General features: G+C 44.2%; 55 protein-coding genes, 1 tRNA gene and 1 other RNA gene (1 of these 57 cut by a window edge). 10 read left to right on the top strand and 47 right to left on the bottom strand.

Going from position 1 to position 57,671, the window contains the following annotated elements; genetic code table 11:
• From G5B12_RS03910 to G5B12_RS03875, 8 genes are all read right to left on the bottom strand, one after another.
• Window positions 1–142, bottom strand: the 5' end (the start) of a protein-coding gene (locus tag G5B12_RS03910) for a transketolase family protein (RefSeq protein ID WP_174087770.1). Its footprint begins 797 nt before the window's first position; 142 of the gene's 939 nt are visible here — the first part of the coding sequence; its start codon is at window positions 140–142; its stop codon lies beyond the left edge, outside the window.
• Window positions 130–978, bottom strand: a complete 849-nt coding sequence (locus G5B12_RS03905; protein ID WP_294420488.1) for a transketolase — start codon at window positions 976–978, stop codon at window positions 130–132. The genes G5B12_RS03910 and G5B12_RS03905 overlap by 13 nt, the downstream gene beginning before the upstream one ends.
• A 58-nt stretch (window positions 979–1,036) precedes the next feature.
• On the bottom strand, window positions 1,037–1,690 hold the full coding sequence (fsa, locus tag G5B12_RS03900) for a fructose-6-phosphate aldolase (protein WP_015525668.1): 654 nt from the start codon (window positions 1,688–1,690) through the stop codon (window positions 1,037–1,039).
• Between the two features lie 274 nt (window positions 1,691–1,964).
• Window positions 1,965–3,083, bottom strand: coding sequence for a LacI family DNA-binding transcriptional regulator (locus G5B12_RS03895; protein WP_118062386.1), 1,119 nt, complete (start codon window positions 3,081–3,083; stop codon window positions 1,965–1,967).
• Between the two features lie 15 nt (window positions 3,084–3,098).
• Window positions 3,099–3,695 carry a recombination mediator RecR gene (gene recR, locus G5B12_RS03890; RefSeq protein ID WP_015525667.1) on the bottom strand — a complete coding sequence of 199 codons (597 nt, stop codon included), beginning with the start codon at window positions 3,693–3,695 and terminating at the stop codon, window positions 3,099–3,101.
• A complete protein-coding gene (locus G5B12_RS03885) occupies window positions 3,695–4,051 on the bottom strand; it encodes a YbaB/EbfC family nucleoid-associated protein (protein WP_015525666.1) in 357 nt (118 codons plus the stop codon). Before G5B12_RS03885 ends, recR begins: the two co-directional genes overlap by 1 nt.
• A 31-nt stretch (window positions 4,052–4,082) precedes the next feature.
• Window positions 4,083–5,705 (bottom strand): DNA polymerase III subunit gamma/tau, encoded by a 1,623-nt coding sequence (gene dnaX / locus G5B12_RS03880; RefSeq protein ID WP_174087769.1) that lies wholly within the window; start codon window positions 5,703–5,705, stop codon window positions 4,083–4,085.
• A gap of 70 nt (window positions 5,706–5,775) precedes the next feature.
• Complete coding sequence (locus tag G5B12_RS03875; protein WP_118062409.1) at window positions 5,776–6,858, bottom strand: 6-phosphofructokinase; 1,083 nt, start codon at window positions 6,856–6,858, stop codon at window positions 5,776–5,778.
• A 248-nt stretch (window positions 6,859–7,106) separates the two neighbouring features.
• Between G5B12_RS03875 and ffs the strand changes: the two genes are divergently transcribed.
• Window positions 7,107–7,368, top strand: an RNA gene (gene ffs / locus G5B12_RS03870) — signal recognition particle sRNA large type.
• 190 nt (window positions 7,369–7,558) lie between these two features.
• Here the strand turns inward: ffs and G5B12_RS03865 are convergent.
• From G5B12_RS03865 to ureA, 10 genes are all read right to left on the bottom strand, one after another.
• Window positions 7,559–7,996 carry a GatB/YqeY domain-containing protein gene (locus G5B12_RS03865; RefSeq protein WP_021977973.1) on the bottom strand — a complete coding sequence of 146 codons (438 nt, stop codon included), beginning with the start codon at window positions 7,994–7,996 and terminating at the stop codon, window positions 7,559–7,561.
• A gap of 160 nt (window positions 7,997–8,156) precedes the next feature.
• The gene (gene tadA / locus G5B12_RS03860) at window positions 8,157–8,687 is read right to left on the bottom strand and encodes a tRNA adenosine(34) deaminase TadA (RefSeq protein ID WP_021977974.1); all 531 of its coding nucleotides are present in this window, start codon (window positions 8,685–8,687) and stop codon (window positions 8,157–8,159) included.
• 179 nt (window positions 8,688–8,866) lie between these two features.
• Window positions 8,867–9,673: an urease accessory protein UreD gene (locus G5B12_RS03855; RefSeq protein WP_021977975.1), complete on the bottom strand. Its 807-nt coding sequence runs from the start codon at window positions 9,671–9,673 to the stop codon at window positions 8,867–8,869.
• Complete coding sequence (gene ureG, locus G5B12_RS03850; protein ID WP_021977976.1) at window positions 9,670–10,299, bottom strand: urease accessory protein UreG; 630 nt, start codon at window positions 10,297–10,299, stop codon at window positions 9,670–9,672. The genes G5B12_RS03855 and ureG overlap by 4 nt, the downstream gene beginning before the upstream one ends.
• A 19-nt stretch (window positions 10,300–10,318) precedes the next feature.
• Window positions 10,319–11,032, bottom strand: a complete 714-nt coding sequence (locus tag G5B12_RS03845; protein WP_118062382.1) for an urease accessory protein UreF — start codon at window positions 11,030–11,032, stop codon at window positions 10,319–10,321.
• A 9-nt stretch (window positions 11,033–11,041) separates the two neighbouring features.
• Window positions 11,042–11,521, bottom strand: a complete 480-nt coding sequence (locus G5B12_RS03840; RefSeq protein WP_174087768.1) for an urease accessory protein UreE — start codon at window positions 11,519–11,521, stop codon at window positions 11,042–11,044.
• 18 nt (window positions 11,522–11,539) lie between these two features.
• The gene (locus G5B12_RS03835) at window positions 11,540–12,046 is read right to left on the bottom strand and encodes an AmiS/UreI family transporter (protein ID WP_021977979.1); all 507 of its coding nucleotides are present in this window, start codon (window positions 12,044–12,046) and stop codon (window positions 11,540–11,542) included.
• 109 nt (window positions 12,047–12,155) lie between these two features.
• Complete coding sequence (gene ureB, locus G5B12_RS03830; RefSeq protein WP_021977980.1) at window positions 12,156–13,877, bottom strand: urease subunit beta; 1,722 nt, start codon at window positions 13,875–13,877, stop codon at window positions 12,156–12,158.
• A gap of 12 nt (window positions 13,878–13,889) precedes the next feature.
• Complete coding sequence (gene ureB / locus G5B12_RS03825) at window positions 13,890–14,249, bottom strand: urease subunit beta (RefSeq protein WP_021977981.1); 360 nt, start codon at window positions 14,247–14,249, stop codon at window positions 13,890–13,892.
• Window positions 14,250–14,261: 12 nt separating this feature from the next.
• On the bottom strand, window positions 14,262–14,564 hold the full coding sequence (ureA, locus tag G5B12_RS03820) for an urease subunit gamma (protein WP_021977982.1): 303 nt from the start codon (window positions 14,562–14,564) through the stop codon (window positions 14,262–14,264).
• Between the two features lie 279 nt (window positions 14,565–14,843).
• Here ureA and G5B12_RS03815 point away from each other — a divergent pair, with 279 nt between their 5' ends.
• Window positions 14,844–15,539, top strand: a complete 696-nt coding sequence (locus tag G5B12_RS03815; protein ID WP_021977983.1) for an anaerobic ribonucleoside-triphosphate reductase activating protein — start codon at window positions 14,844–14,846, stop codon at window positions 15,537–15,539.
• 18 nt (window positions 15,540–15,557) lie between these two features.
• Here G5B12_RS03815 and G5B12_RS03810 read toward each other — a convergent pair whose 3' ends face one another.
• The 5 genes from G5B12_RS03810 to G5B12_RS03790 all read right to left on the bottom strand — a co-directional run bounded on the left by G5B12_RS03810 (window position 15,558) and on the right by G5B12_RS03790 (window position 22,071).
• Window positions 15,558–16,670, bottom strand: a complete 1,113-nt coding sequence (locus G5B12_RS03810; protein WP_174087767.1) for a DUF6128 domain-containing protein — start codon at window positions 16,668–16,670, stop codon at window positions 15,558–15,560.
• A 178-nt stretch (window positions 16,671–16,848) separates the two neighbouring features.
• Window positions 16,849–16,922 (bottom strand) — tRNA-Pro (locus tag G5B12_RS03805).
• Window positions 16,923–17,138: 216 nt separating this feature from the next.
• Window positions 17,139–20,594, bottom strand: a complete 3,456-nt coding sequence (locus G5B12_RS03800; protein ID WP_174087766.1) for an Ig-like domain-containing protein — start codon at window positions 20,592–20,594, stop codon at window positions 17,139–17,141.
• Between the two features lie 495 nt (window positions 20,595–21,089).
• The gene (locus tag G5B12_RS03795) at window positions 21,090–21,530 is read right to left on the bottom strand and encodes a DUF1284 domain-containing protein (protein WP_021977986.1); all 441 of its coding nucleotides are present in this window, start codon (window positions 21,528–21,530) and stop codon (window positions 21,090–21,092) included.
• Window positions 21,520–22,071, bottom strand: a complete 552-nt coding sequence (locus G5B12_RS03790; RefSeq protein WP_021977987.1) for a biotin transporter BioY — start codon at window positions 22,069–22,071, stop codon at window positions 21,520–21,522. Before G5B12_RS03790 ends, G5B12_RS03795 begins: the two co-directional genes overlap by 11 nt.
• 227 nt (window positions 22,072–22,298) lie before the next feature.
• Here G5B12_RS03790 and pduB point away from each other — a divergent pair, with 227 nt between their 5' ends.
• Entirely contained in the window at window positions 22,299–23,021 is a 723-nt protein-coding gene (pduB, locus tag G5B12_RS03785; protein ID WP_174087765.1) for a microcompartment protein PduB, read from the top strand.
• A 192-nt stretch (window positions 23,022–23,213) separates the two neighbouring features.
• Here the strand turns inward: pduB and G5B12_RS03780 are convergent, their stop codons facing one another.
• The 4 genes from G5B12_RS03780 to G5B12_RS03765 form a co-directional block, all read right to left on the bottom strand.
• Window positions 23,214–24,638: a PcsB-like coiled-coil domain-containing protein gene (locus tag G5B12_RS03780; RefSeq protein ID WP_118071287.1), complete on the bottom strand. Its 1,425-nt coding sequence runs from the start codon at window positions 24,636–24,638 to the stop codon at window positions 23,214–23,216.
• 260 nt (window positions 24,639–24,898) lie between these two features.
• Window positions 24,899–25,195, bottom strand: a complete 297-nt coding sequence (gene spoVG / locus G5B12_RS03775; RefSeq protein WP_119248096.1) for a septation regulator SpoVG — start codon at window positions 25,193–25,195, stop codon at window positions 24,899–24,901.
• Window positions 25,196–25,246: 51 nt separating this feature from the next.
• Window positions 25,247–26,368 carry a glucose-1-phosphate adenylyltransferase subunit GlgD gene (glgD, locus tag G5B12_RS03770; RefSeq protein WP_118062376.1) on the bottom strand — a complete coding sequence of 374 codons (1,122 nt, stop codon included), beginning with the start codon at window positions 26,366–26,368 and terminating at the stop codon, window positions 25,247–25,249.
• Window positions 26,365–27,642, bottom strand: a complete 1,278-nt coding sequence (locus G5B12_RS03765) for a glucose-1-phosphate adenylyltransferase (RefSeq protein WP_118062375.1) — start codon at window positions 27,640–27,642, stop codon at window positions 26,365–26,367. Before G5B12_RS03765 ends, glgD begins: the two co-directional genes overlap by 4 nt.
• Before the next feature lie 312 nt (window positions 27,643–27,954).
• Here G5B12_RS03765 and murC point away from each other — a divergent pair, with 312 nt between their 5' ends.
• The 4 genes from murC (at window position 27,955) to G5B12_RS03745 (ending at window position 33,056) form a co-directional block, all read left to right on the top strand.
• Window positions 27,955–29,334: a UDP-N-acetylmuramate--L-alanine ligase gene (murC, locus tag G5B12_RS03760; protein WP_118071289.1), complete on the top strand. Its 1,380-nt coding sequence runs from the start codon at window positions 27,955–27,957 to the stop codon at window positions 29,332–29,334.
• 330 nt (window positions 29,335–29,664) lie between these two features.
• Window positions 29,665–30,861, top strand: a complete 1,197-nt coding sequence (locus G5B12_RS03755) for a DnaD domain protein (RefSeq protein WP_174087764.1) — start codon at window positions 29,665–29,667, stop codon at window positions 30,859–30,861.
• 22 nt (window positions 30,862–30,883) lie between these two features.
• Window positions 30,884–31,870 (top strand): ATP-binding protein, encoded by a 987-nt coding sequence (locus G5B12_RS03750; RefSeq protein ID WP_021977385.1) that lies wholly within the window; start codon window positions 30,884–30,886, stop codon window positions 31,868–31,870.
• Window position 31,871: 1 nt separating this feature from the next.
• Window positions 31,872–33,056, top strand: coding sequence for a ribose-phosphate pyrophosphokinase (locus G5B12_RS03745; RefSeq protein ID WP_174087763.1), 1,185 nt, complete (start codon window positions 31,872–31,874; stop codon window positions 33,054–33,056).
• A 188-nt stretch (window positions 33,057–33,244) separates the two neighbouring features.
• On the opposite strand, the gene G5B12_RS03740 is transcribed toward G5B12_RS03745, so the two are convergent.
• The 9 genes from G5B12_RS03740 to G5B12_RS03700 all read right to left on the bottom strand — a co-directional run bounded on the left by G5B12_RS03740 (window position 33,245) and on the right by G5B12_RS03700 (window position 45,539).
• Window positions 33,245–34,792 carry an ATP-binding protein gene (locus G5B12_RS03740; RefSeq protein ID WP_021977383.1) on the bottom strand — a complete coding sequence of 516 codons (1,548 nt, stop codon included), beginning with the start codon at window positions 34,790–34,792 and terminating at the stop codon, window positions 33,245–33,247.
• Between the two features lie 28 nt (window positions 34,793–34,820).
• Window positions 34,821–35,882 (bottom strand): metallophosphoesterase family protein, encoded by a 1,062-nt coding sequence (locus tag G5B12_RS03735; RefSeq protein ID WP_021977382.1) that lies wholly within the window; start codon window positions 35,880–35,882, stop codon window positions 34,821–34,823.
• 69 nt (window positions 35,883–35,951) lie between these two features.
• On the bottom strand, window positions 35,952–37,343 hold the full coding sequence (gene asnS, locus G5B12_RS03730) for an asparagine--tRNA ligase (RefSeq protein WP_021977381.1): 1,392 nt from the start codon (window positions 37,341–37,343) through the stop codon (window positions 35,952–35,954).
• 172 nt (window positions 37,344–37,515) lie between these two features.
• Window positions 37,516–38,997 (bottom strand): InlB B-repeat-containing protein, encoded by a 1,482-nt coding sequence (locus tag G5B12_RS03725; RefSeq protein ID WP_174087762.1) that lies wholly within the window; start codon window positions 38,995–38,997, stop codon window positions 37,516–37,518.
• 51 nt (window positions 38,998–39,048) lie between these two features.
• A complete protein-coding gene (gene galT, locus G5B12_RS03720) occupies window positions 39,049–40,539 on the bottom strand; it encodes a UDP-glucose--hexose-1-phosphate uridylyltransferase (RefSeq protein ID WP_118062406.1) in 1,491 nt (496 codons plus the stop codon).
• 139 nt (window positions 40,540–40,678) lie between these two features.
• Complete coding sequence (locus G5B12_RS03715; protein WP_174087761.1) at window positions 40,679–43,132, bottom strand: hypothetical protein; 2,454 nt, start codon at window positions 43,130–43,132, stop codon at window positions 40,679–40,681.
• A 1-nt stretch (window position 43,133) separates the two neighbouring features.
• Window positions 43,134–44,303, bottom strand: a complete 1,170-nt coding sequence (locus G5B12_RS03710; protein ID WP_021977376.1) for a class I SAM-dependent methyltransferase — start codon at window positions 44,301–44,303, stop codon at window positions 43,134–43,136.
• A gap of 84 nt (window positions 44,304–44,387) precedes the next feature.
• Window positions 44,388–44,762, bottom strand: a complete 375-nt coding sequence (locus G5B12_RS03705) for a hypothetical protein (protein ID WP_118062370.1) — start codon at window positions 44,760–44,762, stop codon at window positions 44,388–44,390.
• Between the two features lie 75 nt (window positions 44,763–44,837).
• On the bottom strand, window positions 44,838–45,539 hold the full coding sequence (locus G5B12_RS03700) for a 5'-methylthioadenosine/adenosylhomocysteine nucleosidase (RefSeq protein ID WP_021977374.1): 702 nt from the start codon (window positions 45,537–45,539) through the stop codon (window positions 44,838–44,840).
• A 226-nt stretch (window positions 45,540–45,765) separates the two neighbouring features.
• Here G5B12_RS03700 and G5B12_RS03695 point away from each other — a divergent pair, with 226 nt between their 5' ends.
• Complete coding sequence (locus G5B12_RS03695; protein WP_021977373.1) at window positions 45,766–46,014, top strand: TIGR03905 family TSCPD domain-containing protein; 249 nt, start codon at window positions 45,766–45,768, stop codon at window positions 46,012–46,014.
• Window positions 46,015–46,083: 69 nt separating this feature from the next.
• Here G5B12_RS03695 and G5B12_RS03690 read toward each other — a convergent pair whose 3' ends face one another.
• The 3 genes from G5B12_RS03690 to G5B12_RS03680 form a co-directional block, all read right to left on the bottom strand.
• Window positions 46,084–47,700: an MBL fold metallo-hydrolase RNA specificity domain-containing protein gene (locus G5B12_RS03690; protein WP_174087760.1), complete on the bottom strand. Its 1,617-nt coding sequence runs from the start codon at window positions 47,698–47,700 to the stop codon at window positions 46,084–46,086.
• A gap of 301 nt (window positions 47,701–48,001) precedes the next feature.
• Window positions 48,002–48,484: a DUF6147 family protein gene (locus G5B12_RS03685; RefSeq protein ID WP_244096029.1), complete on the bottom strand. Its 483-nt coding sequence runs from the start codon at window positions 48,482–48,484 to the stop codon at window positions 48,002–48,004.
• Window positions 48,485–48,544: 60 nt separating this feature from the next.
• Window positions 48,545–49,357 carry a DUF4367 domain-containing protein gene (locus G5B12_RS03680; protein WP_174087759.1) on the bottom strand — a complete coding sequence of 271 codons (813 nt, stop codon included), beginning with the start codon at window positions 49,355–49,357 and terminating at the stop codon, window positions 48,545–48,547.
• A gap of 92 nt (window positions 49,358–49,449) precedes the next feature.
• Between G5B12_RS03680 and G5B12_RS03675 the strand changes: the two genes are divergently transcribed.
• Window positions 49,450–50,517, top strand: a complete 1,068-nt coding sequence (locus G5B12_RS03675; protein WP_021977369.1) for an undecaprenyldiphospho-muramoylpentapeptide beta-N-acetylglucosaminyltransferase — start codon at window positions 49,450–49,452, stop codon at window positions 50,515–50,517.
• A gap of 55 nt (window positions 50,518–50,572) precedes the next feature.
• On the opposite strand, the gene G5B12_RS03670 is transcribed toward G5B12_RS03675, so the two are convergent.
• Together G5B12_RS03670 and G5B12_RS03665 are read right to left on the bottom strand one after the other, a co-directional pair.
• Window positions 50,573–51,100, bottom strand: a complete 528-nt coding sequence (locus tag G5B12_RS03670; protein WP_174087758.1) for an RNA polymerase sigma factor — start codon at window positions 51,098–51,100, stop codon at window positions 50,573–50,575.
• A 23-nt stretch (window positions 51,101–51,123) separates the two neighbouring features.
• On the bottom strand, window positions 51,124–51,528 hold the full coding sequence (locus G5B12_RS03665) for an HIT family protein (protein WP_021977367.1): 405 nt from the start codon (window positions 51,526–51,528) through the stop codon (window positions 51,124–51,126).
• 122 nt (window positions 51,529–51,650) lie between these two features.
• Here G5B12_RS03665 and G5B12_RS03660 point away from each other — a divergent pair, with 122 nt between their 5' ends.
• The gene (locus tag G5B12_RS03660) at window positions 51,651–52,325 is read left to right on the top strand and encodes a two-component system sensor histidine kinase NtrB (RefSeq protein ID WP_174087757.1); all 675 of its coding nucleotides are present in this window, start codon (window positions 51,651–51,653) and stop codon (window positions 52,323–52,325) included.
• Here the strand turns inward: G5B12_RS03660 and G5B12_RS03655 are convergent.
• From G5B12_RS03655 to G5B12_RS03630, 6 genes are all read right to left on the bottom strand, one after another.
• On the bottom strand, window positions 52,292–52,894 hold the full coding sequence (locus G5B12_RS03655; RefSeq protein WP_021977365.1) for a rhomboid family intramembrane serine protease: 603 nt from the start codon (window positions 52,892–52,894) through the stop codon (window positions 52,292–52,294). The two genes, G5B12_RS03660 and G5B12_RS03655, sit on opposite strands and share 34 nt — an antisense overlap.
• A 142-nt stretch (window positions 52,895–53,036) precedes the next feature.
• Window positions 53,037–54,488, bottom strand: coding sequence for a DUF6382 domain-containing protein (locus G5B12_RS03650; protein WP_118062365.1), 1,452 nt, complete (start codon window positions 54,486–54,488; stop codon window positions 53,037–53,039).
• 1 nt (window position 54,489) lies between these two features.
• Window positions 54,490–54,921 carry a TadE family protein gene (locus tag G5B12_RS03645; RefSeq protein WP_242997086.1) on the bottom strand — a complete coding sequence of 144 codons (432 nt, stop codon included), beginning with the start codon at window positions 54,919–54,921 and terminating at the stop codon, window positions 54,490–54,492.
• Window positions 54,918–55,310 (bottom strand): prepilin peptidase, encoded by a 393-nt coding sequence (locus G5B12_RS03640; protein WP_330597605.1) that lies wholly within the window; start codon window positions 55,308–55,310, stop codon window positions 54,918–54,920. Before G5B12_RS03640 ends, G5B12_RS03645 begins: the two co-directional genes overlap by 4 nt.
• Before the next feature lie 35 nt (window positions 55,311–55,345).
• Complete coding sequence (locus G5B12_RS03635; RefSeq protein ID WP_118062364.1) at window positions 55,346–56,122, bottom strand: TadE/TadG family type IV pilus assembly protein; 777 nt, start codon at window positions 56,120–56,122, stop codon at window positions 55,346–55,348.
• An 18-nt stretch (window positions 56,123–56,140) separates the two neighbouring features.
• Complete coding sequence (locus G5B12_RS03630; RefSeq protein ID WP_243003839.1) at window positions 56,141–57,631, bottom strand: DUF5702 domain-containing protein; 1,491 nt, start codon at window positions 57,629–57,631, stop codon at window positions 56,141–56,143.
• Window positions 57,632–57,671 lie beyond the last annotated feature (40 nt).

Genomic DNA, 57,671 nt, shown 5'->3' with positions numbered 1-57,671 from the left:
GGAATTCTTTTTTAAACATACCTGTCTGTGTAGCTGCAGCAAGGTCAGCGTCAAGAACGATAAGATCCTCGTGTTTTTTTCCTAATTCTATGAGGGCACTGCCGTAGCTTGCTCTCGTTGCGATTTTCTTTACTTCTGACATAATGCTTCACCTACCTTCTCCAGATCTTCCATTGCCTGTGCATACTGCTCATCATTCGGAGCTTTTCCGTGCCAGCCTACTGCGTTCTCCATGTAGGAAACGCCTTTACCTTTTACTGTTTTCATGATGATAGCTGTCGGCATACCCTTTGTAGCTCTTGCCTCATCAAAAGCAGCCTTCAGCTGATCCATATCGTTGCCGTCCGCAACATTGATCACATGGAAATTGAAAGCTTCAAATTTCTTGTCGATCGGGTATGGGGAGCATACATCTGCAATATCACCATCGATCTGAAGTCCGTTATTGTCCACGATCACAACCAGGTTGTCCAGTTTGCGGAAGCCTGCGAACATAGCTGCCTCCCATACCTGTCCTTCCTCGATCTCGCCGTCTCCAAGCAGTGTGTATACACGATAGTCATCATTGCTGAGTTTGGCAGAAAGAGCCATACCTGCTGCAGCGGAGATTCCCTGTCCAAGAGAACCACTGGACATATCAACACCCGGGATATGTTTCATATCCGGATGTCCCTGAAGATAGGAGCCCAGATGACGAAGTGTTTTCAGATCCTCTTTTGGAAAGTATCCTCTCTCTGCAAGTACAGAGTAAAGTCCCGGTGCTGTATGTCCTTTGGAAAGAACGAAACGGTCACGGTCTGCCTTCTTCGGATCCTTCGGGTCGATGTTCATCTCTTCAAAATATAAGTAGGTGAACACATCTGCTGCAGAAAGGGATCCGCCCGGATGGCCGGCCTTTGCTGCATGGACTGCTGTTACGATATCCTTGCGGACTTCGTTGGCAACTTTCTGAAGTTCTAACTTATCCATGTTATTAATGTCTCCTTTTTTAGTGCCCTGTTGTTCACAGGGAGTTTGTATATAAAAGAGGTTTCAATTACTCACCGAATACTGCCTTGTAATCAGCCTGGAATTTGGCAATACCTGCATCGGTCAGCGGATGATGTGTCATCTGCTCGATTACTTTGAATGGTACAGTAGCGATATCTGCACCTGCAAGTGCACATGCAGTTACGTGCATTGGATGACGAACGCTTGCCGCGATGATCTCTGTCGGGATATCTGCAACTGCAAACATCTCAGCGATCTGCTGGATCAGCTCAACACCATCTGTGGAGATGTCGTCCAGTCTTCCAAGGAACGGAGATACATATGTAGCACCTGCTCTTGCTGCAAGAAGTGCCTGGTTAGCGGAAAAGATCAGAGTAACATTTGTCTTGATTCCCTCAGAAGAAAGAACTTTAACTGCTTTCAGTCCTTCTGTTGTCATAGGAATTTTAACAACCATATTTGGATGGATGGCTGCGATCTCACGTCCCTCACGGATCATTCCCTCAGCATCTGTTGTGGTAGCTTTAACCTCACCGCTGATCGGTCCGTCAACGATCGTTGTGATCTCTTTGATCACCTCGTTGAAGTCTCTTCCTTCTTTGGCGATCAGAGACGGGTTTGTTGTAACTCCACAGATAACTCCCATGTCATTTGCTTCTCTGATATCCTCTACTTTAGCTGTGTCGATAAAAAATTTCATTGTTTTTTCCTCCTGTTTACGTTCGTTCTTTTTCTTGATGATTCCATTATAACAAACTCATTGCGGGGGTCAAGACACCTGTTTTTTATTAATAAACATTTTATTAATAAAATAACATTTTATTAATAGTGCCTGTCAATTTTTTCACTCAAAACAGCTTCTTTCCATTTTCCTCAATTCGAATATCGCCGTAATTGTCGTAGCTAACAAGGTTTCTATTCAAATGTGTCACGGAAACTCTCTCTATATATTATTATTAATAATTTATGCGCCATTATTTATTTTTCTGTTCATCAGGCTGGTTTCTATCCAGTCTTGCATACCCCGTTGTCCGGCGCGTGATCAGTTTCGGGGTATATTCGATATTATACAGGCTGGCAGGTCTTTCATCCAGGTAAAATTTATCATTCGTGTCGATCTTGCGGATAATGATGTCACAGGCATCTCTTCCTTTCAGCGCAACAAAATGATCAATGGTCGTCAGTGAGATCCTGCGGATGCTGGAATAAAAAATATTATCACATCCGATGACTGAAACATCCTTCGGTACATGGAGGCGCATCTCATGCAGTGCATCAATGGCGCCTATGGCCATCATGTCATTCTGGCCTGCGATAGCCGTGAATTTTCTGCCCTCATGGAGGAGCTCCATAGTCAGCTCGTAGCCCATGGCATACTCGGAATCCATCCGCGGGATCTTTCTGTCATTGGACTCATCTGCCGCCTTGATGATCACGTGGTCTTTTTTTCCCTCTTTTTCAAACTCGCGGACAAAGCCCTCCACTCGCTTGGAACGCTGCCACTGACGTCTCGTAAGAGGCGGCGTGATAAACGCCACATCCGTATGTCCCAGATCGAGAAGATGTCTGGCCATCAGCCTTCCTACCACGGTATTATCCTGATTGATGGCATCTACTGTAGTAGTCTTTTCCTTGTTGCTGATGATGACAAGGGGTGTTTCTTTTGCGATCTTTTCTACCTGATGCTGAAAATCCGGATGGGGATTGCAGGTATAAATGATTCCTGCCGGCCGCATGGTCTGCATCATGCGGAGATATTTTTCTTCCAGACCCGCATCTCGCTGGGTGTTGCAGATAAATACCCCGTATCCCTGCTCATTGGCTACAGCCTCGATTCCCTGAAGCAACAGTACATAATAGGGACTGGTGAGTGTGGGGCAGAAAACAACGATCAGCTTTTCTTTTCTGTCATCTTTATGTTTCCGGCGTCCCGGAAGCTCATAGCCAAGTTCTCTGGCCGCCTGTTCCACCCGTTCTACGGTTTCTCTCGAAAAAGAAACATTGTATTTCCGGTTCAGCACCATGGATACGGTTGCCTGGGAAACCCCGGCACGTGCTGCCACATCCGACGAAGTTGCTTTCTTTTTTGCCACCAGGCTCACCTCCGCTTAAAGTTCAACTCGCCCTTCCAGTGCGCGAAGAAGCGTCACTTCATCAATATACTCCAGGTCACCGCCTACCGGAACTCCGCTGGCAATACGGCTTACTTTGATCCCGGTCGGTTTTATCAGTTTACTGATGTACATGGCTGTAGTTTCTCCCTCAAGGCTGGAATTGGTTGCCACAATGACTTCCTTTACATCTCCCTGAAGGCGCTTCATCAGTTCCTTCAGCTTGATATCATCCGGTCCGATTCCAAGCATTGGAGAGATCGCACCGTGAAGCACATGATATACACCATCAAATTTGCCTGTTTTCTCATATGCTGCCAGATCCCTGGTATTTTCAACGACCATGATGGTGCTGTGGTCCCGTTTGGGATTGGCACAGATCGGGCAGAGTTCCTGATCTGTCAGCGTGTAACAGCATTTACAGTACTGAACATTCTGCCTTGCATCGGTGATGGAAGCGGTCAGCTGCTCCACCTGATCTTTTGGCATATTCATAATATGAAACGCAAGTCGCTGGGCAGATTTGGCTCCGATCCCCGGAAGATGGGAAAGCTGCTCAATGAGTTTATTGATATGGCTGCTGTAATATTCCATCAGAAAGGAAGGCCTCCGCCAAGACCGCCAAGGCCTCCTGTCAGTTTGGACATTACTGCTGCTGACTCGGACTCAACCTGACGGAGTGCCTCATTTGTTGCTGCTGCGATCATGTCCTCAAGCATCTCGATATCATCCGGATCTACCGCTTCCTCGGAAAGTGTGACTTTTGTTATTTCGCGTTTACCGGAAACGGTAACGGAAACAGCTCCGCCACCTACTGTTGCTGTAAACTCTTTTTCCTCAAGAGCCTTCTGGTTCTCTTCCATCTGACGCTGCATTTTCTGCGCCTGTTTCATAAGATTGTTCATGTTTCCCGGCATACCCATGCCAGGGAATCCACCTCTTTTTGCCATAATATTTTCCTCCTGCTTTTATTTTACGGATTTATGACTCATCATCCGGGTCTTCTTCCACTACGATATCCATGTGGATGTTCTCCCGGAGTGCATCGTCTACTGTGATCTGCGCGAGATTGGTGTGCTGATGTTTGTTGGCTACCAGCATATGTATCTCCACGCTCTTGCCTGTCCGGGCCGCGATAATGTCCTTAAGTTCTTTCTGCGCCTCCGGATTGTCTACATAATTCATTCCCAGGAAATCCTGGAATTCCACATAAAGGATGGGATCTCCTGTTTCCCCGTTATACTTGGGGACCGCCCGCTGCAGGGACTGTTTGAAAAGCCCTGTCGTCTGCCCCACAATGGCGCGCCATCCTGCCACGATCTTCTGAAGATCTTCAGGTGCTGCTTTCTGCGGCTTAGGCTGCTGTACCGGCGATGCGCCTGACGCTGCCGCACTTGGATCCACGGTTGCACCGGCATCACCTTCCCGGACGATCACCTGCTGTACCGGCCGTTCTTCCATCTGTTTTTCCAGAACACGGAGCCGGTCAAGAACTGAGTCCAGATTGGTCTCCATGGCCGGTCTGCAAAGCTTGATCAGCGCGATCTCCACCAAAACACGTTTCTGGCTTGCAAAACGGATCTGATTGGACAGATCGGAAAAAATACGGATATACCGCATCAGGGTTTCCACATCTGTCATCTCGCTTTCTTCCTTCAGAAGCTTCAGATTCTCGGAAGAAACATCAATTGCCTCCTCCGGATTCTCGGAAGTCTTCACAAGGAGAAGATTTCGCATATACCAGGTAAAATCGGATACAAACTGTCCCAGTTCCCGGCCTCCTGTGATCAGGTCTTCCAGCACATGGATGGAACCGGTCACATCACCGGAAAGCACTTTCCGAAGGAGCTTGCTGAATACCTCTGTATCCACGGCTCCCAGAACGTCCAGGACCTTATCGTAGGTAAGTACCTGTCCCAGATAAAAAGAAATACACTGATCCAGAAGACTTAATGCATCTCGCATGGATCCGTCGCCTTTTTTTGCCACATAGCGCACCGCTTTTTCCTCAGCTTCCACTCCTTCTGCAGCCAGAAGCTCCGAAAGCCTGGCAGCTATGGTATCAATGGAGATCCTGTGGAAATCGTAACGCTGGCATCTGGACAGGATAGTGATCGGTATCTTATGGGCCTCCGTGGTCGCCAGGATAAAAATAACATAGGAAGGCGGCTCTTCCAGTGTTTTCAGAAGAGCGTTGAATGCTCCTGTTGAGAGCATATGCACCTCATCGATGATGTAAACCTTATATTTGCCCTCTGTTGGACGGTAGGCTACTTCCTCGCGGATCTCACGGATGTTGTCAACACCGTTGTTGGATGCTGCATCGATCTCGATCACATTCATGGCGGTTCCTGCCTGAATGGCTTTGCACATGGCACATTCGTTGCAGGGACTGCCGTTTACAGGATGTTCGCAGTTTACTGCCTTCGCCAGGATCTTTGCAACCGTAGTCTTTCCGGTACCTCTCGTTCCGCAGAACAGGTATGCGTGTCCGATACGGTTCGCCTTGATCTGGTTGGTCAGTGTTGTCACAATATGATCCTGTCCTTTTACATCGTCAAAATTATCGGGACGAAATTTACGGTAAAGAGCAGTATAACTCATAAAACTCTCCTTCTCTTCGCCACAGTCGCCGCGGAAAGACTTCCGCGGCGGCCAGATGACTTATGATTCATTAATCGCCAAAACTGATTCCAATCTGTTTGGCTGCTTTTACAAGCTGATCTTTCGGGGATACCATCTTCAGCTTGCCTGCACATTCAGCAAGAGGAACACGTTTGATTTTGCCATTGATAACACCGATCATAACGCCATATTCCTCATCCATGATCGCCTGTGCTGCGCCTGCACCGATCCTTGTGGAAAGAACGCGGTCATATGCACATGGCTCTCCGCCTCGCTGCATATGACCCGGAACTGTGATACGTACTTCACTTCCGGTTACCTGCTGGATCTGGTCTGCGATCTCATAGGATACAGACGGATATTTCTTTGCTCTTTCCGCAAGTTTCTCTTTGTATTTTTTCTTCGGAAGCTCTGCGTCTTCTTTCGAGATCGCTCCCTCAGCTACTGCAAGAATGGTGAAACGCTTGCCTGCCTTGTTACGTTTCTGGATGGCTTCCGCCACCTTGTTGATGTCATACGGGATCTCAGGGATCAGAATTACATCTGCTCCACCTGCAACACCAGCATTCAGCGTCAGGCTTCCAACCTTATGCCCCATGATCTCAACAATAAATACGCGTCCGTGGGATGCAGCTGTTGTATGGATGCAGTCAATAGCATTGGTTGCAATTTCCAGAGCACTCTGGAAGCCAAAGGTCATGTCTGTACCCCAGATATCATTGTCAATGGTCTTCGGAAGATGGATGATATTCAGACCTTCCTCACGGAGAAGATTGGCTGTTTTCTGTGTTCCGTTTCCGCCAAGAATCACAAGACAGTCAAGACAGAGTTTATAGTAAGTCTGCTTCATTGCCTCAACCTTGTCCAGTCCCTTCTCATCCGGAACCCGCATCAGCTTAAACGGCTGTCTGGATGTTCCGAGAATGGTTCCACCCTGAGTCAGGATTCCGGAAAAATCCTTGGCTGTGAGCATACGGTATTTTCCGTAGATCAGTCCCTTATATCCGTCATCAAATCCATAAACCTCAAGGTTCTCAACGCTGTTGCTCAGTCCCTTTACAACGCCTCTCATGGTTGCGTTCAATGCCTGACAGTCACCGCCACTTGTCAGCAGGCCGATTCTTTTAATCATAGCGTCCTCCATTCTGTGCCCTCTTATGTGCACATTTTATTTGTTGCTGTCCATTACAGGAATCCGGCATTCTGACGGATCTTTTCCTGCAAAACAGCTCCATTGTTTTCTCTTTTCACAGAGTTTTACACATTATAATATTATAAAGCATTTTCCGGCTGTATACAACATGAAATGCTCCTTTTTCATCCGGCAGAAAATTTTTCGTGCATCTTGACAAATCCGTCATAAGAGTCTATAATTAAATTCCGCGCAGCCGGGGAGATAGCGGTGCCCTGTACCTGCAATCCGCTACAGCAGGGGTGATGCCAATCTGAGGCTTGTATCTTGTGGAGCAGCCCTTTATAAGTGGCGTTGACGTCTGGGTCTTACGCAACAGGAATCTGTGAACCGTGTCAGGGTAGGAATGCAGCAGCACTAAGCAGAAGCTCTTGTGTGCCGTGAGGGTGCCTGGGCTGAGTTAACTGTAAAGGTAACGTCTGTGAGACCATTCCGAGGTGCGGCGCGCGTAAAAAAAGATTATAATATATGATCTCTATATAAACAGCATTCCCGCCGGGTTCGTCATTTATGACTGATCCGGCGGGATTTTTTTATCGGGCATACAAACAAAAAGCGCCCTCAGCTTCCACTTGCTTTATCTGCAAAAAAACGCCGGGGATCTGAACAGAATACCCCGGCATTTTCCTACATACGTATATTATTTACAATATCCGGCAACTACCTGGTTGATCAGTTTACCATCGGCTTTGCCCTTCAGATCTCCCATAACCGCTTTCATGATCTGACCTTTATTTCCGGTTGCAAGAACATCTGCAAATTTCTCCTCGATATAGGCCTTGATCTCTGCCTCATCCATCTGCTTCGGAGCATATTTTGCAATGATATCATATCTTGCCTGATACTCTTCTTTCAGATCTGTGCGATCTGCCGGGCAGGTGTCGATCTGCTCTTTGGCTGTTTTCAGCTCTTTCAGGATCACTCTGTCTACCAGATCTCCTTTGATATCATCACGGCATCCCTCATCAATGGCAACTTTTTTTACTGCTGCGATCAGTGAGGAAACGGCCTCCTTGGTCACTTTGTCTTTGGCTTTCATTGCTGCTACCATGTCTTTTCTTAAAACTTCAAGTTCCATTTTGTGGTCCTCCATTTTCTGCTGTTCCATTCTGAACAGCTTTCGTTTTGTCTGAATGAAATCCTTTTCTCCGGAATTTCATTTATGATTTTATTTTGATATTTCCGCGTAATTCTGTCAAGAGAAAATATATCAGAACTTTTGACAGACTCCTATTCTGTTACGTATCTTCTTCCTGTACTTGCTGCCCGGCAAGGCGCTCTGCTTCCTGTTTTTTCAGCATTTTCGCCTGTTTTTTCTTTTCCCGCAATTCCTTAAAAAATGTGGAAAGCATTTCGGAGCATTCCTCTTCCAGCACTCCTTGTGTAATTTTCACCTGATGATTAAAGCCATCGATCTGAAGGAGATTCATCACGGAACCTGCACAACCCGCTTTGGGATTCATACAGCCAATCACCACTTCGTCAATTCTGGACTGTACCAGTGCACCTGAACACATCTGGCATGGTTCCAGAGTTACATACATGGTGCAGCCCTCAAGTCGCCAGTCTCCCAGTTTCCTGCTGGCTTTTCGGATAGCATTGAGTTCTGCATGGGATAATGTATTTTTGTCTGTATTGCGGCGGTTGTAGCCTCTGGCTATGATCTTTCCTTCGTATACGATCACACAGCCGATCGGGACTTCTTCCAGGGCACGTGCTTTTTTCGCCTGGCGGATCGCCTCTTTCATAAAACGTTCCTGATCTGTCACGTTTTTATTCCTCCTGTAACTTTATATCCCGGAAATCCTCCGGCGTTCTTTCTGTTTGATTATAGCCATCCACGTATGATGTGTCAATTTACGGTAAATCCGATGCACGCTTACTCTTGATAATATTAAAAAAACGCCACAGAAATTTCTCAAAACATACTCATTTCTGCAGCGTTTTCTTATCTGTTATTATTATTTACTTCTTCAAAAATCGCTTTTATTTCTTCGGCTGTTTCCTGCAGTTTCTGTGCCCGATGTCCCAAAATACGGACAGCAAGATCTCCCTGTACCAGCTGCGTTACACCGCCTTCGCATTCTTTTTCACTTTCCAGAACTTCCCATATCTTTTCCTGCATGTCCATGACCGGGCCGCTTAGAAAAATATTGGCCATGTGGGTATATCCTTCATACATTCCAATCCCTTCCATGTCCATTTTATCGGGCTCATAACGGGTATTATCCCGGTATATCAGCTGCCCTCCCCGTCTGATATTTACCCTGGAGGCAAATTTCCGATACTGAAACCGTTCATCGGATGCTTTTCTTCCGCAGGAAATGATCTCCAGCAGAAACAACCCGGAGCTTTTATCAGCCAGATCAAATTCCATCGTACTTTCAAAAGCCGACTGTGCATAGGGGATCACCGGCTGCGGATAATAGTAAAAAACTGCATTCTTTTCCACTTGTGCCTTCACGTGGCGAACAGCTTTCCCTTCCTTCATTTTGTGGACTTTATCAAAAGACTGTGACAGAAACTCCAGATTGGTTCCTTCTGTCACAGAGAAATCAAATTCCTGCCTGTCTCCTTCCATGATCCCGGCTGATGCACACAAAGGCATCACGGAAATTCCCCCATCTTTCTTTGGAAAAGGATTCATAATCTTGTAAGGCGCTGTAAAAGCCACGTCTTCCAGAATCGTTTTTCCTTTTCTGATACCGGTTCGAAGGGACAGTCTGGACAGTTTCCCAAATTTATTTTCCGTCAAAGGTTGTTCCGCCTTTCCTGCAGATCTTCCAGAAGCACATTCTTTTTGATCCATTCTACAATAGTATCCACATGTTCATCCCCTCGGATATTTGTAAAAACAAAGGGTCTTTCCCCTCGCATTTTTCTGGAATCCCGTTCCATAACTTCCAGACTCGCACCTACATACGGTGCAAGATCGATCTTATTGATCACCAGCAGATCTGACCTTGTGATGCCAGGACCGCCTTTTCGCGGGATCTTATCTCCCTCAGCCACATCAATAACAAAAACAGTTGCATCTACAAGCTCCGGGCTGAATGTTGCGGAAAGATTATCTCCACCACTTTCAATAAAAAGGATCTGGATATCCGGAAAACGCTCCATCATCTCATCCACAGCTTCAAGGTTCATAGAAGCATCCTCGCGGATAGCGGTATGCGGGCATCCACCGGTCTCCACACCAATGATCCTCTCTACCGGAAGCACACTGTTTTTTGCAAGGAACTGTGCATCTTCCTTGGTATAAATATCATTTGTGATAACACCAATGCTGTAATCACCTGCCATCTTTCTTGATAGAGCTTCGATCAGCGCTGTTTTTCCGGAACCTACCGGTCCGGCGACACCAATTTTTACATATGACATAAAAATTACTCCTCTCTGTTTACGACATATAAAGTCTGGAATAAAGCTTCTCATGCTGGATTCCCCGGATATCAAATCCCGGCGCCGACAGACAAAGGTCATCCTCCGTACAGTCCGAAATATAGGACAGTATTTCCTCAAACTCCCCATAACATCCACAAAGAAGTTTCTGTCCCGCACTCTGGCTCAGCGGAATGGTTTTTACACAGTTTGTCACCATTGCAGAGGTCTGGGCATAGAGATAATGATAAAGTGTTTCCTCCTCTTCGATCCCGAGAGCTGCGCAGAAAACTCCATAAGCACAGCAGTGACTCACCGGTTTTCCTTTCCGCGTTTCCAGATATTTTTCAAAAATACCTCGTTTTTCCATAGGAATATTTTCCTGAGGCAGTTTACAGATTGTCTTTGTAAAACGGGAACCCATTTTTCTGGACGCTTCTCTCTGTTCCATTGGAATCCTGGATGCCCCCAGGATCTCCTCCAGCATATCCAGTGCCGCCACATCTTCTTTCAATGCATATTCGTAAGCCAGACGTACACCAAGAAGATCGGTGCAGGCCAGGTTCAGTTTCAGTTTTTTACCGATATATTCTGCCGCTGTTTCTTCATCATGTACAATCCCCTGCTGGATATACGTTTCCAGCCCCTGCGAATGGGAATAACCTCCTATGGGAAAAAGAGCGTCGTTTACCTGCAGCAGAAAAAAACGGCGGATTTCTTTTATTTTATCCATATTCCTTCCTCAGTGATGATGATTATGGATGGATGCTGAGATCCTGCGGTCAAAATCCAGTTTCAGAGTCTTTTTCTCAGCTCTCACCCCGTGGAGTTTTTCCAGCATGACCATCATCGGCTCGTTGTAGATGGTAATAAATGTATTTTCCTGATCTCCCCAGAAAAGCGGTGCATGGCGGTTTCCGATCTCATAGCAGACTTTTGCCACATATTTTTCGTGTCCTGGCTCCAGAGATACCTCGATCACTTCACAGGGTGGTGTATTTACCGCGATCACCGGTTTTTCATCTGCGTAGATCACATCGTCCTGAAAAAGTCCTCTTGTGAGTACAGAATCATCCAGGCGGATCCCTACTTCCCGACCACTGTCTGTGGTTTTTCTGTGGATCTTTTTGAATGCTTCATGCCACTCAATATCCACATATTCCACCGTTTTTCCAGTAAGATCAAAATCCTTTAATTTTCCCAGAATTTTTTCACAAAGCATAAATTTTCTCCTCTATTCTTACCATACTCCAAAGAGCAGCATCACTCCTGGCACCCAGGCTGTGATTACGCCTTCGATCACCTGGAGCACCGGAACAAATTTTCCCAGTTTTTTGCCCATGATGTCTTCCACAAAGGCAGTTCCCCAGAGGATTGCCCAGAGATACCAGATTCCCGCCCAGCGGATATCCGGTGTGATCCCCAGCGTTTTACTTCCCAGAAATCCCTCAATGGTTCCAAATACCACCGCATTAATGGCTACAAATGTTGAAAACCACGCGAATGGTATCGGACTCAGTTTTAAGATCCTGGAAAAAGCTACAAACAGGTAGGTAAAGCAGAACAGAAGTCCTGTTCCTGCAGCATAATAATTTCCCTGTACCAGGTTTACAAAATTGATAAACAGTGACAGTCCACCGGTAAAGATATTCATAACTGCCGTGGATTTTCCGTCTACGTTATATAAGGTACACATTCCGTTATTGATCAGAACGATTCCTACGAATAAAAGGCATACTCCTAACATCTGTTTTTCCTCCTTATGGTAAAGTCAGTCCGCCCGAAAGGCAGTCCCGAAGCATTCTTATAAACACCACGGGACTGCTTCCCGGACAAAAGATCATTGCTGTGTCGTTTTAGAACAGATTGTAGAGCTGTGTAAGCGGAAGTTTTTCCGCAGGTTTGGATGTAATGGCTTCTCCATCTACCGTTACCTCATAAGTTTCCGGATCTACCGTGATCTTTGGTGTACGGTTATTGAACACCATATCCTTTTTGGCAATATTTCTGCATCCCTTTACAGGAACCACAGTTTTTTCCAGACCATAAATATCTTTAATTCCGGCATCATATGCAGCCTGGGAAACAAAGGTAAGGCAGGCTTCATTTTTTGCTTTTCCATGAGCTGCGAACATCGGCTGATACATTACCGGCTGGGTAGTCGGGATGGATGCGTTGGCATCGCCCATCTTGGAAGCGATGATCATTCCGCCTTTGATGATGATATCCGGTTTTGCACCAAAAAATGCCGGATTCCACAGAACAAGATCTGCGAATTTTCCTTTTTCAACAGAACCTACATAATCTGCGATTCCATGTGTGATCGCCGGATTGATAGTATATTTTGCAATGTAACGTTTCACACGGAAGTTGTCATTTCCTTTTCCCTCATCTTCCGGAAGAGCCCCGCGCTCATCTTTCATTTTGCTGGCTGTCTGCCAGGTACGTGTGATGACTTCTCCTACACGTCCCATAGCCTGAGAGTCTGAACTCATCATGCTGAAAATTCCCATGTCATGAAGAACATCCTCTGCCGCGATGGTCTCAGGGCGGATTCGGGAATCTGCAAATGCCACATCTTCCGGGATCTTTTTGTCCAGGTGATGGCAGACCATCAGCATGTCCAGATGCTCATCCAGGGTATTTACCGTATATGGCATGGTTGGGTTTGTGGAGGATGGCAGAACATTTCCTGCCGCTGCAGCGCGGATGATATCCGGTGCATGTCCACCGCCGGCTCCTTCTGTATGATAAGTATGGATCGTTCTTCCGCCGATTGCTGCAAGAGTATCCTCCACACAACCACCCTCATTTAAAGTATCTGTATGGATCGCAACCTGCACGTCATATTCATCCGCAACATTGAGACAATGATCGATAACTGCAGGTGTTGCACCCCAGTCCTCATGGATCTTCAGTCCCATGGCGCCAGCTTTTACCTGTTCGATCAGCGGAGCCTCATCCGAGCAGTTTCCTTTTCCGAGGAATCCAAGGTTCATCGGATATTCTTCTGCTGCTTTCAGCATCATCCGGAGATTCCACGGTCCGGGTGTACAGGTAGTCGCATTTGTTCCGTCTGCAGGGCCTGTTCCTCCTCCGATCATGGTTGTAACACCACTGTACAGTGCACAGTCGATCTGCTGCGGACTGATAAAATGGATATGGGTATCAATACCACCTGCTGTGACGATCATTCCTTCTCCTGCCAGCGCCTCTGTGGATGCACCAACGGTCATTCCAGGTGTCACCCCGTCCATGATATCCGGGTTTCCTGCTTTTCCGATCCCTGCGATCTTTCCGTCTTTGATTCCGATATCTGCCTTGATGATCCCAGTGGTATCCACGATCAGGGCGTTGGTGATCACCAGATCCAGATCTCCATCACGGCTGCATGTTTTTACTGACTGGCCCATTCCGTCACGGATGGTTTTACCGCCGCCGAATTTTACCTCATCGCCATATGTGGTGTAATCTTTTTCAACTTCCACTACAAGGCTGGTATCCGCAAGTCTTACCTTGTCACCAGTTGTAGGGCCGTACATCATTGCATATTTTTCACCGGAAATTTTTACGCTCATTTGTGTCCCTCCTTATAAGAATCCCTTTAATGCTGCCTTTTCCATGGAAACCTTCCTGGTGTCCTCTGCTGCTCTTGCTCTTGTCAGGTCGTTCAGACCAAATACGCGTTTTCTGCCGCCCATCTCGGTCAGCTGCACTTCTTTTTCTTCTCCTGGCTCAAAACGGACAGAAGTACCGGATGGAATATCCAGATGATATCCATATGCAGCCTCACGGTCAAAAGAGAGACATTTGTTTACTTCAAAAAAATGGAAATGAGAGCCTACCTGTACAGGACGATCGCCTTTGTTTGCAACCAGGATCTTTGTGGTTTTTTTTCCTTCATTAAGTACGATTTCTCTGTCTGCGGGGATAATTTCGCCAACCTTCATGTCAATTCCTCCTTACTGAATCGGATTGTGTACAGTCACAAGCTTTGTTCCATCAGGAAATGTTGCCTCGACCTGCACTTCACCAAGCATGTCTGCTACGCCTTCCATCACATCATCTTTTGTAAGAATCGTGGTTCCAAGCTGCATCAGCTCTACAACAGTTTTGCCATCACGGGCCAGTTCCAGAAGTTCAGAACTGATATACGCCAGTGCTTCCACATAATTCAGTTTCAGTCCGCGTTCCTTCCTCTCCTTCGCCAGATTTCCGGCCATATGGAGCATGAGTTTTTCCTGTTCCTTCGGGGTAAGTCTCATTGTTTCTTCCTCCTTTTTCGCCTGTTAGTCTTTACTAATTTAGTCCAATAAAAAACGCAGGCAATGGAGTTTTTACGGACTCCATCGTCTGCGTTAATGAATGAATTATATCTGCTTTTTTCCGGAAAGTCAAGCAACAACATTTTTTTTACACATCACATATATCAAAAGAACATGCTGTTTATCGCCTGAACAGTGACAACATCCCACTTGCGGCATACTCCGTACTGGGGTATTCTTATAATAGAATATTTCTGTAAAAATGAAAGGATTTTACACATGAAGATCTGTGGATTTAATAAAACAACTTTACTGGATTATCCCGGGCGGGTGGCCTGCACCATATTCCTGGGCGGCTGCAATTTCCGATGCCCTTTCTGTCAGAACGGAGCTCTTGTAGTGGAGCCGGACACACAGTACGGATATTCCGAGGATGAAATTTTGGCTTTTTTAAAAAAACGCAAAGGAATTCTGGATGGTGTCTGTGTTTCCGGAGGAGAACCGACTCTTGCACCGGAGCTCCCTGAATTTCTTGGCCGGATCAGGGAGCTTGGCTATGACATAAAGCTTGACACCAACGGTTCCCGTCCTTCTGTGGTAAAAAAGCTCGCAGCAGATGGGCTGATCAACAAAGTTGCCATGGATATCAAGGCCTGCCCTTCCAATTATCACGTACTTACCGGTGTAAATGTTAATCTGGATGCGATCCGTGAAACTGCCGGATGGCTATGTTCCGGAGATCTGGATTATGAGTTCCGTACTACAGTTGTCCGTGAACTTCACTCGGAAAATGATTTTCTGGAGATCAGCCAGTGGCTCCGTGGTGCAAAAGCTTATTATCTTCAGGCTTACCGTGATTCGGAGGGAGTTCTGATGCCAGGATTTTCTTCCTGCTCCGAAGAAGAAATGAAAAACTACCGGGATATCCTGTCTCGGACGATCCCGGTAGTGGAAATCCGTGGTATGGATCTGTAAAGATGCTCAATTTTCCACTCAGATATTAATAAAGCAGTACCAGTATCCACCTTTTCCGCCCGGAATGTGGATCTTCGGACTTTCCCGAAAATATGGAAAGCCAAACATGTTTGCCATGAAGCGTTCCTGCTGGCTGTAACTGCCGGGGACTCCCAGTATGTACTGACCCCGGTGATTTCTGCACAGCAGAAGATGGCCAAAATTCTGATATCCGTACATGACAAAACGGTTGTTACAGAAACAGCCGTTTTTTCTGCATAAGGTACTGCAGTCGGATGGTTTGATCTTACGGCAGTCTGTAAACTGTCCGTCATTGAATGGATCATAGGGGATGCCTGGAGTTGGCCGGGGCGGCCTCGGTGGTTCCGGTGGTCTTGGGCCCGGTCCTGGCGATGGGGAACCTGGACGCGGTGATTCCGGTGGTCTCGATCCCGGTTCTGGATGCGCCTGCCCCGGGTGCGGGCGTCCCGCTTCTGATATTTTCGGTTCATCCTCTGCCAAAATAGCTCTGTTCTCCTGCAGCCCTTTCTTTGTCTCCTGGTTCATCGTGCTCACGGAAATCCCCTCAACTTCTTCCTGAACTTCCTCCACCGTCATGATCTTGTCTGCTGCATTCTGTTTTTCCTGCACTTCTGCAGAAAAACCAGCTTTTTGATCTTCTTCTGCTTCTGCAGTTTCTCCCCGTTGTCCTTCTCCTTTCTCCGTTTTCTTTTCCTTATGAGCATCTGTTTCTTCTTTCTTCCACTCCCGGAAATTATCCGGCCGGATGGGCTGGTCATCCCACTCCGTTCCCCAGAATCCTCCTGCATCCGAGATCAGCAGCATACCTCCAAGCTCCCGGAGATTTTTTCCCATACCTCCAATATTCTCCGTATCTGTTTCCAGCATACACTCAATCTGCTCCCGCCCGGTCACACAACTTCCGATCAGGATTCCATCCATCAGTCCTTCCCGCCGCACAAAACCATACACCCGGCACCGGCTCCCCGGTTCCAGTCCTGCACAGCGCAGATGAACCTCGATCCGGCACTCCTGACCTCTGGCCTCCACCCTCACATAGCCACTGCTGCCGTCCTTTTTCCCTTTCCGATACTCGTACACATACGCAACAAAACGCTGATATCCAGCCAACACACGTCCCTCCAGTATTTCGGTTTCGTTAATATATATGAAAATTCCGTGGAATCATTCCATTAACAGCAAAACCTTCAGACCAGCCATGCACAGAAGATTCTCTGGAAGATAACGTTCTGTATTTCTTTATATGCAAAAAAAGAATCCCTCAACCAAGGGATTCTCAAAGCTTTAGTCGAAGCGACAGGATTTGAACCTGCGACCTCTGCGTCCCGAACGCAGCGCTCTACCAAACTGAGCCACGCTTCGTTATTTTGTTTTCAGTTGTTTGTGTGTTGCTCAACTGCAAGAGCTATTATATTAGAGTTTCTGTCCTTTGTCAATAGAAAAAATTAAAATTTTTCAAAAAAATCGAATTTTTTATTTTTTACCACTTCAGGACTGTATTTTCGCAGACCTGAAGTGGTTTCTGGAAAGGTTTTTTATATTTCGGTTATAATATTTCAGATGGAATATCAGCGGATATTACTTTACTGTAACTGTCACTTTCTTTGTAACTCCGTTACTGCTTACATAGATAACAGCTTTTCCTTTTTTCACACCTTTGACAACACCCTTGCTGCTTACCGTTGCAATTTTTGTATTGCTGCTTCTGTAAGTGATCTTTGCCTTTGAAGTAGCTGTCGCCTTGATGGTTGTTGTTTTCTTTGTCTTTACAGTTACCGCAGTTTTAGACGTGATCTTCAGGCTGCCTTTTTTAACAGTGATCTTGCAGGTTGCTTTGTAACTTCCACATTTTACTGTGATCGTAGCTGTTCCGGCTTTTTTCGCTGTTATCTTTCCGCTTGTACTTACTGTGGCAACGGATTTACTGCTGCTTCCATAAGTTACTTTTCCGGTAAGCCCTGTTCTGTCCACCTTAACCTGACTTGTCCCGCCTACAAATAAAGTGTTTACGGATGCCGTAGCTTTTACAGTTGGTTTTTTAACGGTAATTTTGCAGGTTGCTTTATAATTACCACATTTTGCTGTAATTACAGCAGTTCCTGCTGACGCAGCAGTTACTTTTCCTTTTGCGTCTACAGAAGCAACGGAAGATTTACTGCTTGTATAAGTTACTTTTCCGGTAACACCTGCTGTTGTTGTTTTCAGTGTAACAGTAGCCGGAGTTCCTTTTACATAAAGTGTTTTTGCTGAAACATTCAGTTTCACGGATGGAGTTTTTACCGTAAGTTTGTACTGTGCAGTCTTTCCTGCTGCAGATGTTGCCATGATCACGGCTGTTCCCGCTGCCTTTGCAGTTACTTTTCCGTTTGCGTCCACAGATGCAACTTTTTCATTGTTGGAAGAATATGTTACATCTTTGCAGTTCTCACCTGTAGCTTCAAGCTGTCTGGAACTTCCAATGTAAAGAATTCCCGACTTTTCTTTAAAGGCAATTGTTCCATACACCAGCTGAACAGAAACATCCGCATAATCATCACTAGAAACTTTTACTGTATAAGTTTCATTTTCCGGTCTCGCTACAGTGGAATCCAGAGCAACCACTCCATCTGTAGTTACTGCATCCTGTACAAGATATGTTGTCTCTGAAGCATGTCCGACACCTGTTGTATAGAAAACAGATACCTTCGGATTTTTGTATTTATCAAGATTTGCAAGCTTAACATGGGTGCTGTCCGTAAATTCCGGAGAAACAGCCATCTCTTCTGTTGCCTGCGGTTTAACATAAATACCATCTGCAAATTCATATACATATGCGCCGTCTGCCATAATGTACGTGATCTTGTTTACGGTTTTTCCCTCAAGACCTGTATCTTTTGCAAAGGCAACCTTATACACCTTCAGCCACATCTCGTTCATATGACGCATGCCATATTTTCCGCCGTCTGTTGTTTCCAGGATCATTCCCTGAATCCCGGAGTTAACTGCAAAATCGGAATCACTCTTTGTATTGCGGAGATATTTTGTGCTGGTTTCTTTTACATCAATCTCATAATCTCCCCAGCGAGAAGATGTTTTGAGTGTTGCCTCCGCATCTGTCACAGTTGCTTTTACATTAAATTTTGTAGCACTATATGTTCCATCTGTATTCAGTGTTTTATACTGCCCAGGCTCTACCGTCGGAGTACGTCCCAGGGTGATCCCTGCTGCTTCTGTATATACTCCGCTTTCCGGAAGTTCTCCCGCTTCTGAAAGGATCTGCGCCTCTATGTATGTTTTTGCATCTGTGGCTACATTAACCTTTTTTACTCCTGCGATCTCATAGCCATTTTCTGTCAGATTCTGAACATCTGCATTTCCGAAAGCAGTGCTTTTTCTGGTTGTGGCAGATGTAACGGAATCATATTTGCGGCTCGTTGCATCTCCTGCATAAAATTCCTCGTATGACAGAGATGCCGTACCGTAAAGTGTTCCTGTCAGTGCCTGATGTCCATTTGCCACCTTATAATAAATATCTGTTCCCGGAATCTGTGTATATCCATCCACCGCTCCCTTTACCCAGTAATAGGAAACATTGGAAACCGTGATCGGCTGGCCTGTCAGTGTGATATTTTTTTTCATATCCACATAATTATCGCTAGAGATCATAACCGTATAGATCTCATCCCCGGCCCTGGATACACTGCTGTCAAAGGTTACCACCCCGTTCTCTGCCACTGCATGATCTACAACATATGTTGTCTTTTTACCATGACCACTTCCTGTTGTGTAGTATACGGAAACCTTAGGATTTTCATATTTGTCAAGTCCGTCCACTTTAATCTGGGTTGTACTCTCTTTTACAAAAGCCGCCTGTACTTTCATTCCCTCTTCAGGCTGTTTTTTTACAAGAGGTGCTTTATCTCCAAACTCATATACGTAGGAACCATCCGGAGTAATATAAGTCACTTTTGAAATTTTTTCCCCGATAAGCCCGGACTCTGCTGAAAATGCAAGTTCATAAGGCTGTACCCAGATTTCATAGGTATGACGAAGTCCTACTTTTTTCCCACTTGCAGTCTCAAGGATGACTCCCAGTGTATTTCCACCCACTGCAAAATCATCTTGTCTGGAATTACGGAGATATTTTGTGCTGGATTCTTTTACTACCAGCATGTAATCCCCCCAGATCGACGGTGCCTGGATCTCAGCGGATGCATCTGTGACTGTTGCTTTTACATCAAATTTTGTTGCGCTGTATGTACCATCTGCATTCAGTGTTTTATACTGTCCAACTTCCTGTGATGGTGTTTCATTCAATGTGATATCAGCTGCTTCCGTATAAACGCCCTCTCTTGGAAGTTTATCCGCTGCTTTTAATGCCTGTGCATCTACATATGTCTCCGCCTCCACTGCAACACTTACATTTTTCACACCCTGGATCTGATATCCGGAAGATGTTACTTCTGTACTGTCCTCATTTGCAAAAATCTGACTTTTTCCAGTTGTTGCAGAGGTGATGGCATCATAGCTCTCCTGTGTGGTATCTCCCGCATAAAATTCGGAATAACTTAATGTTGCAGTTCCATACAGTTTTCCGTTCAAAGCCGTCTGGCCATCTGCCGTTTTTACATAAACGCCGGTATCTCCTATCTGTACATATCCTTCTGCCGGCTGCATGGACCAGAGATATTTCACTCCTGCCACAGTAATTTCAGAAGCATCCTGAAGAACTTCTCCCGCTTCTGCCATGAACGCATCTCCATCGCTGAACACATCTTCTGCATTTTCCTGATTCTGCAGTTCTTCTTCCGGCTGGAACTCTTCTGTGGAAAGCTCTGAATCCTCTTCCTGAATATCTTCTACATCACTTTCCTCTGAACTTTCCGGCTGGAACTCTTCATCTGCTTCCTGTGCCGTTTCTTCCATTTTTTCTTCTGACACGTCACTAAAAACTTCTGCTTCTGATGCCATTGCTGTTACCGGCATTCCTGACGCGATCACTGCCGAACTCAAAACGAGTGCAACTGACTTCTTGAAAAGTTTCCACTTATGCATACTTATCCTCCTGTTTGTCCTTTACGACAATTGTTGTTCTTCTATCGAAAACTCTGCGCAGAGAAATCCATATCAGTTTTTTTGTGAACCAGACAGTTATCCATGATCTGTATTGTTGCACAGTTCTATACCAGATATCGCTTTGCAGCTGCTCTGGTTAATTGATTGAAATTTCTTCTGCAGGATATGCAATATGTGTCAGTCTCTGCAGAAGTGCTCTATCAAGCACGCGATAGTTTGTTCAAACTAACATGTCGTCATTTTATCAAGGTTGAAAACATTTGTCTATACAGATCTGTCAAAAAATCCACTTTGCTATTGTTGTTTTTTTCTCATTTAAAAATTATTTTCGTAATATTCCATATTATTATCTGTCATTTAAAGCAAAAAAGTATATAATCTCAAAAATTAGATCATGTAATAAAACAAACCTTATCATTTCTGACCTTATTCTCAGATTATATACTTTTTATATTTCTATATTCTCGTTTTCTTTTATGCCCACCGGCTCTTCTGTTCCTCACAGATACTGTTCCACTGACAGTTTCCACAGATTTCCCTGCGCTTATCCGTCGCAAGAATCTTTTCCTGGACTGTTTTTGTAAATGCAGCAAAATCCAGCACCTGCCCTGCTTTCAATCCACATCTTTCCAGAACGGCACTGTCGTACTCCGCAACTTTGTCTCTGGCTTCGCAAATCCCATCCTGATTATTGGGACAGGCAGAACAGATTTCATCAGTATCCACATGAAGCCTTATTCTCTTTCCTGAAAGAAAAAGCTTTAACATCTCTGCCATATGTGCCGTAAATCCGCCACTGTATCCCTCTCCCTTAAAATATGCCAGGCACATACCATGATGAGGGCGCAGCGGAATAATCTTTCCCTCTGTGCCCTCATCGGAAGCATATGCCGTGGCAATGCTTTTATCTTGCATATTTACGTACCTTTCCTGATAAAACATAAGCCAGTGCGATCTTGATAAGATCCGGAATGATAAACGGGAATACGCACCAGCCAAGAACTGCCATCAGACCTACCGGACCTGTGCTTCTTGTGTAAGCAAACATAAACCATGCGGTTCCAAATGCATAGCATACGATCAGTCCAATGATCATGGAAATGATCTGAACAACCGGCTTTCTGCCAAAAACACTTTCAATGGCCCACATAACAAGTGCGGAAAAGATAAATCCGATAATATATCCACCTGCATTTCCAAGAAGAGATCCGATTCCTCCGGAAAATCCCGCAAATACCGGAACGCCTACGGCTCCAAGGAGAACGTAAACCAGGACTGCCAGAGTTCCTCTTTTTCCTCCAAGTACGCCAACTGCCATAAATACTCCGAATGTCTGCAGAGTAAACGGTACCTGTGCCGGAATGGAGATCCATGAGCAAACTGCCATCACTACTGCAAAAACCGCGATATAAACAAGATCATACGTCTTGCTTCTGGTTGCTGCCACTGTTGTCATAATAACCTAAGTCCTCTCTTTCTTTTTCTGCTTTCCCTGACGGAAAAACGTCTTACATCTTTTCCTAATGATTTCCGTCTTTTGCTGTTAATAATTTAACACAGCGCGTTTATATTGTCAACCAATTTTCCTTCTTACAGTTTACGTTTTTTCTGCTTTCAAAATTTCTTCTCCGATGTTATACTGAAAGTAATGATTTTTCAGCCTAAAAAGGGGGATTTTTCCACATGGATATACACGATATACACAACATCAGCACCACCTGCACCCGGACAGAATTCGTGGGAACTGCAGTCCTTGACACCATCGGACTTGTGATTTCCGGAATTGACGATTCCCTTCTTCAGCAGATGAATGTGGGCACCAAATACCACTGTCTCGGGCTTTTCAGTTCCCGTACAGGTGCTGCAGGCCAGATCACCGCCATTGACGATGCAGTAAAAGCAACCAACACAGAAGTGCTTTCCATTGAACTTCCAAGAGATACGAAAGGCTGGGGCGGACACGGAAACTACATTGTACTTGGCGGAAATGACGTATCCGATGTACGCCACGCCATTTCAATGGCCCTGGAACTGACCAACAAAAATGCCGGCGAAGTTTACATCAGCGAATCCGGACATCTGGAATTTGCTTTTTCTGCCAGCGCAGGCCCTGCGATTCATAAAGCCTTTGGTACACCACTTGGGGAAGCATTCGGATTTATGGCAGGCTCTCCCGCCGCGATCGGACTTGTTATGGCTGACAATGCCGTAAAATCTGCAGCTGTATCCATCACAAAATACATGACACCAGATATCGGTACCAGCCATTCCAACGAAGTGATCATCGCCATCTCCGGTGACGCCAGTGCTGTAAAAGCAGCTGTACTGGAGGGCCGTCAGACAGGGCTTGAACTCCTCATCGGCATGGGAACCTATCCGGAGATTCCAGGTATCCCATACCTGTAAAAATTTCCTGCATTCTTTTTTCAACACCCGGATAACAAGACAGGGCCTCTTATTTTTTAACCAAATCAAGCAAGTAGCGAAGCGGATTGCGAATATCCGCTTGACCCTTATTACTGCAAAAAGCGCCACAGAAGATCGTAACACGATCCTGTGGCGCTGCTTTCGTTTTATATATTTTCTCCTCTGTCAGAATCAGCCAACCTGATATACATCTGCAGACTGAAGTCCGAAGCTTAATGCCTCCTCATGGCTTCCGCAGTAGATATCCACATGTCCATAAGGAGTTCCAAGATCCTCTACTGTATATACATTACCATTGATCAGAAGCTTGGTTCCAAAAGGTACTCCTGCCATTGCAACTGTACGTCCTGCTGTCGGAACTGTACCACTGGCTGTAAGATTGCCTGCTGTACCACAGCACTGTGCACAGTTACAGTATGCTGTCAGTGTAAAGTTTCCAAGGTAGGTCCCCTGGCTGGAAGAACCGGAATCTGAAGTATCTGCCGCTGTATCTGAAGTATCTGCAGATGCATCAGAAGTATCCTCATAACTCTCATCTGTATCTTCTGATGCGCCACCAGCCTGTGCCTCGTCTTCCTCCGCATCCTCTTCCTCTACAACCACATCGGAACTTGTAGAACTGCTGGAAGATTCTGTAGTATCCTCATCCGGATCATATCCATAATCATCATAATTATCTCCTGCATCTTCAGAACTGCTGTCAGAAGAAGAATTGTCTGTATCTTCGTAACTGCTGTCAGAAGAAGCATCTTCTGTATTCTGCGCTTTTTCCTCTTCTGCCGCTTTCGCTGCAGCCTGTCGTTCAGCTTCCGCTGCCGCTTCGGCCCTGGCTTTCTCTTCTGCAGCTTTCTCAGCTTCTGCCTGCTGCACCAGTGCAGTAATATTACTGTCCGCATTACTGATATCTGCCATCAGCTGCTGTGCCTCTTCCTGGCTGGCGCTGATCTGATCTACATAAGAATTGATATCATCACTTGTACTTGCCGCCATGGACTGTACTTCCTGCTGCTTGGATGCACGCTCAGTCATCAGATTATCAATCTCTGCTGACTCTGTCTCGACCTTCTTCTCATTCTCCTGGATATTCTTCTGGAGGCTGACATATTTATCCAGCATATTTCTGTCATATGTAGAAATCTGGATCGCATTCTCCGCGCGGTTCAGAAATTCTGCAAGGCTCTCGGATGAGAGCAGTGTCTCCAATGCAGAAGTACCTGCATTCTCATACATATATGCGATTCGGAGTTTCATGGATTCATACTGATCCGCTGAAGCCTTCTTCGCCTTCTCAAGTTCTGTTTTTACTTTATTTAATTCGTCTTCCTTCTCAGCAGCCTGGATACTCAGTTCAGAAATGCTGTTGGTAAGATCTTCATACTGTGCGTTTAAATCGGCCAGATAGCTCTCCAGCTCCTGCTTCTTGCTCTCAAGGCTTCCGATGCTGTTCTGTACCTGTGCAAGTCCCTCCTGTGCGGCCTGTTTCTCCGCCTGAGCTTCTGCGATCGCAGCGTCTGTACCTGATGCATATACAGTGCTTCCCATGGAAAGGGTGAGCATACCTGTCAGCAGTAATGTGAAAACTTTTCTATTCTTCATATAAACACCTTTCGTCCTTTCATGGGTTATAGTATAACACATTTTTCACAGAAAGCAATACTTTTATTTTATTTCTGTAACAAATACGTAATAATTGAAATTTCTATGCAACAAAAGCACACCAAAAAAGCTGCTGTTTTGCAGATTTTCCACGCAAAACAGCAGCTTTTATTTATCTTATCCTATGCAGTCTCAATTCCCAAGTTGTCAGCTATGCGGATCTTTCTCCGCTGTCATTGCCATACACCCTAAGGCTGTGTCTACTCTGCAGCCTCCATAAGAACTTCATTCTCAGCTTCTTCAGCCATTACTTCCTGATACTTGTCCAGGATGATCTTCTGGATCCGCTCTCTTGTTGCAGAGTTAATCGGATGCGCGATATCGCGGTACTCTCCGTCACTTGCCTTACGGCTTGGCATTGCGATAAACAGACCTTTCTCTCCTTCGATCACCTTAATGTCATGTACCACAAACTCATCATCTATAGTAACCGACACAACGGCCTTCATTTTCCCTTCTTTTGCTACCTTTCTCACACGTACATCTGTAATATTCATTGTTACTTGCCCCTTTCATTTCGCTAAACATATCTGCGGGAATTTCTGCATTTACAATACGTAGCGCTCGTTTTTCTCCACGACGATCTTTACTTCTCCTTCTTCGCCGCAGTAATATGAATTCGCCCGGATAGTATCCCGGCTCTCAACAATGCAATTCTCAATGTGCGTATTATCTCCAAGGTATACGTCATTAAGGATCACAGAGTTTTTGATCACACAGTTATTGCCTACAAATACATCTCTGAACAGAACAGAATTCTCCACGGTTCCATTGATAATACATCCGCTGGATATCAGACTGTTCTTCACAGTTGCTCCCGGATTATATTTTGCCGGTGGCACGTCTGCAATTTTGGTTTTGATCGCAGGCTCCTGCTTGAAGAAATAATTGCGGATCTCCGGTTTCAGAAAATCCATGTTTGTCTGGTAATAAGCCTCTGCAGTAGAGATGTTATTCCAGTAGGTATCGATCTTATATCCATAAATTCTCTTCAGATTCTTATATCGGATGAGAATATCATTTACAAAATCATGTCTTCCCTCCTGGGCGGCACGTTCGATCAGCTCGATCAGCTGTCTCCTGCGGATGACATAGATACCTGTAGACACTGTATTATAAGAAGAAACAATCGGTTTCTCCTCAAATTCCTCGATCCGGCAGTCCTCATTCATGCGGAGGACACCAAATCTCTCAACCTGACTCTGATCCTGGCATGTGGTACATACAACGGTAACGTCTGCACGTTTTGCAATATGATACTCCAGAACTTTATTGTAATCCAGCTTGTAGATTCCATCGCCGGAAGCAATTACAACATACGGTTCATGGCTGTTCTTAAGGAAAGTCAGATTCTGATAAATCGCATCAGCAGTTCCCTGATACCATAAACTGTTGTCTCTGGTAATGGTTGGCGTAAAAACATAAAGCCCTCCCTGCTTTCTTCCGAAATCCCACCATTTGGATGAGCTTAAATGCTCATTGAGGGAACGGGCATTATACTGTGTCAGCACAGCAACCTTCTGGATATGTGAATTCGCCATGTTACTGAGGGCAAAATCGATCGCGCGGTAGCTTCCTGCAATAGGCATCGCCGCAATCGCTCTTTTGTTTGATAATTCTCTCATACGGTTATTGTTACCACCTGCCAAAATAATACCTATCGCTCTCATTCTTTCCCACCGTCCTTTGCTGCAATTACCTGGCCAGCTGCCAGCTCTCCGTCAGGGTAGTCTTCTTTCGTTGTAACGCCTGAGATGGCGGTATTCTTACCGATCTTAACATTGTCCGGAATCACGCTGTTTTCTCCGATTGCCGCAAGGCCGAAGGAATATACGGCAGGTTTCAGAACATTCGGTGCTTCCTCACCACAACCGATCACAACATTGTTTCCTACAACAACGTCCTCTGCCACAATGGCTTTATCCATAACAACATTCTCACCAACAGATGTGTTCTTCATGATAATGGAATCACGGATCACACTTCCCCTGCCGATAACAACATTCGGACCGATCACCGAATTATGTACTTCACCATAGACTTCCGTCCCCTCACCAATGATGCACTTATCCACAACTGCATCCTCGGAAATGTACTGCGGCGGAATCACATCCCCCTTGGTGTAAATCCTCCAGAATTCTTCATAAAGATTAAACTCCGGAATGATGTCGATCAGCTCCATATTTGCTTCCCAGTAAGAACCAAGTGTTCCAACATCTTTCCAGTAGCCATTGTACTCATAGGCAAAAAGACGCTGGCCTTTTTCCTTACAATACGGAAGAATATGTTTACCAAAATCACATCCGTTCTGATCTTTCAATGCGATCAGCGCATCCTTAAGAACCGGCCATGAGAAAATATAAATACCCATAGACGCAAGATTACTGCTTGGATGCTCCGGTTTCTCCTCAAACTCAGTAATACGGTTACTCTCATCAGTGACCATAATACCAAAACGGCTGGCTTCCTCGATCGGAACAGGCATACATGCAATGGTAATATCTGCCTTGTTCGCCTTGTGGAAATCCAGCATCACTTCGTAATCCATCTTATAAATATGGTCACCGGAAAGGATCAGTACGTAGTCTGGATTATACTGCTCCATATAAGCCAGATTCTGATAAATCGCATTGGCAGTTCCTGTATACCATTCACTGCTTGTACTCTTCTCATATGGAGGAAGGACTGTAACACCACCTTCATTGCGGTCCAGATCCCACGGAATACCAATCCCAATATGTGTATTCAGGCGGAGCGGCTGGTACTGTGTCAGCACACCCACCGTATCAATTCCCGAGTTAATACAATTGCTCAGTGGAAAATCGATGATACGATATTTACCACCAAAAGCGACTGCCGGCTTTGCAACCTTTTCTGTCAAAACTCCTAACCTGCTGCCTTGCCCACCGGCCAAGAGCATGGCAATCATCTCTTTCTTAATCATGCGATCACCTCTTGTATGTTATGATTATTTAATTATAGCATACTTTACTGTATTAGTGAACATTTTTTACAATTATTTTGATTGCGTTTTACTTTTTTTATCGCTATTGTATACTATAAATTGGTAAGACTTGTCATTCTTTTCATTCTTCTGGTAAATTTCAACATTTTTCAACAATATTTTCTAGTTACTTTTACACTCCGTAGAAAACCATTTTTTAGCCAAAAGTACCACTTTTCAATTGTTTCTGTTGGCGTTATAATAAAGCAGACAAAAGAACCCCGAAAATAACATATATATAAGGAGATTATTATGTATCAGATAGACTTTCATAAACCGCTTCATATTCATTTTATCGGTATCGGCGGCATCAGCATGAGCGGCCTTGCCGAGATCCTTCTTGAGGAAAACTTCCGTATCTCCGGTTCCGATGCCAAAGCCAGTCCTCTTACACGTACACTCGAGGAACGTGGTGCCGTCATCTACTACGGACAGCGTGCAGCCAATATCAAAGATGATGTCGATGTGGTTGTCTACACAGCAGCGATCCATCCGGACAACCCGGAATTTGCCTGTGCAAAAGAAAAAGGGCTCCCAATGCTCACACGTGCGGAACTTCTCGGCCAGATCATGCGTAACTACGATACACCGATCGCCATTTCCGGTACCCACGGAAAAACCACCACAACTTCCATGGTTTCCCACATCCTTCTTGAGGGCGACTGTGACCCCACTATCAGTGTAGGCGGAATCCTTCCTGCCATCCACGGGAATATCCGTGTCGGCAACTCTGAAACTTTCGTCACAGAAGCATGTGAATATACCAACAGCTTCCTGAGCTTCTTCCCTAAGATCAGCGTGATCCTGAACATGGATGCCGACCATCTGGACTTCTTCAAGGATATTGACGATATCCGTCATTCCTTCCGGAAATTTGCTGAGCTTCTTCCGTCTGACGGAACTCTGATCATCAATGCTGATACACCGGAATACGAGACTATTACCCGTGGCCTTCCATGTCATGTTCTCACCTATGGTCTGGAGCATGAGGCAGATTATACAGCCGCAGATATCACCTGGGATAAATACGGACATCCTTCCTTCTCCGTTCTCTTCCAGGGCAAAAAAATCGGCAGCTATTACCTTCGTGTACCGGGCATCCACAATGTTTCCAACGCATTGGCTGCCATTGCCGTAGGACGCCTTCTGGAACTTCCGGATGATGTAATTGTCAAAGGCCTCGGAAGCTTTACAGGTACAGACCGTCGTTTTCAGTACAAGGGCGAGATCGGCGGCGTTACCATCATTGATGACTACGCACATCATCCGACAGAAATTGAAGCTACTCTTCATGCAGCGAAGAATTACCCACATCAGAAATTATGGTGTGTATTCCAGCCTCATACCTACACACGTACCAAGGCTCTTCTTCCTGAATTTGCAAAAGCCCTGACTCTGGCTGACCATGTTGTGCTGGCTGATATTTATGCCGCACGTGAAACAGACGATCTTGGTATTTCTTCCCAGGATCTCCAGAAACAGATCCAGGAACTTGGAACCCCCTGCGAATATTTCCCGACTTTTGATGAAATCGAGAGCTTCCTCTTAAAAAGTTGTGCACATGGTGATCTGTTGATAACTATGGGCGCCGGAGACGTTGTAAACATTGGAGAACACCTCCTCGGAAAATAGTTATCCACATTATCCACATGCTTATGCACATTCCAGACGTGCCTGGCATGTGGATTTTTTTGTGCATAACCCACTTGACATAATTCAACGGCCAAATTCCACAAATACCGCATTTTCCCTGTAAAATCGAGGTTTTTATTAGTTGCTAATAATTTTATCCTCAAGGTTATCCACATTTTCCACATTTTCCACATGCTAATTGGTGCACAACCTCTGTGAAAATAAACTATTCTCAAGTAAAAGTGGTTGTGCTATAATCCTTTTTAGCAAACGCGGACTTTTAAATACCACATGACCATTGAAGAAAACAAAGAAAGGGAGCTGCTGATCATGAGCCTGATTTCACTTCAGAATTCCTCTGAACTGGAGGTAACGATTCTTTCCAATCGTTTTATTGACAATTTCATGCCTCGCGCCAATGGAGAATTCGTGAAAGTATATATCTATCTTCTCCGGGCAGTATCTTCTTCTCCTTCTTCTTTCAGTCTGGAGCATATGGCGGATCGCCTTTTCTGCACAGAAAGGGATATTTTCCGTGCACTGAAATACTGGGAAGGTGAGAAAATACTCTCATTAACTTATACCACAGACCGACAGCTTTCCGGAATCACTTTACTGGAACCTTTTGCGGATGCCGGTCATATGGAAAGCAGTGCTTCCAGTGAGAACATTTTTTCCACCGCCGGAACTTCCTCATCGCCAGTTTCCGCCCAGATGGCAGCCGGCATTTCACAGCCTGTGGCTCTTACCGGTTCAGCCCCCAAAAATGTCTCCCTCAGTTCCAGTAATTCTGCTGTTTCCGGCGGTACTTCTTCAGAACTTTCAACCTCTGCGGACTACATCCGTAGCCTTACACCTGACCACATCAGCGAACTGAAACAGAATGAAGAGGTCAGTCAGCTGCTTTATATTGCCGAACAATATCTGGCCAAGACGCTGACTCCTACAGAAATGCAGAAGATTTTTTTCTTCTACGATGAGCTCCATATGTCCGCAGACCTTATTGAATATCTGGTGGAATACTGTGTTTCCAGGGGCCGCAAGAGCATGCGTTATATCGAAACTGTTGCCCTTGCCTGGACCAGGGACGGTGTCACTACAGTTGAAATGGCCCGTGATGCCAGCTCCCGTTTTTCCAAAGATTATTACACGATCCTGAAAGCAATGGGAATCAGTGGACGTAATCCTGTAGAAAATGAGATCAGTTACATCGATACCTGGCGTAAGACCTACAGCTTTGATCTGGAACTGATCCAGGAAGCCTGCAGCCGTACTGTTCTCTCCACCGGCCAGCCAAGTTTCCAGTATGCAGACAAAATACTTTCCGGTTGGAAAAAGAAAAACGTACATACGCTGGAAGATGTCCGGCTTCTGGATGCCGAACACAAGAAACGTCAGCTTGAGAAAGCAGTTTCCCGTAAGAAGCAGCCTGCGACTCAGTCCCAGAGCAATAACCGCTTCAATAACTTTCACCAGCGTGATTATGATTTTACAGAATATGAGAAACGTCTTTTAAATAACCAGTAACAGAAACTGGAAGGAGCTTTTTATGCCTTTACAGAATTTTCAGTATGATACTATAATGAGAGAATACAGCCGCAGGCAGGCACAGAATCACCGGATTCTGGAGAAACGCACTGCCGAGGCCTACGGAAAGATCCCCCGCCTGAAGGAAATTGATGACGAGGTGGCTACATTAAGTGCTGATAAAGTACGGCGTCTCCTGAACAGAGAAGAAAAGGGTACCGCAGATCTGAAAGCCGCCATTCAGGAACTTTCCGATGAGCGCATCACCCTTCTTGTTGCCAACGGCTTCCCCGGAGATTATCTGGAGATGCCTTATACCTGTCCTGCCTGCCAGGACACCGGCTATATTGGCAGCAAAAAATGCACCTGTTTCAAGAAAGCCGAGATCGAACTGCTCTATGCACAGTCCAATCTGAACGAAATTCTCGAAAAAGAAAATTTTGACAGCTTTTCATTTGACTATTATTCTGCTACAATAAAAAATGAAGCCACAGGACTGTCTGCCCTGGAAACAGCCAGACGGGCCTATGATACTGCACAGCGTTTTGTGCAGAACTTCGACCATAAATTTGAAAACCTGTTTTTGTATGGCGATACCGGTGTTGGAAAAACTTTTCTTTCACACTGCATCGCACGGGAGCTTCTCAGATCCACACACTGCGTCCTGTACTTTTCAGCCTATGATCTTTTTGATATGATGGCTGCAAATTCTTTTTCCAGAAAAGATACCGGCACGGATGAGGAACTGATCTATGACTGTGATCTTCTGATCATTGATGACCTGGGAACGGAACTTACCAACAGTTTCGTATCCTCGCAGCTTTTTCTCTGTCTCAATGAACGGATCATGCGCAGGAAATCCACGATCATTTCCACGAATCTGACGCTCAAAAATTTCTCGGATACCTATTCCGAGAGAACATTTTCCCGAATTGCCAGCAACTATCAGATGATATCGCTGATCGGGAAAGACATCCGTATACAGAAAATATTTTTAGGAGGAAATTAAAATGGCACAGGTAACTACAAAAGATTTTTCCACACTCCCGGTAGGAAGACTTGGACTGATTCCCCTTCAGAGCTGCAGCTCATTAGGTGCGAAGGTGAACGATTGGCTGGTTAAATGGCGTGCCGAAAGACAGTATCCTGGAATGGATTCCTTCGCATTCGAGGGATACAAACGTGATTCTTACATCATCGATGCCAAGACTCCACGTTTCGGCTCCGGCGAAGGTAAATGTACCATCAATGAGTCTGTCCGCGGTGATGACATCTACGTTATGGTAGATGTAACTAACTATAGCTTATCCTATCCGATCGGACCTTACACGAATCTTATGTCCCCGGATGATCATTTCCAGGATATGAAGCGTGTTATCGCCGCTGTCGGCGGAAAAGCCCGCAGAGTCAATGTGATCATGCCATATCTCTATGAGAGCCGCCAGGACAAACGTGTCGGAAGAGAGTCTCTTGACTGTGCCAATGCACTTCATGAGCTGATCGATATGGGTGTTGAGAATATCATTACCTTTGATGCACATGATTCCCGTGTACAGAACGCAACTCCTCTTCACGGATTTGAGACTGTACAGCCATCCTACCAGTTCATCAAGGCTCTTCTTAAAAATGAAAAGGGTCTCCACATCGACAAGGATCATTTCATGACGATCAGCCCGGACGAGGGAAGCATGAGCCGTGCAATCTATCTTGCCAACGTTCTGGGTGTTGATATGGGTATGTACTACAAACGTCTGGATTACTCAAAATATGTAAACGGCCGTCATCCGATCGCTGCATATGAATTCCTCGGACCGAAGATCGAAGGCAAGGATATGATCCTCATCGATGATATGATCTCTTCCGGTGATACAATCCTGAAAATCGCTTCTCTCCTGAAAAAGAAAGGTGCAGGTAAGGTTTACATCTGCTCTACATTCGGATTCTTCACAGACGGTCTTGATAAATTCGATGATGCTTACAAAAAAGGCTACTTCGACAAACTCCTCACTACCAACCTGGTTTACCAGGCACCGGAGCTTCTTGAGAAGCCATACTACATCAGCTGTGATATGAGCAAATACATCGCACTGATCATTGATACCCTGAATCATGATAATTCTGTCAGCCACCTCCTGAATCCGGTAGACAGAATTAAACGCTGTGTAGCAAACTACATGAGCCAGTATGAGAAATAAATAATAATTTACAGGCGGCTGCATTTTCAGGATCACAGACTGATCCGCTGGAAACGCAGCCGCTTTTTAACCAAATCAAGTAAGTCCCCTGTGGCTTTTACGAATATCCACCTGACTTCTGCATAAAAAAAGCAAAGCGGATATTTATTCTCCGCTTTGCCATATATTCCATAAAATTTCATAAAAATCTACATGGGAAGTTTCTGATATGGAATTCCTTCCTTATCCAGGATCTCCATTTCTCTCTTGTGGCAGGTACTTATGATCACCTGTCGTTCTTCTTTGTGAAGCCAGCGAAGAGCTGCTGCAAGACGTTCTTCATCATACATCCCAAACACATCATCCAGGATCACCGGAAACGGTTCTTCTTTGCAGAAAAGTTCACCTGCCGCCATACGAAGGGCAAAATAGATCTGTTCAAGAGTACCTCTGCTCAGACGTTCAATGGAAACCGTCCTCTCTCCGGTATTCACAGACATATGTAATTCCTCATCCATCAGAACTTCCCGGTACTTTCCTCCCGTAATCTCACTTAAGATCTGTGAAGTGCGCTGTTTCAGGCGAACTCCCACCTGATCTGTAATATTCCCGGAAAGTGCCTCTATCGTTTCCATAGCCATATTTAAAGCCTGAATCTCTGTTTCTTCCGGAGTAAGTACCTCTGTATTCTCTTCACACTCCTGAAGTTCTGCCTGAAGATTGGAAAGTGCAGTATGTTTTTCTTCGTGATCACTGTCCAGACTGTTCCGGTTCCAGGTCAGCTCATCGTGTCTGGAAAGCCATCGTTCTCTCTGGCGTTCCCTCCTGTTCAGCTCCCTGCTCAGACGAACACGGAAGAACAGAGCAGCTACCGTTATCCCCGCTGTCAGCACACCGGTAAGGATACTCAGGATCAGCTGGCTGGAAAAAGCGGCCAGACATCCGGTTCCGGCAATACCTGCCAGCAATACAACTGCCAGAACCGCCCCGTTAAGCTCCCGTCGTCTTTTTACCCGATCGATCCGGAGTTCCAGAAGATCTTCGGTACTCTTATCTCTGGTTCCCATATTCATTCCATCCTGCTGCTGCGTGATCCTGTCTCTTTTTTCATCCAGCTCCCTGATTTCTTTACGGATATACTCTATATTTGCAGAAATTTTTTCTTTTTCTTTTTCGAGGTCTTTTTTACGGCGGGCCGCCTCTGTCAGATATCCTTTTCTGGACATTTTCAACATCTGCATGGCACGTCCCATATCAACAGAGCTGTCGCCGGTTCCCTGATAGCTGGCCATATAATTCTGCAATTCACGGACAAGATCCTTTCCGGTAACACTTTTCAGCTGTGCCACGGATACGGTATTATCATAGACCGCCTCACTTACATTTCCGAGAACAGACTCAAGAGCTCCCTGTTCCGCATCCACAAGGCTTCCGTCATCTTCACAGAGAAGTTCTCCCATTTTCTTTTCTTTATAAAAATTTCTTGTAAGGCGATAATTCTTTCCTTTACTTGTAAACCACATGATCCCACCATATTCGGCAGGATTTTCCCAGGGTTCATATTTCGTATAAGTATCATTCTGTGCAGCTTTGCCACGGAGTCTGCGGACACCGTAAAACATGGATCGTATAAATGTATGCGTCGTTGTCTTACCGCTCTCGTTTTCTCCGTAAAGCACATTGATCCCGGGAATAAGCTCCATATCCCTGTTCCGGATCTTCCCGAAATTTTTTATTTTCAAACGTCTGATAACCATCTTGCGCTATCCTCCCGTGCTGTCCCTTTTACCGCCTGCTTCCGGTTTCAAGCAATGCCTGAAGACCATAATACAGTGCCTTTTTTTCTACCGTATCCATTCTGCCCTTTGCGAGAAAATAGCCGATATAATCACCGATCAGCGTACCACTGTAGCGTTTATAAAGCTCTTCCAGATCATATGCAGGCCAGGACTCATCCACAACATCGGTAATATTACCCAGACTCTTTAATTTCTCCGGAATCAGCAGAAGATCCGGCGAACGCATTCCCTGCAGAATAATGCGGTAAATATTACGCCCTCCCCGGCGGAATATCTGAGATTTCACAGCCTCTTCCAGCGATATCTGTGTCGTCTCTTCATGAAGCGGCATCACAAGCTGCTGATAAGACCGGCAGGCAAAAGGTACAAATTCTGTGCGGATACGACCGTTTACTACCCGTCCCTCCATATATCCATGTTCTCCGGTATCATTTCTGTCTATCGGTTCCAGAGCTCCGGAAAAAGCAGCCTGATCGCGGATCAGGATCTGTGGCTTGTGAATGTGTCCCAGTGCCACATAATCAAAGCCTGCTGCTGCCAGGGAAGCTGCACTAAGCGGAATGTGTTTCTCATCTCCGCCATGTGCAAGAAGAATATGGATTCCCTCCTCCTGCACCGGTACCGCCTTGTCATACAGGCCTTCTCTGATCTCACGGTCGTAATAGCTGAGTCCATACACATAGACATCCAGCTCCGGGTCCTTGACACAGGTCAGTTCTCTGTTTTTGAAAAAAGTCACATTGGAATTCCACTCAAAAGTACGATAAAAAGAATCACGGCTGATAAAATCATGGTTTCCTGCCATAAGATACACTCTGGTATCCGGAATAGTAGAAAACAGATAATTCACTTCCTTAAGTTCTCTCATAAGCGGCTGACGGTGGAACAGATCTCCGGATATAAATAACAAATCCACCGGGTCTTCGCGGATACCCGCAATAACCCGGCGGAAAGTGCTCCAGATCTCTTCCTCCCGCTCTTTGCTCCATGGGCATCCCCTGTCAGGAACAGCTCCCAGATGCAAGTCTGCAAGATGAATAAATCTCATGATGTTCTCCCCTGTGTATCAGTTACACATAGTCAATACTTATTGTCAGTTCCTCTCTGAGGTCTGTGATCAAAGATCGCAGTTCTTTACAGTTCTCGGGAATGGAATTACGTCGCGGATGTTACCCATACCTGTAAGGTACATTACACATCTCTCAAAACCAAGACCAAATCCGGAATGACGTGTAGAACCATATTTACGGAGATCCAGATAGAAATCATAATCCTCCGGTTTCAGGCCAAGCTCGTCCATACGTGCTTTCAGCTTACCATAGTCATCCTCTCTCTGGCTTCCTCCGATAATCTCTCCGATTCCCGGTACCAGGCAATCCATAGCAGCAACAGTCTTTCCATCCTCATTGAGTTTCATATAGAAGGCTTTGATTTCCTTCGGATAATCGGTAACAAATACCGGTCTCTTATAAATCTGCTCTGTCAGATAGCGCTCATGCTCTGTCTGAAGATCGCATCCCCAGAATACCTTGTAATCAAATTTGTCGTTGTTCTTCTCAAGGATCTCAACAGCTTCTGTATAAGTTACATGTGCGAATTCAGAATTAAGCACATGGTTCAGTCTGTCAAGAAGCCCCTTGTCCACGAAGGAATTGAAGAAGTTCATTTCCTCCGGTGCATTCTCAAGAACGTAACGGATCACATATTTCAGCATAGCCTCCGCAAGTTCCATGTCATCCTGAAGATCCGCAAACGCACACTCCGGCTCGATCATCCAGAACTCAGCAGCATGACGGGTTGTATTGGAGTTCTCTGCACGGAAAGTCGGTCCGAATGTATAAATATTACGAAATGCCTGTGCAAAAGTCTCACCATTCAGCTGTCCACTTACGGTAAGATTGGTCTCCTTTCCAAAGAAATCCTGTGAATAATCAACCTTTCCGTCTTCTGTCATCGGCATATTCGCAGGATCCAGTGTCGTTACCTGGAACATCTCTCCGGCACCCTCACAGTCACTTCCTGTGATCAGTGGTGTATGCACATAAACAAATCCTCTTTCCTGGAAGAATTTATGGATTGCATATGCACAGAGAGAACGCACACGGAATACAGCCTGGAAGGTGTTTGTTCTCGGTCTTAAATGTGTCATGGTTCTTAAATACTCAAGGCTGTGACGTTTCTTCTGCAGCGGATAATCCGGTGCGGAGCTACCCTCTACAAATACCTCTGTCGCCTGGATTTCAAATGGCTGCTTTGCCTGTGGGGTAGCTACCAGTGTACCTTTTACAATGATGGCTGCTCCAACGTTCAGCTTGGAAACCTCTGCGAAATTCTCCATGTTATCATGATATACGATCTGAAGAGTTTCAAAAAAGCTTCCATCATGGAGTACGATGAATCCAAAAGCCTTGGAATCACGAACGCTTCGTACCCATCCGCCTACCGTGATCTCTTTATCAAGATACTGCTCACGGTTTCTGTAAATTTCTTTCACTGTTGTCAGTTCCATAATCTATACCTCATTCCTCATATTCAGGATTACACGTCCCTGCGGACCTCCAAATGTCCGTATCGAATTAAGTATAGACTATTCTTATGGTTCGTGCAAGGAGTAATTGCCCTGATACACAGAAAAATCCCGCATACCGGAAGCAGTCCGGTACACGGGATCATATGCATGATCAGTAGATTGATGCATCAATGCTTCCTGTGTTCAGATATGTGATACAGTAATAATAAATTCTCTTAAATGTTTTGGTCGTGTAATGCAGTCCGTCATCAGAAGCAGCATCCGTTCCGGAATAAGAGGAATTCGTTCCGTAGCCCTTCTTCATCAGTACACTGTAAGTATCAATATACTTATAATTCAGTGAAAGTCCGGAGCGGATCTTACTGTTAAACTCTCTTACCTGCGCTTCTGTACGTGCACCTTTTCCTGCTTTCGTGATCATAACACTGTTGATCGGATTGACAGACATGTAAAACAGTTTACAGTTTTTGCTCTTCAGTGTAGAAGCAATGTCGGACATATAACTGATGTAATTGCTGATGTTTGCCATGTCGTTGATGCCCAGATTGAAAACAACCGCAATCGGTTTGCTTCCTTTGGTTTTGTTGATTTCGTTTATAAGATGAGTATATCCTGTGCTCTGAAACCAGCTAAGTCCCTGTCCGGCTTTTGCAATAAAAGAAACATCGCTGGTCACGGAACTGCTTACCTGTTTATTCAGAGTTGCCTTCATTCCTGCAGTACGGGAATCTCCTACGAAGATCACCTTACTGTACTTCATTCCAATGGCAGGTTTTGACATATTTGCAGAACTGATATCTTTTTCCATTGTACGGTTGAACACCGTTGCATAAAGGGTCGTAGTCTTGCTTATTTTAACCAGCTCTCCGGCTTCATAATCCGGCGATGTTGCAGATCCTGTACGTCTGGTTTTTGACCATCCCATGAATGTATAACCCGTTGCATTGGAAGCTGACGGAAGCTTCAGGTATCCGTCTTTACCAAGTGTTACTGTTTTCCATACGCTTCCATTTGCTTTACAGAGATTCACACTTACAGACTGCATCTGTACTGCATAGTACTTGATATTTCCACTGATCTTAATCTTTGTTCCAGCCTTCTTTGCAGTGGATGTCTTTCCATTTACTGTCGTAGACCATCCAAGGTTCACATAGCCCGATCTGGATGGCACTGTCGGGAGAGTATAATAAGTGCCCTCTTCTACTTTTTTCCGAAGTTTCTGATATGTGGAATTACTGCTTCCATTTCCCAGATAAAAGCTTACTGTATAATACCTGCTTTTTCTGCGGACTGCGTACAGATTCATATCCCTGGTGACTTTTACACTTGCTCCGGCTTTATATACCACTTTGGTACTGCCTTTCTGTGTCGTCCACCCAAGATTCTGATATCCGACTGCCTTCGGAACACTTGGAAGCTTAATCGTGGTATTTAATGTTACGTTTCTTGTCAACGCTGTATATGTTTTGCTTTTGCTGGTACCTGAATTATTATTAAACTTCACAGTATAGACCATTTTGGCTGCCGATACTTTCTGGGAAGCTGCCGGCATTATGATCAGTGCTGCTGCGAAAAGTGCCAGCAAAAGCCACTTCATGTAAAAGGCTTTTCCGGTTCTTTCTGTTTTTTTCATTTAAACAAACTCCTTCTGAAATCCATATCCAGTCCCGGTGTGCCTCCTTTTTTACAGAGTGCTGATAAATCTCATAAATGCATCCCTGCCCTCTGGTGTGCATTTATAAACACCGGCATCCTCCAGAACATGAACAAATACATTGCCCACCTCTTTGCGGAGAACATCCTGAATATTATCTTTGTCAAGTTTCTCGTATTTCGGCAGAAATTCTGCAACCCATGCAGCATGTTTCTCGATCTTTTCATTAGAAGCGATATCCTTGCCGCTCAAAATATACTCTTCCAGAAGTTCCAGTTCTTCTTTCAGACGTGCCGGAAGAACGGCCAGGCCCATAACTTCAATGAGACCAATATTTTCCTTCTTGATGTGATGGTAACATGCATGTGGATGATAAACGCCAAGCGGATTCTCTTCTGTTGTAATATTGTTTCGAAGTGTCAGATCCAGCTCAAAAGTATCTCCCACCTTACGTGCGATCGGCGTGATGGTATTATGAGGCTCACCGTCTGTCTCTGCAAAAACAAATGCAGCTTCGTCTGTATAGCCTCTCCAGTTTTCCAGCACATGTGTCGCCAGATCGATCAGTCTCTTCTCATCTTTACTCCGGATACGCAAAACAGAAAGCGGCCATTTCACGATACCGGCTTCTACATCTTCATATCCTGGAATCGTCACATGCTTCTCGATCTCAGCCTTCGCCATGGCAAATGTATAATGTCCGCCCTGGAAGTGATCATGGCTCAGGATAGAACCACCAACGATCGGAAGATCCGCATTGGAGCCAAGAAAATAATGCGGAAACAGTTTTACAAAATCAAACAGCTTGATAAACGTGTTTCTCTCGATCTTCATAGGTGTATGTTTACTGTTAAATACAATACAGTGTTCATTGTAATAAACATATGGGGAATACTGAAAGCCCCACGGACTGTCATTGATCGTGATCGGGATAATTCTGTGATTTTCTCTTGCCGGATGATTTACTCTTCCTGCGTAACCTTCATTCTCCGGACAAAGCAGACATTTCGGGTAACTACTGGATTTCACAAGTTTGGCAGCTGCGATGGCTTTCGGATCTTTTTCCGGTTTGGAAAGGTTGATGGTGATATCGATCTTACCATATTCACTGTCTACTGTCCACTTCTGATCTTTTTTTACACGGTAGCGTCTGATATAGTTGCTGTCCTGACTCAGTTTATAAAAATAATCCGTTGCTTTCTCCGGATCTTCTTTATAAGCATCCCAGAATTCTTTCTGCACCTGCGCCGGACGCGGCATCAGACAGTTCATAAGTTTTGTATCGAAGAGATCTCTGTATACAACGCTGTCCTCAATAATCCCTCTCTTTACAGCTTCATCCAGAAGCTCATCGAGAGTCGCCTCAAGATCAATTTTAGCATACTCTGTCTCGGGTTCTGTATATTCACTTTCCCCAAAGGCATCCAGAAGAAGATTCGTCGCATAGATTCTTTCACATTCTGGTGTTATTCCTGTCTCCACTCCATACTGCACCAGTTTTTTGATACTTTCACTTAACATTACATTTTCCCCTTTCCTGTCGCGCTTTTTCCAAAAAAGGACAAATACACCTGTCCTTTTCTGATTTATGCCAAACGGGTCTTCCCGATTTGTCATCTCTGCTGTTACCCCACGGCTTTTATCCGGCCATTTATCTGCGTCACTCTGTAACGTTTTCTATATAGGTCAGGAATACATTTCCCGCACTTTCAAATAATGCTGTACTGTCATTCATTCCATATGGGCTTGTCTGTCCTGTAGACGGGTCATAAAGATACGTATTATATTCATCATAGCCTACGATCACAACGCTGGAATTCTCTCCGGTTTTGGCCACTACCGGCCTCTGGGCGCTGACCTCATAAAGGACATTATCAAGACTGCATCCGGTCAGATCGATCACAGTTCCTGTATCTCCCAGTCCATCCTGAAGTTCCTTCTTCTTCCAGTTAGCTGTCAGGATCGTATCCGGTACATCTTCTATATCCATCTGGATCTTTGTCTTTTTATTTCCACGTTCCCAGACATACTGCTGAGCACGGTTCAGGACAACTCCGGTCTGATTATCCGCACGTTTTACGGCTGCTGCCGGATCTGTATAAATCCGGTCAAGAGATCCATATGCATAAACATAATAAAGTTCTCCCTGCGGAACAGTCGTATCCAGTGTCACCGGTGAATCTTCTGTACTCTCGATCTTGGAATAAACAAGCAGCGGGCTGTCCGTCTCCGGCTTCCGGGTCATGGTCAGGCGGACCAGTGTTCCTGCGCGGTTTGTAGTGATCAGAGCCACATCTACCTGACTTCCGGATGCCTTTTTGTTATTCATGATATTATCTTTTTTCTGGACTGTATAAGTATTTCCTGATTTTGCGGAAAGCTCAAATTCCATCATGGTACTTCCAACCGTCACATTTGTGACATAAAGGCCATCCTGATGATATTCTTTCTTTACTTTACCCTTAAAGCTCTCAATGCGGAATGTACTGAGTCCTTCTGTTTCATGTCCGTTGGCATCTGTAAGAATATCCTCATCAGAAAGGATTCCATATACCAGATCTTCATTCATAAATCCCAGAGTTCTCAGTTTCTGCCCGCTTTCCGGCAGGAGATCTCTTGTTTTCAGTGAATCAAACTCGATTTCTCTGATCTTTCCTTTATCATCTCCGGAAGTGATCAGCCATGCCGCATGTGCCTTGGTCTCAGATACTACAAAATAATTCTGTTTAATACCATCTTCCAGGATCTCAGAAGTTCCTGTTTCAATATCTACCTGATACAGCTTCTGTGCAAAAAGAAGAAACAGCTGATTATTTTTGTTTACATAAGTAAGTGTTCCGAGATCTTCCTTCAGGAATTCGTAGGATTCTGTGCTCGGTATGAAAACCTTTTCTTCCACTACATTACGGTCACTGTTGTAATGATAAACACAGACTCCGCTGTATCCTTCATGAACACCACGGTTCATATAACCATAAAGTACAAAATCCACATCTCCACTGTCTGACACGCGGATGATCTTAATATCATGTTCCGTTCTCACATATCTGGAATCATTATTTTCATCTTTACGGAAACTGAAGATCCTTGTGATCTTACCGCTGGACGGTGCATAAGACCAGAGATCACCATCCTGCTCAAAAACAACGATCTTTCCATCACTGTTAGACGCATAGGTGACATTTTTATTTCGGATTCCCAGAAGAAGTCCCGCATCGGAAACAACCGTCTGAGAAGGATCAAAAACTTTTGTTGCAGAACGCTTGAAGTCCAACAGCATGATCCTGGTCTCCGTATAACGCATACGATAAAATTCCGTAACATCATAAATTTCTGTTTTATCCTCATCATCCTGTGCAGAAACCTGATAATTCAAAGTAATACTTGCGGTTGTTTCGTTGATATCATCGATCAAAGGCACACCTTCCATATACATTTTGGGTGAAAGTGATCCCCAGCTGATATTGGAAAGGCCTGAAGAGATGGTAATATTATTGAAATTGGTTCCACTGGTCGTATCTTCTGCCTCCAGATATCCCGTCAGAGTATCTGCCTGCTCTTTATCCAGACATTTGGAGGAAAAATCTTTTACAAACTGCAAATACGCCTCTGTATTTAACTGCGTTCTGGAAACAACTCTTGTATAGTAATAAACTTCCCCCTCGCTGGTATCCAGCGTGATCTGAAGAGAATATTCCTGGTTCATACGAAGATCACTGCCAATTTCGATCTCTGTACTTAAATATCCGTTTTCTTCTTTGGTAAGATTCTTGATCTTACGGTTCTCCATAACCTTGCTTCCATCTGAAGTACGCACCTCATACGCAAGGCCTGTTACTGTATCTGTGTATGGATTGATCTCAAATGTCAGCTTTTTCGTCGTATCCAGAGGTGTAATACTGCCTCGCATGAAATCGGTCTGCATCTGCTGCCTGTATCCATACATTTTATTTGCCTGTGTACTTCCCAACTTTACCATAACTTCCGGAAGCGTGGCGTCATTCATATCTGAACGGTTATCCGTAGACTGACTGTTCATCAGAAGTGATGTACAGGCCACTACTGCTACGAAGATCACCAGAAGTATAGCTCCTTTACGTAGGATCTTTTTCATGTCATTCTCCCTTCTGTGAGATCGACTCTTCCGGATAAAGAAGCCTGTCCAGTGTAGGATTTACATGAAGCGCCTTCATGGAATCCGCAAAACTTTCTCTGTTCTTTTTCTTTCCGGTTTTTACTGCGCGGATCAGGATATTCTTTGGTGTATGCTCCATATCAATAAACTCAAGAAGCTGTGTCTCATAGCCTTTACTTTCCAGAAGCTCTGCCCGCAGGCCATCTGTGATCAGCGCAGCCATACGTTCTTTCAAAATTCCGTAACGCATGATCGGCTGCAGCATTTCATTTTTGATCTGGCGGTTCAGTTCATGCTGGCAGCATGGAACAGACAGGATCACCTGTGCCCCCCATTCCACGGCTTTCGCCAGGGCAAAATCTGTTGCTGTATCACAGGCATGAAGTGTCACCACCATATCTACGGAAGAAACTCCTTCATAGCCGGCAATATCTCCCTGATAGAAATGCAGTTTATCATACCCATAAGATCTGGCAAGCTCGCTGCAGTGTCGGATCACATCTTCTTTAAGATCAAGGCCTATGATGTTCACATCAAAACCCTCAAGCTCTCTGAGATAATAATACATCGCAAATGTAAGATAGGACTTTCCACAGCCAAAATCCAGGATTGTAATCTCCCGGTCTTTCGGAAGTTTGGGAAGAATATCCCGAATAAATTCCAGAAAACGGTTGATCTGCCTGAATTTATCATATCGGGAAGCAACAATCTTTCCATCTTTTGTCATAACTCCCAGATCCACCAGAAACGGAGCTGCGGTTCCCTCTTTCAGAATATACTGTTTCACACGGTTATGCGGTGCGATTTTTACACTTTCATTCTGAACAGCTTTATGATTTTTTGTTTTGATCGTTGCCTTGCCTTTTTTGCTTATGAGGATGCTTCCATCCTGGCTGCGTCCGATTACCTGAAGCTGACGGAATTCTTCCATTGCCTGCTCCAGATAATCGATAATCTCTTCCCTTGAATAATTTTTATGGTAAACCTTCGTTCCCTCTGTCACAGACGCCTGGTAACAAAGTTTCCCTTTCAGTTCCACAGGACGAAGCTTCACCTTGGAAGGTCCCTCACCAGTCCTGCGGCCACTTACAACAGCCTGGATCAGCTGTTCATTGATCTGTTCTTCTAAAAATTCCCTTATTGTCTTCATCATACTTCCATTATATTCATTTTCGTTTTTCTTGTATATGGACAGATGTTGGAGGAACCTGTCATTCATATTCTGTCATTACTGTTATCGCGGAAAATACTGTCGACATCTCCGGCGTCGGCATCTTCTCCGGGAAATTTCCTGATATACCAATACCTGGATAAGATCATCCAGAAATCCGCCCGGCATTTCCTGGGCACTGGCATCTTTGGTCATCTCATCTTTCACCAGACTGCAGATATGATACAGCATAAAACGATCCGGATACTCGTCATACAGGCGGCTTCCCTCATAGTCCAGAAGCTGACACTGCATTTCCGCCTTCTCCTGGATCTTTCTGGCTGTATCTGGGTAATAGGATTTCATCAGGTCAAACTCTCTCTCCTGTTCCCGCTCCTCATTATAAAAAACAGGATTTCCCTGTGCAGCATAAAACGGATAAAAGTCTCGATAAAGCATAATCGCTGCTGTCCTCTCTCTGCTATCTCTTACAGTATATGCAGAAAAGATATGACGGTTCCCCTGTTTCTGCAATTATGCCATGCGTTTCAGCATTCCCTGAGTCAGGCGCACGCTATGCTCAATGGCAAGTTTCTCAAATGCCGGATAATCCATGTTTGCGCTGTTATCAGCCTTGTCAGAAATCGCTCTGATGATCAGGAACGGGATTCCGTTAAGAGCTGCTGCCTGTCCGATCGCCGCACCCTCCATCTCAACTGCATATGCGCTGAACTCTTTTACAATGTTGTCCTTTACACCCTGATCACATACAAACTGGTCTCCAGAAGCAATTCTTCCTTCAAAAACCTGGATCTCCGGATTCACTTCCTCGCATACATCACGGGCGATCTTACGAAGACCCTCATCTGCCTGGAAAGAAAATTCTTTCATCTGAGGAATCTGTCCCTTCGGATATCCAAATCCTGTAGCATCCATATCATGATGAAGAACATCTGTAGAAAGTACGATATCTCCGATATTGATGTCGTTATTCAGGCTTCCTGCAATACCGGTATTGATCACAGCTTCCACCTGAAAAAGATCTGCCAGGATCTGGGTACACATACCTGCATTTACTTTACCGATTCCGGACTGCACTACAACAACTTTCTTTCCTTCCAGAACTCCCTCATAAAAGTCCATGTTTGCTCTTGTAGTGATGGACACATCTTCCATCACTTCTTTCAGTCTTGCAACTTCCTGTTCCATTGCGCCTATAATTCCAACACATTTCATGATCTGTAAGTCCTCTCTTTCAATATAATATCCTGCTGAATTTTCATTTTTCTTCTGTTCAACAGTACTTTTTCTTTTTCTACAACGTTCATTATAACAAATTTTATTTTTTATGGAAACTTTTTTTAAGAGATGATATAATCGGTAGATATGATACTGCTCTCCGGTACAAAACCATATAGATATTCTCTGTACCGGACGGCAAATAAATACAGGAGGAATTTTTATGACATATAAAACAAAAGGTGTCTGTGCTCAGGGAATTGAGTTCGAGATCGACGACAATAAGAAAGTACACAATATTAAATTTACAGGTGGATGCTCCGGAAATACACAGGGCGTTGCACATCTTGCAGAAGGAATGGATGCTGATGAAGTGATCAGCCGCCTGGAAGGTATCCGCTGTGGTTTCAAACCAACTTCATGTCCGGATCAGCTTGCAAAGGCAATCCGTCAGGCATTAAACGAAGGCTGATCTGTAAGATCAATCGCCACCCTGCAGAATCTTTTTTCTGCAGGGTGTTTTTTATATTTGTTTCTTCTGTCAGATATCTGTTCTGTCCCATTTATCACACAATGACTGGATATCTCTTGCAAAACGGTCCAGATCTTTGTTTGGGCAGCCTTCATTCTTACGGATAATCGTCATCAGGCGGCGTCCCATAGCCAGAAGCTTCTCATATGCACGGGCGGCTTTGGTCGTTTTGGGTGAAGCAGTGGCTTTCACAATGCGGATACCAACAGCTTCGTGGATACATTTGTTCTCCAGAAGATCATATTCTGTTCCGCTGAACGGCGCCGTTGCGTCATATCCCAGCTCTTCTTTCAGTCTCTGGGCAAAAACCTCCGTTACCGTATCATCTCCGTGAGTAACAAAGACATGCTTCGGCTTCGTTTCAAATGCTCTTGCCCAGTTCAGAAGGCCATTTACATCTGCATGACCACTGATTCCGGGCATTCTGCTGATTTCCGCTGCAACCTGCACCGTCTCTCCAAACAGTTTCATCTCTGTGGCCCCTTCCAGAAGTGCCCGGCCAGGGGTTCCTATCGCCTGATATCCAACAAAAAGAATGGTATTTCTTGGATCCCACAGATTATGTTTCAGATGATGTTTGATACGTCCGGCATCACACATACCGCTGGCAGAAATGATCACCTTGCAGTCTTCATCGAAATTAATCGCTCTGGAATCATCGGTAGTAACGGATGTCTTCAAGCCCGGGAATGACAGTGGATTGATTCCTTTGTTCAAAAGATCCATTGCTTCTTCATCGTAGCAGGTATAGGCATTTTCACTGAAAATCGTAGTTGCCTCATTGGCAAGAGGACTGTCTACATACACAGTAAAGCCATCATGCCCGTGAACAAGCCCCTGTTCTTTGATCTGACGGATAAAATACAGCATTTCCTGCGTACGGCCCACAGCAAAGGATGGAATCACCAGATTACCGCCTCTGTCAAAAGTTTTCTGAATGATTTCCGCAAGCATGACTGGATAATCCGGTCGTTCTCCATGACTTCTGTCTCCATAAGTAGACTCCATCACAACATAATCTGCCTCTTTAATATATACAGGATCCTTGATCAGAGGCTGATTAAGATTTCCGATGTCTCCGGAAAATACGATTTTCTCTTTCTTATCATCTTCGGTAAGCCAGATTTCAATACTGCTTGATCCCAGGAGATGTCCCGCATCCACAAAACGAACCTCGATTCCTTCAGCAGGTTTGATAATTTTATCGTATGGACATCTGACAAAGTTTCGAAGAACACCCATTGCGTCTTCCATCGTATATGCAGGAATAAATTCCGGTTTTCCTTCTCTGCGCCCCTTACGATTTCTCCATTCAGCCTCAAACATCTGGATATGTGCGCTGTCACGGAGCATGATATCACAGAGATTACAGGTTGCTTCTGTAGCGTAGATTGGTCCCTGATAGCCTTTTGCATATAATGCCGGAAGATTACCGGAATGATCCATATGAGCATGTGTCAGGAGCACAAAGTCCAGGTCACCCGGAGCTACCGGTAACTCTTTATTCTCGTAATAATCTGGTCCCTGCTCCATTCCATAATCCACCAGAAACTTCCGCCCTGCTGCTTCCAGATAATAGCAGCTTCCGGTCACTTCGTGTGTTGCACCGATAAATGTTATCTTCATGCACAAGCCCCCTTTTCCGCTCTGCTATATGTTCATAAACGCAATCGACTTACGTTTAAGCAGAAATAATCGACTTTCTGTTTATTAACAGTTTTATTGTATTTATTATACACGAAATGTTTGGATTTTGACAGTCTTTTTGTGAAATATATGGAATTTTAAGAATTTATCTTTAGAAAGATTGTTAGATTTTTCAGAATTTTAAGATTCCCCAGCGAAGGTAATGTAAGTTTACTGGATTTTTTTGGTTTGTTGACATCGCTGGGGATGGGATGAGCTTATGCTATAAAATTATTTTTGATTATTTGATCAGCACACCTTTTGTTACTGTGGTTACAGATTCCTTGCTTCCGTCTTTTGCAGCGTGATAGCCACGTACTCTGTAGTAGTAGCCGCTTGGAACGATTACTTTTAAGCTTTTAGTTAAATGAGTAGCATTGTTTGTTGTAAAACTCCAACTTTTATACACTGAATAACTACCATTAACTTTTCTCTCTAAATACAGTTCCAAATACACTGTATCACATGCATGATGGCATTGTGTAATTCCAGAAACCCCTACTTTATTACTGGCTAACTTTGAAACCTTGGTAGTTCCATAATTTAAATTCGTCCCTCTAAGCACACTATAAACTGTATCTTCGGAAGAATCTAAATCTGTTTCCAGATCTGTTGCTTCTGTAATGTCTGATGTATCAGATGCCCAAACAGCACTAATATTTGTGCAACATAAAATTCCTACAAGCATAAATAATGTAATAAATTTAATGATCTTTCTTTCCATTTTTCCTCCTTCCAAACTCACATTCCTATCTTTAATACGATTTTTTCACTGCGTTTTCTCTCAAAATCTCATATTTTCAATCAATTTTTCAAATTCATTTTCTGGCATTTTCCCGCTGACTTGATAGTATACTTCTTCATATTTCCAATATGCTACATAGTTTTTTTCTTTATCCGCCTTATCTCTTACCGCTAATAAAGTAATTGTAATATTTTCATCATCAAATACTATTTTTTTTATTTGCTTACCATCTAACCCAATCGCAATACTATTTTGATTATCAATATTCTGATCCATATATAATGTTATTACTTTATCATCATGCTGATATTCCATAAATGCAAATTTTTGCATTTTATCAACCTCATAATCTAAATACTTAAATTTCTGCGGTCGATACATGAAATACGGAACTTTTATTCCTAATTGTTCATTTATATCATCTCGCGCTTTATCTTCATCCATGCTAAGAACATCACTACTCGGATCATTATCCACCACAATCTTCGTATCATTCCCCGTCCAAACCTTCACCGAATCAATAAAATAACTCCTGTTAGCCTGGCTGGTCATGCTTGCGGCGAATACGCCTGCTGCACACACGAGCACCGCCGCTGCCACCTTTGCTGCTTTATGCCTTTTTTTCTCAGGGAGGTAGACAATTTTTACTTTTTCAGGTTCATCTTCTTCATAAACGCCATCTGCTTTCAGTCGGTCCACAAGTTTTTTGTAGGCAGCTTTTGCCTCTTCTTCCGTTTCTCCATCATCAGGAAGAACTCCGTTCGGAAACAGAACTTCCTCCATCTCGTCTATTTCTTTTTCGTATTCTTCTGCCAACCATTTTTTCAGTTCATCATCCCTGAAATCTTCCATTATTTTTCTCCTGTAATCCTATCTTTCCTTGACAATTCCTCCGTTAGAGTTCATATTTAATAATAGTATATGACTATTCAGGAGGAATCCAAATGAAACACATCGTACTTACCGGCGGTGGTACTGCCGGCCATGTAACTCCAAATATTGCCCTGATCCCAAGACTTAAGGAGCTGGGTTATACAATTTCCTATATCGGTTCCTATGAAGGAATCGAAAAAAAACTGATCGAAGAACTTGGAATCCCTTATTATGGAATTTCATCTGGAAAACTGAGACGCTACTTCGATCTAAAAAACTTTTCTGACCCGTTTCGTGTCCTGAAAGGCTTCAGCCAGGCCAGAAAAATTCTGAAAGATCTGAAACCGGACGTTGTTTTTTCCAAAGGCGGATTCGTTACAGTTCCTGTTGTAATTGCGGCAAAACGCCTGAAAATCCCAGCACTTATCCATGAATCAGATATGACTCCCGGACTCGCCAATAAACTCTGTCTCTCATCTGCATCAAAAATATGCTGCAACTTCCCGGAAACTGTCAATAATCTTCCTGCTGACAAAGCAGTTCTTACCGGAACTCCGATCCGTCAGGAACTTCTTTCCGGAAATGCGGACGCTGGTCGTAAATTCTGTGGTTTCACTGCTGACAAGCCAGTAATTATGGTTATTGGCGGCAGTCTCGGCGCAGCTTCTGTAAACGACAATGTCCGTAAGATCCTTCCGGAACTTCTGAAAGATTTCCAGGTTGTTCATCTTTGCGGAAAAGGTAAAACCGATGAAAGTCTTAAAGGTACCACCGGGTATGTCCAGTATGAATATATCCAGGATGAACTTCCGGATCTGTTCGCTATGGCTGATGTTGTGATTTCACGTGCAGGTGCCAATGCAATCTGCGAAATCCGCGAGCTGCATAAACCGAATCTTCTGATTCCACTTTCCGCAAAAGCAAGTCGTGGTGATCAGATTCTCAATGCACGTTCTTTTGAACGCCAGGGATTCAGCATGGTTCTGGAGGAAGAAGAAATCACAGAAACAAAACTTCTGGACACCATCCACCAGCTTTATACTGACCGTCAGAAATATACAGAAGCCATGGCTGGAAACGGTCGTGTAGATTCTATCAGCAAGATCACAGAGCTTATTGAAGAATGCGCCCGTTCCTGATCATTCACTTTCTGTAAAAAACTCTGCCATTTCCAGGAAATGGCAGGGTTTCTTTTTATTCGTAAACTTTACGAAACTCTTCTTTCAGCCAGCGCTTTGCCTTATATATCCTGTTATTCACACCACTCTTTGTCAATCCAAACTCTTCTGCAACTATCTCAACTGGAATATCCAGATATTTGACCTGAATCAGGATTTCATAATTAAGAGGCTGTTCTTCACGAAATCTTTCCAACACCATGTACATAGATTCTTTCTTCTCTTTACGCAGAATTACTTCTTCCGCATCAACAGATCTCTGAACTTCCAGAATTTCAGAAATATCTTCTGTACAGACAAACTCATGTCTGGAACTGGACTTCTTTTTATAATCCATTGCTTTATTCACGGAAGATCTGCGTATCAGGGAATACATCATTTTTTCATTGTCAACATTCAGTCCTTTTCTCATGTTGTACATTTTATAAAGTACATCCTGGCTGACATCGTCTGCCATATTCCAGTCGTGCAGGATTCCGTATGCGTATGCTTTGGATATTTTTCGATATTTAAGGTAAAACTCTTCGTATGTCTGATTTTTCATTTTTTCTCTTTAGTAGGTATTTATCAGTCTCTGACCTTTTTCAGAATTTCATCTCTCACCTCATCGCTGAGCTCTCCGGCTTTCCAGGTCAGTCCAACTTCATCACCTTTATATCTCGGAATCAGGTGCATATGAAAATGAAATACAGTCTGTCCTGCAATCTCTCCATTATTCTGGACAATATTAAATCCATCACAGTTTAATGCATCTGTCAGCTTTCCAGCCATTTTTTTTGCGAGGATCATTGCCTTTCCTGCTGTCTCATCTGGAAGCTCATAAATATTAGCTGCATGTTTTTTCGGTAAGATCAGAGAATGACCTTTACTTGCCGGACCCAGATCAAGAATTACACGAAAATCCTCATCCTCATAAAGTGTTGCTGCTGGAATTTCTCCATTTGCAATTTTACAAAATATACAATCTCCCATTGTTTTATCCTCCTAGCTTAAATAGTTGTTATTCTTATTTTGTCGTATTTTCTCGATTTTTTCAACACTGTTCTTGTTGATATTTGGAATTTCTGATGTTAATATTTTTTTGAGGTGATAACATGTGCAACGACGACACAGTTAATGAATTAAAAAAAGATTTTCATTACACACTTTCTAAATTTTCTCATGAAATCCGTAATCCGCTGACTCTGATCAACAGCGGACTTCAGATGATCGCATCCGCCCATCCAGAAGTTGAGGATTATGAACACTGGGATGATGTTATGGATAATCTCAGTTATGTGCGGGAACTTCTTGATGAACTTTCTGCATTTAATAACGCAGGACGGGTCAAACCCGAAGCAACCGATACCGGTATGTATCTGAAAACAGTTCTTTCTTCTGTCAAACCTACTCTGGACTATCTGGATATCCGTCTTGTGACAGACATTCCCAATGATCTTCCGACACTGATGCTAGACAGAATCCAAATCCGGCAGATGCTTCTGAACCTTCTTAAGAATGCCTGGGAAGCAGTTCCTGTTCCCGGCGGACAGATCTCTGTGACAGCTTTTACTGAAAAATCTGGTATTTGTATCAATATTCAGGATAATGGATGTGGAATTTCCAAAGAACAGCTTGCAAGTATCTTCCAGCCGTTTTTTACAACAAAAGAAAACGGCACCGGTCTGGGGCTTACTATTTCCAGACAGGTAGCTGAAGCGCACCATGGCAGTATTTCCATAGAAAGTACCCCTGGTCAGGGAACCGTTTTCCATATTTTTCTTGGATGATAGAATATCACTGCAGTCAGAAAACCGCACAGCAAACCGCCAATATGAGCTATATTATCAACACCTTCACTTGCAAAACCAAAATACAGAGAAAACGCAGCCATGATCAGCATTTGTCTTATGGTCAGATCTGAAACTTTTCCTCTGTGACGGATTATCACATAGATCATTCCTCCCATAACTGCAAATACCGCACCAGATGCTCCTGCGGATAATGTGTATTTTTCTGTCTGCATATCAAAAAACAAAGAGAGCAGATTTCCTCCAAGACCTCCAAGAATATAAATCAGAATAAATTTTATTTTTCCAACAACCGGTTCCAGCCGTTGTCCGAGAACAAACAGTACCAACATATTATTGATCAGATGGGGAGCTCCGAAATGCAGGAACATGCTGGTAAACATACGATACCACTGTCCCTGTTCAAAGATCAGAGGTGCATAAACCGCACCACATTCCAGCATATGTTGTCCATTCTCAGAGCCACCGGTAATCTCTACAATGAGAAAAATTAATGCATTTAACAGAATCAGCAATATCGTCACAGGTTCTTTTTTTATTTCTTCCACTTAAGTCCTCTTTTCTGTAACATCTCCGGAAAATCATTTCCAGTTTGTGGTCAGTTTATTGGACTATTTTATCAGATTTTCATTATATAAACAACCTGCGGTCTTCTATATAATACGACATAAACCCTGTTTTTTCGCTTTGTTATCTCAAAAAAATATAGCGGGCCTGTGCAAAATCTACTTCATCCTCATCTTTCAATAGATGTTCTTCTCCAGCTTTCAACATCTGCCCATTAACAGATGTTCCATTTCTGGAATTCAGATCTGTCAGATAATATTCTCCGTCTCTTTTTCTGATCTTGGCATGAATCCGGCTGACCGTAGGCATATTGATCACAGCGTCTGATGCTGTCTCCAGTTTTCCGATCACAACAATCTCCTGTTCAAGATATATCGTTGCCAGTTCTCCCGGTTCACGGCTTACCAGTGTGGCCGGACCCTTCACCAAGCCTGACGTAAGAACCATGGTTTCTCCGAATCCCTCTTCTGCCTCTCTTATCATTTCCTGTTTTTCTCCGTGTTTCTTTGATGTTTTTTCCATTTTCTCTTCCCATTCCGTTTCTATTCCTTCCTCTATATCCGTATCCATATTCTTTTCTTCTGAATATGCAGAATCTTTTTTCACAGAATTTTTCTTTTCTGATATTTTCACCGGAAGATCCTGTTCTTTCCTGGAAAATCTTTTTATCAGCCAGAAAGATAACATCCCCAGGATCATTATTCCCAGAACTCCACACAGAAAAATTTCAGTGCTTACCCTGGGCAGGTATCCTGTTGCCATTCCCATGGCAGCTCCCAGCAGAACCAGAACAGCTGCCGCAAATCCCGCTGCTTTTTTCCCTATATCTGTTTTCTTTTCTGCATCCTCTTTCGACTTTTTCTTTTTTCTCTTTCCTGCCTTTTTTGATTTTTCTGCTTCTGCTTCAGAGTCCCGTTCCCAGTTTTCCATATCCCACAATTCTTCCTGTTCTTTCTCCGATGTTACTTCCTTCTGTACTGATACAGTTGCCTGTTTTTTTTCATATGCTTCAAAATCTTCCTGATTTCCATTGCTTACTTTATACAATTCTTCCTTGATATATTCCAGATGAAAGCTGTCCTCCAGTGCCCTTCTGTATACACTGTACCCCAGCATAACTGCCTTTCCATCCTCATGATCCAGTTTTGGAAGAAGATATTCTGCAAGATTCTGAAACTGCTCCTGTATCTCTCCATGAAATCCGGGCATATAGCAAAAGCGAACATTGTTCTTTTCCGCATCCAGATAAATATATTCCGGCTCCAGGATCAGCTGACAGGGATTCAGAAGATATTCCGACATCGCTTCCATCACCTGAATAAAACCGCCAAGAATTACCTGAAGTTCTTCCATTCCGATTTTTCTGTTTTCGAAAAGTGCAGTCATCGAATGTCTGGAAGTCACATCATAATACACCATAAATTTTCCATCGATTCCCTGAATACGGCATTGCAGAAGATCAGGTACCACATTTGCCACAATCATCCTCACCTGATAAGAATCCGTATTAATCGTATCTTCTCCTGTCAGTATCAGATAATTATGATTCATATCTCTTTTATATTCTGATCTCATTTTAATTTTTCACCTCTTTCAGCGCATCTGCCGCTCCCTTTATCCTGCGTATCCATCCTACAGGACGTAACGGTTTCGCTGTTCCGCTGACTGTAATATTCCATTTTTGTCCGAGAAACCCTGCCGGTATCTCCATACGATAAGTTACCTGCACATTTTTTCCCGCATTTGTCTGCATACTCAGGTTTTCCCCTCCAGGCAGTCCCTGGCTTCCAAGCATCCGTCCCTGAATATCCGCTGTCTCATATATATTTGCTTCTTTTTTATATCCTTCCATACTGCCACTTACTGCCGCCTCATATGCAGCTGCTGTCAACCACGCCCTGTTATGTACAAAAAAATCCAGATACAACATACTCATAATAACCGTGAGCAATAACGGCATCAGCAGTGCCGCTTCCAACGTAAAACTTCCTTTTTTCAGTTTTTTCACAAAAATACACCTCCAAGATATCCTGCAAGCAAAAATGGTACAAACGGTATTTCAATATCCCTCTGTTTTTTTAACACGAGAAGCTGAATTCCGGAATATATCCCACACAGCAAAAGCGCAGCAAAAAGTATTCCGATCAGCTCTCCTGCTGTCATCACAGACCCCATTGCTATTATAAGGAGACCGTCTCCTGCTCCGATCTCTCCTCCTGTGAGCGCAGATATTATTGCGGCAAATATCCCGATTCCCATTGAAATCAGCCCATCCGGCCACAAACTTCCTTCTGTTATCCTCCACAATATACCTCCCACCAGGAACAGACAAAACACCGGAAAACAAATCTCTTTTTTCCGGATATCTGTCCATGTATTAATTCCAAGAAATGCCATCATACATATTTCGCCTCTGCTCATAGCTTCTCCTCTCATCCACAACGTCCACACGCATTCATTTCTCCGGATACTTCCGATTCTTTCACCATACGGACAGATCGTTTCAATGCACTGCAGCTTTCTCTGTTATGAAAACGATTGCTCTTTTTTGTGATATATACAACACCTGCGGGTTCCTGACCACGGCTGCACAGTTCACATGCCTGATACTTTTCGCCGTATGTATTTTTCATATTTTTCACAGCTGATCCTGATACCTGCTGTACCGACAGATTCAGATAGCTACATCCCAGTTTTCTGTGATATACAGTTCCTGACTCTGTGACATATACCATTGGCTGATTTTCTGCCGCCGTGTTTTCTTCTTCATATTTCACACCTGTCCACGCATGAACTTTTACTGTATTGTGGAACCAGACCCTTGGTAACGGCAGTAAACCGCCTACAGGCTGGCAGGAATATACATCTGGCAATACGATATTCTCCGCTCCGGAATTACCAGCTCCATATGCATACATTCCCGCCTCCTTGGCCTTCTGGCACAATTCTGTCAGATGCTCTGTCTGCACTTTATAAATATCCATAAACGAGATCAAAGTGATCACACCAAACAAAAATATCGGAAGAACCAGAGCAGCTTCCACAGTAAGACTTGCCCTTTTCAAAAAGGTGCACAGGGATGCCTTTCCAGAAAGTGGTTTCCTGCTCATCGGGGAAAGCAGAAAAAACCTTCTCGGAGAGCGCCTTTCTCTTTTCTGATCCAGTCTGTTTATCTGATTTTTATCTTCTTTTTCTTTCTGAAAAAGCATCCCTGTACACCTCTCTTTCTATTCATATGCATACTGTCGTGTGACTGTAAATGTTTTCTTGTTATTTGCTTTTACATCTGCAGAAGCTTCCAGGGCAACAATACAGTGATCCATCCGAAATCCCGGTCTTTTCCCTTTTTCGCGGATCGAACATTCAATCATATCCATTCCTCTTATCACCTTTTCCTGCTTTCCCTTGGCAATAAGAAGCACACGCAGATAATCTTCATAGGACATTCCCCCTTTAGAGTCTTTCCTCGATGTGTCCAGATGATCCAGAATGTGAGACAGGTTGCTTAATGACAACTGCCAGTCTGACGCATTTTTTACAAGAGGAACATGACCGCCCGCAAAAAGTTCCCGGACATCCAGTACGCTCTCCGCAAAAGCCCAGCATACGAGCAATGCCGCTTCGATCACTGCAGCTGCCGGCGGAACCAGAAAGCTGGATGCGATCGCCAGTGACAATGTCTCCAGCTGAATTCGTTTTCCTCCATCAGCTAATAGATGTGCCATATTAACGCCCTGCCGGATCAGGAGAAGTTTTGCAGCTACAGATTTGAGATTTTCTCTGTCACTGTTTTTTCCACCAAGAATATATTCCACCTGATAATTCAGCCCTGATGCAGCCGGCTTTCGGTAATTTCCCAGTTTTTTCAGTAGATACTGTCCGAAAAGAATTCCCGAAGTGTACGAATTATCGGTCTGTATGCCGGAATCCATCAGCATTCCTGTTTGAAGCGTTCTTCCAGATGTCAGTGTTCTTTTGTCCGTAACAGCATCTGAAATCCCACGTTCTGTCGGAACTACCAGATCGATCAGTCCCATTTTTCGTACTCTTCGAATCACAGGAATAGGATTTTCCACATCTTTGTTTACACCACCGGTAAAATCTTCACTGCTTCCTCCATCTCCAAAATCGCCCGAATCTTTCTGATTTTCCTGGTTCTTTTCGGCTTCTTCACTTTTCTGTGCAGCATCCGAAATCTCTGAGTCATAAGAATTCATTGTATCTTCATTTTCCGCCTGCTCTCCTTTTCGTTCTGCTGCTTCTGTTTTCTCTTCCTGGTCCTGTAATTTTCCAAGAAGGATCTGTACCCCCTGACTTCCCAGTGTTTCACGCATATATCTGACCGCCTGCCCAAAAAACACTTCGCCGTTTCCATCAGTCAGCATACGATATCCGTTAAAGCCACCCTGCAGAAGTTCCAGTTTCTGGCTGTTCTGTTTTAACACAGGCTTCATATAGGACTGAAAATTCTCATATACGGATGCCATATCCGGTTCCTCTTTCCCGCCTGCATATAATGCAAACAGGTCATAATCCTCCAGAAGTGTCCGGTCATACTGTCCGAACAGAGAATACAGACCGATATCCATACTGTTCAGGATCTGCGTTCTGGCAGCTGACATGCGTACTGATTCAATACTTGCGCTTACAAGAGACAGGATCAGACTTAAGATCAGTGCCAGAAAAATCGTGATACTGCCCTTTTTCACTGTTTTCACCAAGAGGGTACTCTCCTTTCCAAAACGTCAGGATATTCTA

The organism is Blautia sp. MSK.20.85 (genome assembly GCF_013317245.1).
Classification (GTDB): domain Bacteria; phylum Bacillota; class Clostridia; order Lachnospirales; family Lachnospiraceae; genus Blautia_A.
This window is presented reverse-complemented; position numbering and strand designations above follow the sequence as displayed.

Bases quoted from the DNA above. Each gene is read 5' to 3' on its own strand.
- fsa (WP_015525668.1), bottom strand. From the start codon at position 1,690: ATGAAATTTTTTATCGACACAGCTAAAGTAGAGGATATCAGAGAAGCA.
- recR (WP_015525667.1), bottom strand. From the start codon at position 3,695: ATGGAATATTACAGCAGCCATATCAATAAACTCATTGAGCAGCTTTCC.
- G5B12_RS03885 (WP_015525666.1), bottom strand. From the start codon at position 4,051: ATGGCAAAAAGAGGTGGATTCCCTGGCATGGGTATGCCGGGAAACATG.
- dnaX (WP_174087769.1), bottom strand. From the start codon at position 5,705: ATGAGTTATACTGCTCTTTACCGTAAATTTCGTCCCGATAATTTTGAC.
- G5B12_RS03875 (WP_118062409.1), bottom strand. From the start codon at position 6,858: ATGATTAAAAGAATCGGCCTGCTGACAAGTGGCGGTGACTGTCAGGCA.
- G5B12_RS03865 (WP_021977973.1), bottom strand. From the start codon at position 7,996: ATGGAACTTGAAGTTTTAAGAAAAGACATGGTAGCAGCAATGAAAGCC.
- ureG (WP_021977976.1), bottom strand. From the start codon at position 10,299: ATGTCATATGTAAAAATTGGTGTCGCCGGACCGGTAGGTTCCGGAAAA.
- G5B12_RS03845 (WP_118062382.1), bottom strand. From the start codon at position 11,032: ATGGATAAAATAAAAGAAATCCGCCGTTTTTTTCTGCTGCAGGTAAAC.
- G5B12_RS03840 (WP_174087768.1), bottom strand. From the start codon at position 11,521: ATGCTTTGTGAAAAAATTCTGGGAAAATTAAAGGATTTTGATCTTACT.
- G5B12_RS03835 (WP_021977979.1), bottom strand. From the start codon at position 12,046: ATGTTAGGAGTATGCCTTTTATTCGTAGGAATCGTTCTGATCAATAAC.
- ureB (WP_021977980.1), bottom strand. From the start codon at position 13,877: ATGAGCGTAAAAATTTCCGGTGAAAAATATGCAATGATGTACGGCCCT.
- ureB (WP_021977981.1), bottom strand. From the start codon at position 14,249: ATGAAGGTTGGCGAAATTATCCCCGCAGACAGAGAAATCGTACTTAAT.
- ureA (WP_021977982.1), bottom strand. From the start codon at position 14,564: ATGAGACTTACCCCGAAGGAACAGGAAAAACTCATGCTCCATATGGCC.
- G5B12_RS03815 (WP_021977983.1), top strand. From the start codon at position 14,844: ATGAAGATCTGTGGATTTAATAAAACAACTTTACTGGATTATCCCGGG.
- G5B12_RS03800 (WP_174087766.1), bottom strand. From the start codon at position 20,594: ATGCATAAGTGGAAACTTTTCAAGAAGTCAGTTGCACTCGTTTTGAGT.
- G5B12_RS03795 (WP_021977986.1), bottom strand. From the start codon at position 21,530: ATGCAAGATAAAAGCATTGCCACGGCATATGCTTCCGATGAGGGCACA.
- G5B12_RS03790 (WP_021977987.1), bottom strand. From the start codon at position 22,071: ATGACAACAGTGGCAGCAACCAGAAGCAAGACGTATGATCTTGTTTAT.
- pduB (WP_174087765.1), top strand. From the start codon at position 22,299: ATGGATATACACGATATACACAACATCAGCACCACCTGCACCCGGACA.
- G5B12_RS03780 (WP_118071287.1), bottom strand. From the start codon at position 24,638: ATGAAGAATAGAAAAGTTTTCACATTACTGCTGACAGGTATGCTCACC.
- spoVG (WP_119248096.1), bottom strand. From the start codon at position 25,195: ATGAATATTACAGATGTACGTGTGAGAAAGGTAGCAAAAGAAGGGAAA.
- glgD (WP_118062376.1), bottom strand. From the start codon at position 26,368: ATGAGAGCGATAGGTATTATTTTGGCAGGTGGTAACAATAACCGTATG.
- G5B12_RS03765 (WP_118062375.1), bottom strand. From the start codon at position 27,642: ATGATTAAGAAAGAGATGATTGCCATGCTCTTGGCCGGTGGGCAAGGC.
- murC (WP_118071289.1), top strand. From the start codon at position 27,955: ATGTATCAGATAGACTTTCATAAACCGCTTCATATTCATTTTATCGGT.
- G5B12_RS03755 (WP_174087764.1), top strand. From the start codon at position 29,665: ATGAGCCTGATTTCACTTCAGAATTCCTCTGAACTGGAGGTAACGATT.
- G5B12_RS03750 (WP_021977385.1), top strand. From the start codon at position 30,884: ATGCCTTTACAGAATTTTCAGTATGATACTATAATGAGAGAATACAGC.
- G5B12_RS03745 (WP_174087763.1), top strand. From the start codon at position 31,872: ATGGCACAGGTAACTACAAAAGATTTTTCCACACTCCCGGTAGGAAGA.
- G5B12_RS03740 (WP_021977383.1), bottom strand. From the start codon at position 34,792: ATGGTTATCAGACGTTTGAAAATAAAAAATTTCGGGAAGATCCGGAAC.
- G5B12_RS03735 (WP_021977382.1), bottom strand. From the start codon at position 35,882: ATGAGATTTATTCATCTTGCAGACTTGCATCTGGGAGCTGTTCCTGAC.
- asnS (WP_021977381.1), bottom strand. From the start codon at position 37,343: ATGGAACTGACAACAGTGAAAGAAATTTACAGAAACCGTGAGCAGTAT.
- G5B12_RS03725 (WP_174087762.1), bottom strand. From the start codon at position 38,997: ATGAAAAAAACAGAAAGAACCGGAAAAGCCTTTTACATGAAGTGGCTT.
- galT (WP_118062406.1), bottom strand. From the start codon at position 40,539: ATGTTAAGTGAAAGTATCAAAAAACTGGTGCAGTATGGAGTGGAGACA.
- G5B12_RS03715 (WP_174087761.1), bottom strand. From the start codon at position 43,132: ATGAAAAAGATCCTACGTAAAGGAGCTATACTTCTGGTGATCTTCGTA.
- G5B12_RS03710 (WP_021977376.1), bottom strand. From the start codon at position 44,303: ATGAAGACAATAAGGGAATTTTTAGAAGAACAGATCAATGAACAGCTG.
- G5B12_RS03705 (WP_118062370.1), bottom strand. From the start codon at position 44,762: ATGCTTTATCGAGACTTTTATCCGTTTTATGCTGCACAGGGAAATCCT.
- G5B12_RS03700 (WP_021977374.1), bottom strand. From the start codon at position 45,539: ATGAAATGTGTTGGAATTATAGGCGCAATGGAACAGGAAGTTGCAAGA.
- G5B12_RS03695 (WP_021977373.1), top strand. From the start codon at position 45,766: ATGACATATAAAACAAAAGGTGTCTGTGCTCAGGGAATTGAGTTCGAG.
- G5B12_RS03690 (WP_174087760.1), bottom strand. From the start codon at position 47,700: ATGAAGATAACATTTATCGGTGCAACACACGAAGTGACCGGAAGCTGC.
- G5B12_RS03685 (WP_244096029.1), bottom strand. From the start codon at position 48,484: ATGGAAAGAAAGATCATTAAATTTATTACATTATTTATGCTTGTAGGA.
- G5B12_RS03680 (WP_174087759.1), bottom strand. From the start codon at position 49,357: ATGGAAGATTTCAGGGATGATGAACTGAAAAAATGGTTGGCAGAAGAA.
- G5B12_RS03675 (WP_021977369.1), top strand. From the start codon at position 49,450: ATGAAACACATCGTACTTACCGGCGGTGGTACTGCCGGCCATGTAACT.
- G5B12_RS03670 (WP_174087758.1), bottom strand. From the start codon at position 51,100: ATGAAAAATCAGACATACGAAGAGTTTTACCTTAAATATCGAAAAATA.
- G5B12_RS03665 (WP_021977367.1), bottom strand. From the start codon at position 51,528: ATGGGAGATTGTATATTTTGTAAAATTGCAAATGGAGAAATTCCAGCA.
- G5B12_RS03660 (WP_174087757.1), top strand. From the start codon at position 51,651: ATGTGCAACGACGACACAGTTAATGAATTAAAAAAAGATTTTCATTAC.
- G5B12_RS03650 (WP_118062365.1), bottom strand. From the start codon at position 54,488: ATGAGATCAGAATATAAAAGAGATATGAATCATAATTATCTGATACTG.
- G5B12_RS03640 (WP_330597605.1), bottom strand. From the start codon at position 55,310: ATGGCATTTCTTGGAATTAATACATGGACAGATATCCGGAAAAAAGAG.
- G5B12_RS03635 (WP_118062364.1), bottom strand. From the start codon at position 56,122: ATGCTTTTTCAGAAAGAAAAAGAAGATAAAAATCAGATAAACAGACTG.